The following is a 47,515-nucleotide window of genomic DNA, read 5'->3' on the forward strand; positions in this document are numbered from 1 at the left end:
TTAATCAAGTTGTCCGGGGTTCGAATCCCCGCACGCTCATGGAATGAGAGTGGCGGAAACTTTGCAGATGCGGGTTTCCGCTGTTTTTTGATTTTCTCTTGCTAGTGTGCCAATCTATCCGTTCCGGGCAAGATGTTAAACTACGAAGAGTAGTCGCTTATCCTTGCCAAGATGCGAGCGACTACTCTTTTCGTTTATTGTAATGTAAAAGACCCCGCATTGCTGCGAGGTCTGCTTTTAAGATTATGTTATCAATTTTACTGACAGGTGTTTGGTATTATAAAAGATAAGTTATTCAGCCGGGTGGCACTCCGGCATCTCTTTAAGACCACTTGGGCGTGATAGCTGCCTGTTCTATCCTTGAATATCTTATCTTTATAAACAGAATACTCAATTTTGTGTTTTTATATTATAACAGAAACGGGTATTTGTCAAATCGTTTAGACTTTCCAAGCTCTTCCTTGTGATATGTAATTGTTTAATTGCGAATCCCTTAACGGGTACATGGTTCGATAAGCCAGGCGGCCATCTGCAGACAGTCGCACTGCGACAGAAACATTATCCGTAAATTTGCAGATAAATGAAATACTGTCTTTGTTTGGGTGAATGCTGATGTAATCGGGATGTCTGATAATCCAGGGAATTCGTTCAAAGCAAAATTCATATTCCTCCTCAGAGGAAAAATCTTTTCGATGTCGTTCTTGTGTGTTTAACGCGGTCGCGCCAAAACAAAATTTCCTTATCAGGCGAAAGAATGTCGGTAAATTCCGGATATTTTCCGAGAATAGAGTTTATGATATCTTTTCGTATTCGTCCAATAGAAACATAGCTTATTTCATCAGAAAATAAGTCCGTACTTAATAAATCAACATGTTTTATCACAAATCACCTTCTTCCATTTTTGCACAGCGCTACCCCAGTGTTATCGCACTAGAATGGTTGACTTTTAAAGTGTACTTGCTATAATATACTTAACAGGACAGCCGGAAGGTGAGTGCAGGTCACCCGACCCGGCGAATAAGTTTCAAACTATCAGAGATGGACGTTCACTTTTCTCAGGAGCAGGACGTCTATTTCTTATGTGTAAAATTCAGAATAGATACTATCAGTAAGGCGATGCTTACGATCAAGCTCAGTTCCTCATATGTACTCATAATAATCACCACCTTCCGCAAGGACTCGGAATCGGGTGAGAACACGTCCCCCGGCTGCCCGGGTAAGTATATTAGGCTAAATGGTGTAGCTGATTAGTTCAGGATAATTATAAGTAGAATATTAGAAAAGCTGATTGCTGAAATGAGAGATGGTAAGGACTCATTTAGAAAAGCAATTAATATATGAAAGTTATAGCAAATCATTTTTAAAAAAGCAAGAGGGATTATAACATTCCTCTGACGATTTTCGGGCCGGATTGGAAATAAATTTGGAAATTTTTGTTGACAAGCCCCGGAAATTCGTTTATTGTAGTTAAAGATAAAAGGGAGTAACTTGCATCAGTATTTATCCTGATGTTTACGACGTCGTCAGTACGATAAGCAATTGTCCGGGTCGTAATGAAATAGTGAGACTTTTATTGCACACACTAAGTATGCAATAGAGGTCTCTTTTTTTGAGTCTATTGCAGGAAAGAGAGGAATTCATATGTTGACAAGTGAACAGGCCAGACAAAATCAAGAGAAATATGGATTTAATGAGCTGATGGAGGGCAAGAAGAAGAGTACCCTGCAGATCTTCCTGGAGCAGTACAAGGATTTCCTGGTGATCATTCTGATCTTCGCCGCCATTATCTCCGGTTTCCTGGGAGATGCGGAGAGTGCGCTGGTTATCTTTGTGGTGATCACCATGAACGCCATCCTGGGAACGGTGCAGACCGTGAAGGCGGAGCAGTCTCTGAACAGCCTGAAGCAGCTGTCCGCACCGGAGGCCAAGGTTGTCCGGGACGGCGAGACTATCCAGATCCCGTCCAGAGAGGTTACGATTGGAGATGAAGTGATCGTGGAGGCAGGCGACTGCATCCCGGCAGACGGAAAGCTCCTTACCTGCGCCAGCCTGAAGGTGGATGAGAGCGCCCTGACCGGCGAAAGTCTTTCTGTGGAGAAGTCTCTGGATGAAGTACCGGAAGGAGCGGCTCTGGGCGACCAGACCAACCGGGTATTCTCCGGAAGCTTTGCCACATACGGAAGGGCTACATTTGAAGTGACACAGATCGGAATGGGCACAGAGGTGGGCAAGATCGCCAGTCTTCTGAAGAGTACCTCTGAGAAGCGTACCCCGCTTCAGATCAACCTAGATGATTTTGGCCGGAAGCTGTCCATCATCATCCTGGTATTCTGCGGTATCCTGTTTGGGATCAATGTGATCCAGGGCGGTTCTGTGGTAGACGCGTTCCTTTTCGCGGTAGCTCTTGCGGTAGCCGCGATCCCGGAGGCGCTGAGTTCTATCGTTACCATCGTGCTTTCCTTCGGTACTCAGAAGATGGCCAGAGAACACGCCATCATCCGCAAGCTTCAGGCAGTGGAAGGCCTGGGAAGCGTGTCTATTATTTGTTCGGATAAGACGGGAACGCTGACCCAGAATAAGATGACCGTGGAAGATTACTACGTAGATGAGAAGCGGATTCCGGTGGATCAGATCAATTTCCAGGAAGAGAACCAGGAACTTCTGTTCCGCTGCAGCGTCCTGTGTAACGATTCTACCGTCACAGAAGAGCAGGAGATTGGAGATCCCACAGAGACTGCGCTGGTAAATGTAGGAAGCCGTCACGACCGGAATGTCTCCCAGATCCGGGACGACTATCCCCGGCTGTCGGAGGTTCCTTTTGACAGCGACCGGAAGCTGATGTCCACAGCTCACGGATTTGACGGAAAATACACGGTTGTCGTAAAGGGCGCTGTGGATGTGCTGCTGGGACGTATGAAGAGTATCCGCATCGGGGATACTGTAAGAGAGATCACAGAAGAAGATCGAATGAAGATTGAAAAACAGAATATGGAGTTCTCCCGAGATGGTCTTCGGGTGCTTGCTTTCTGTTATAAAGAAATGGATGAAACGCGGGAACTTACAGTGGAAGATGAGAATGATCTTACCTTCCTTGGCCTGATCGCCATGATGGATCCGCCGAGAGAGGAATCTAAAGCGGCGGTAGCGGAATGTATCAGTGCAGGAATCAAGCCCATTATGATCACCGGTGACCACAAGGTGACTGCGGCGGCCATTGCCAAGCGGATCGGAATCCTGAAAGAGGAGTCCGAGGCCTGCGAGGGTGCGGTGATCGAAAATATGTCGGATGAAGAGCTGCAGGATTTCGTGGAAGGCATTTCTGTATACGCGCGGGTATCGCCGGAGCACAAGATCCGGATCGTGCGGGCATGGCAGGATAAGGGAAATATCGTTGCCATGACCGGTGACGGCGTCAACGACGCCCCGGCTCTCAAGCAGGCCAATATCGGCGTCGCCATGGGAATCACAGGAAGTGAGGTTTCCAAGGATGCGGCGGCGATGGTGCTGACTGACGATAACTTTGCCACCATTGTAAAGGCGGTGGAAAACGGACGGAACATTTACCAGAATATCAAGAATTCCATTCAGTTCCTGCTGTCTGGTAACTTCGGCGCGATCCTGGCAGTGCTTTATGCCTCTATCGCGGCCCTTCCGGTGCCTTTCGCTCCGGTACACCTTTTGTTCATCAACCTTCTGACGGACAGCCTTCCGGCCATCGCGCTGGGACTGGAGCCCCATACCACGGAGGTGATGAAGGAGAAGCCACGTCCGATGAACGAGTCTATCCTGACGAAGAATTACCTTCTGAGTATCGGGACCGAGGGTCTGGTGATCGGGATCATGACGATGACAGCTTTCCTGATCGGATACCGGACCGGCGGAGCCGCTCTTGCCAGCACCATGGCCTTTGGAACTCTGTGTACCAGCCGTCTGGTTCACGGATTTAACTGTAAGTCCAACCATCCGGTAATCTTTACACGGCGGTTCTTCAACAATATTTTCCTGATCGGAGCATTCCTCCTTGGTCTGTTCCTGATCACTTCCGTATTGATGATCCCGGCGCTTCACAACCTGTTCAAGGTGGTTCCGCTGAGCATGGAGCAGCTGTTTACCGTATACGGGCTGGCGCTTTTGAACCTTCCGGTCATCCAGATCCTGAAATGGATCCGCACCCGTCTCCAGAAATAGCGGGAAGAACTCCGGGAGGAGTTTATGGAATTCAACCGGGAGACCATGAAGAAAATAAGGAGTCTGATCCTTTTCGCGGCATTCATCCTTGTCTGCCTGTGGAAATATCAGATGATCTTCCATGTCTTATTCCCCTTCGCCCTGGGCGGAGCTATTGCCCTGATCCTGAACGTCCCTATGGACTTCGTGGAAAGGCACTTGTTCCGCCAGGGGAAGAAGGAGAGAGGGAGATTTGTAAGAAAAGCAGCAAGACCGGTGAGTCTGCTGCTTGTTCTTTTGTTGGTGGCGGCACTGGCTGCCGCGGTTTCTTTCCTGCTGGTTCCTCAGTTGGGGAGAACTTTTGAGGAACTTAAGGAGAATATCCAGGCATATACGCCCAGACTGCAGGAGTGGCAGAGAGGGGCAGTCTGGTTTAAGGAATTACAGCTGGATTGGAGGGGGATCGCAGTCACGGCAGCAAGGAGTATCGTCAGCAAGGTGGCGGCCTTCCTGATCGCATTTGCCTTTGCTCTCTATATCCTTCTGCAGAAGGAAAAGCTGGGGCGGCAGGTGCGGACGGTGCTTTTTGCCTTTGTCCGGAGAGGCCGGGCGGAGGCGGCGCTGGAGGTGTGCGCCTTTACCTATCGGACGTTTGCCGGATTTCTGGCCGGGCAGTGCGTGGAGGCGCTGATCCTGGGAGGTTTGTTTGTGGTGTCTATGCTGATCCTGAAGATCCCTTATGCCCTGCTGATGGGGGTGGTGATCAGCGTCACTGCGCTGGTACCGGTCTTTGGGGCTTTTGTGGGATGCGGGGCCGGGGTGATCTTGATCTTCCTGGAAGATCCGGTGAAGGCCCTGGTGTTTTTGATCCTGTTCCTGGTACTCCAGGAGATCGAGGGAGACCTTATCTATCCCCATGTGGTGGGAAATTCTGTAGGCCTGCCGCCGATCTGGGTACTGGCGGCGGTGAGCGTGGGAGGGAGTCTTATGGGAGTAACGGGAATGCTGGTCTCGATCCCGCTGGCGGCAGTGATCTATGCCCTGTTCCGGGAGATCGTGTACCTGAAACTGAGACAGAAAAAAATAGATCCGGGGAACCTGTGAAGGTTCCCCGGATCTGTTGAAAAGGAGATCTTAGTAGTTCTCTACCTTTCTCTCAAAGTGTGCTCTTGGATGTGCGCAGGCGGGACATACTTCCGGAGCTTCCTCTCCGATGTAGATGTATCCGCAGTTGTTGCACTTCCAGCCAAGAGGAGCGTCGCCCTTGAAGGTAGTTCCTGCCTTGTAGCTCTCCAGAAGCTTGTTGTAGCGTTTCTCGTGAGCGGCCTCTACCTCTGCTACGCGCTCGAATTTAACAGCCAGCTCTTCGAAGCCTTCTTCTCTGGCTTCTTCTGCCATGCGCTTGTACATGTCGGTCCACTCGTAGTTCTCGCCAGCTGCGGCGTCTGCCAGGTTCTCAGCTACATCGCCGATGCCGTGGAATTCTTTGAACCACAGTTTGGCGTGCTCTTTCTCCTGGTTCGCGGTTTCTTCAAAAATGTTGGCCATCTGAACATAGCCTGCTTTTCTTGCGGCGGAGGCGTAGTAGGTGTATTTGTTGCGCGCCTGGGACTCGCCTGCGAAAGCGTCCATAAGGTTTTTCTCGGTTTTGGTTCCTGCGTATTTAGACATAGTGGTTCCTCCTTTTTGGAAAATGGAATGGTAACGGGTTGAACAAGCCAAGCCAGCTCGAAAGCAGAGCTTTCTCGCTGTCGGCTGTCGCCGTAATGGTAATGGGTTGAACAAGCCAAGCCAGCTCGAAAGCAGAGCTTTCTCGCTGTCGGCTGTCGCCGAATACTAAGCTATATAACGTACGCCTCTGACAAGCAAGCTTGCCGAGGCGCCGTCATATATCTTAGTGCTTGGCTTGTGGCTTAACCAAAGTATCTCTTGAGTAATCCTTCGAAGGCTTTGCCGTGGCGAGCCTCGTCTCTTGCCATCTCGTGTACGGTGTCGTGGATGGCGTCCAGGTTAGCGGCTTTTGCGCGTTTTGCAAGGTCGAACTTGCCGGCGGTTGCGCCGTTCTCTGCGTCAACTCTCATCTCCAGGTTCTTCTTGGTACTGTCGGTTACCACTTCGCCCAGGAGCTCTGCGAACTTCGCAGCGTGCTCAGCCTCTTCGTAAGCGGCTTTCTCCCAGTACAGTCCGATCTCCGGATAGCCTTCTCTGTGAGCAACTCTTGCCATCGCCAGGTACATACCAACCTCGGAGCACTCGCCCTCGAAGTTTGCTCTCAGGTCTGCAAGGATATCCTCGCTGACGCCCTGTGCAACGCCTACCACGTGCTCAGCAGCCCACTCTCTGTCGCCGGTCTGCTCTTTGAACTTCTCGGCCGGAGCGTGACATACCGGACATTCTGCCGGAGCGGCATCTCCCTCGTGAACGTAACCACATACAGTACATACAAATTTTTTCATAGCTGATCTCTCCTTTTCTTTTTGTGTTTGATTGTTATTATCAATTTTAATATTAGTAATTATTACTGATATTAAAATAGCATACTTAAGTGAAAATGTCAATCGCTGATCTGGATTTTTTTCTCTTTTTTGTTCTCCATGCAGTCCCTGCAGGTTCCGTAGAAGAGTGTGGTGTGGGAATCGATCTTCCCGTCAAAATGTTCGTTGGCGATCTTATTGATCTCGTCCATATGTGTATCCGTAAGCTTCAGATCGAAAACCTTGCCGCAGGAAGTGCATACAACGTGATAATGAGGATCGATACGTCCGTCAAAGCGGTCGCCGCCGTTTGGCGTGGTAATCTTCACTGCCTCCCCCATATCTGCCAGCAGGTTCAGGTTGCGATATACGGTTCCAAGACTGATGCGTGGAAATTCTTTTCGTACATGGAGATATACGGTATCGGCAGTAGGGTGATCCACAGTGCTCATCAGATACTCTTTAATAGAAGCGCGCTGACGACTGTATTTCAGAGAGCCCATAGGTAACCTCCTTTCGATAATAATAATTGTTACTATAATTAGTATAATCAGACAGGAGTCGCCTGTCAACAGAAAATCTCAAAATGTAACAATTTGTAATAATTTAAGTAGAAAAAGGGGAGAATATGACGAGAAAAAACCAGGCAAAACACCTTGACTTTGGAAAAAGCAATGATATAATAAATCCGTAACATATGTAACAATTCTGTAATATTTACAAAAGATAAGAAAACATAAAGGAGGGAGTTTATGGGTTCTATTCTTAAAAAGGGATTGTTCCTGGTTACTTTTTCAGGGGCTGCCCTGGCTCTCCCGGCCACGGCACAGGCTTCTGACACAGCCGCTGATCCGGTGATGCCAAGCGTGGGGATCGAGGAAGTATTAAGCGACTGTTATTCATCCGGCCAGGAGATAGACGCTTCCGACTATCTGGTGCCGACAGAGAAGGGCGAGTATTTGGATATGGCGTTCGCCGACGTGGATTCATTTCTGTATATCAGAAGTGAGCCCACGAAGCAGAGCGCCTGGGTTGGCAAGTTGTACCCGGATTACGCGGCGAAGATCACCGGCCCTGTGGATGAGTGGACGAAGATCCAGTCCGGCTCTGTGGAAGGATATGTGTATTCCGACTACATTATAATAGGAAACAACGCCGAACAAAAAGCCCAGGAGATTATAGAGGAGGCCAGGGAAGAGGATCCGGAAGAAAAGCCGGAGGAAGCCTTCACTTACGCCGAATCTAAGGAGGAGGAAGAGGCCCGCCTTGCTAAAGAAGCGGAGGAAGCCCGCAGGAAGGCGGAAGAAGAAGCAAAAGAAAAGGCAGGGAGCGGACAGGCTGTGGTGGATTACGCCTGCCAGTTCATTGGAAATCCTTATGTGTGGGGAGGGACAAGCCTGACTAACGGGGCGGACTGCTCCGGTTTTGTCCAGTCCGTGTACGCCCACTTTGGAGTCAGTCTTCCCCGGACATCCGCCGAGATGCGGGGATCCGGACGGGCGGTGAGCTATAGCGAGGCGATCCCGGGAGATATTATCTGTTACGACGGGCATGTGGGGATCTACATGGGGAACGGACAGATCGTGAACGCTATCAACAGCGCCCGGGGGATCGGGATCATCTCCGCAACCTATACCGATATCATTACCGTCAGACGATTACTGTGAAAATATCCCGGGTGAAATCCCGGGATATTTTTGGTAAAAAAACGGTAAAATTGAAACTTATACATTTTGTACAAATTTGTAAAAAAGAAAATGAAAATGTAAATTTTTGCCAATAAAACTTATCCAAGTTATCCACACCAAAACTCCCGAAAAAGGTGGAAAAAGTCTTGATTTCACATTTTTATCCACATTATCCACACAAAAACAGAGGAATTTGGTGGATTATTCAAGGGAAATAAAAGAACAGACGTTTTGTGGAGTTATAATAAATTTGATGGATTGTCGAAAAAAACCGAAAAAGTTATTGACATTTGAGAAGTCAAATATTAAAAAGAAATTGTTTTAAAATGTTTACACAATGGTAAAAAGCGATTATAATGGAACCACTGAAAAGAAAGGAGGAATTAAGATGGCACAGGTTACGAAAGAGATGACCATTGGAGAACTCTTAAACATGAATCCCAATGTAGCGCCGATCCTGATGGAGATCGGAATGCACTGCCTGGGCTGCCCGGCTTCTCAGGGCGAGTCACTGGCGGAGGCTGCGATGGTGCATGGAATAGATGCAGATTTGCTGGTAGAAAAGATCAACGCGTTTCTGAATGCGTAATGCCAATAAAAAAGTTCTGTCCATCCGGACAGAACTTTTTTGTTGCAGATCTTGTCAGATGGCCGCCAGCTTTTCAACCGCATTGGAGGAAACAAGGACTTCGCAGTGCTCTTCCAGAAATGCCAGTGTAGCGCCGCTTGCCTTCTCCAGTGTACCGTACTCGGTCAGCATATTGCAGATCCGGTTGAAATCTCTGGTCTCATAATCCGCCTGGGTCAGCGCCAGGATGTAGACGTCTTCCTCATGATCCTTATACAGGGTATTGGAACCTTTGTACATCTGGCTCAAGAGATGTACGGCCCGCAGGACGCTGTCCATCGTGGGGAACGAGAACAGGCGGAGCGTCGCCTTATGCTCCTGCCGGGCTTCCTTTTCCATGGAGTCATTGGCTGTATCAGCAGAGTTTATCTTTTCCTTTACTTTGCCCAGCAGATTCAGAAGGGTTTCCGCACCCTCCAGCTTCTGAAGGGCTTCTTTCTTTCGCTGGTCACTGTCGCCGCCTGGGGAGGGGGCGAACTTCGAGAACCGGGTGTCAAGTTCTTCCGGATCCTCGACTTTGGTAATTATCAGAACAATCGAATCGGAAGAAGCAGGGATCGCCTCGATCATCAGGGGGATATCCTCCGCCTCGAATCCAAATTCAAAAGCTGCCTGTTGCATCATATCATGGAAAAGTGATTTTGCCTTCTCGGTACCGTAAGCCAGTTCGCTCAACTGGAGCTGACGCTCAGCCAGATCGGCACGGGTAAGCGTACAGCGGATCTGATTCTCGTTGAGTTTCTCAATCTTCATATTCATCACTTCCTTCTAGTTCAGTATAGCATAGAAAATAAGGGATGTTAAATAAAATATATATAAAATAAAAAAGTGCTTGCGCCGCAATGGGCTATCGGATATAATGACGTTACTAGAAGATAGCTTTCCCTGATGACTACGTTCTTAGAACAAAGGAGGGCGGCTTTTTTAGAAATTTTTCTCAATGTAAGTTCTATTTTTTCACAAACTGTCTTAATAGAAAATCAGAAGTACCGTTTCCGGTACAAAGATCAAGCAAAACAAACAACCAAAACAATGCAGACTATCTTCTTAGTATTGTCCGTGTGAGAGGAGACTTTGTATCACGCACCTTTTTTCTGGTCTTTCCCTGCGCGGATCATAACGTAGTTATCAGTGTCCAGGCACTGCGAGGAGAAGGGGGATGCGCTATGAATGGACACCAAGAAAAAGAAGCACAAACGCTCTTCAATGAATTGACCAGTTACGAGAGAAAGGGGGTGGGGATCATCCTGGAAGGCCGACCGGCCAGTCCCATGCAGGTGGTGAGAGCGTATATGGTCAGGGAGGATGCCGACTATATGCGTGATTACGTGATGGATGAAAAAGGCGACGTCAGAGAACTGTACTTCCACGATGTAAAGGAAAAAAAGAGATTGTAGATACCCCTCAAAGAATGTCAAAAAATTAATGACGTGGCATATAATTGTTGGTATAATAAGGTCTAGTAGGAGGTGCAGCATGGAAGAAAGAGACAAGAGAAGCCGCACAACTTCCGACCGGACCATCAGAAACCGGACAGCCGGGAGAGATCTGGGACAGGGTTCCGGGCGGAGGCCGAGATCTGCGGGAGAACGTCCGACGAGGGAACGTCCGACGGGAGAGCGCAGGGAGCGTCCCACAAGGGAGCGCCCCGCGGGAGAACGCCAGGAAAGAGAGCGCCGGACGGGAGAGCGCAGGGAGCGCAGACCCGCAGCGGACCGGACAGCCAGAAGACCGGCGGCCAGAAGGCCACAGTCGAGGCGGAGACGGAAAAGAAATCTTACGATCAAGATCATACTTTTGGTCGTTCTCATAGCAGCAGCAGTGGTGGGCGCGTTTTTATGGAAGCGGTACAGCCCGTCGAAAGAGCAGGCGAACCTGCAGGAATATTATGGAATCCAACAAGAAGGTCAGCTGGCTGTTATTGTCAACGATCAGATCACGGAACCTCAGGGGATGATCTCCGAGGGGAAGGCGTACCTGCAGTATGAGATCGTAAGGGATTACATCAACAGCCGTTTCTACTGGGATCCCAACGAGAATATCCTGCTGTATACGCTGCCCACGGACATGGTTTCCGTGGAAGTGGGAAGCACGGATTACAGCGTGTCCAGAGATAAAAACAGTGAAGACTACGTCATTTTAAAAACCGAGGGAAGTACAGCCTATATCGCCCTTGATTTTATCCAGAAGTACACCAATATGGAATATGAAGTGTACGATGATCCGCAGCGGATCGTAGTCCAGAGTGACTGGGGCGAAAAGACCGTGGCGGAAGTGAAGCGGGATACGGCGGTGCGCTACCGTGGCGGGGTGAAGAGCCCGGTGCTGACGGAAGTGGCGAAGAACGACCAGGTGACCATCCTGGAGAATGAAGAGAACTGGAGAAAGGTTCTCACCAGCGATGGATTCATCGGTTACGTGAAGAAGGGCGCCTTAAGGAAGGAAGAGACGAAGGATATCACCCGGGAATTTGAGGAGCCGGAATACACCAGTATTTCCAAGGATTATACCATCAACATGGCCTGGCACAACGTGACCAATCGCAACGCGAACAGTACGGTGCTGCAGAGGATTGCAGAGACAAAGGGTCTTACGACGATTGCGCCGACCTGGTATCATGTGAAGGACACCGAGGGAAATCTGGATTCTATTTCCTCTACCGATTATGTAAATTACGCTCATCAGGCCAATATCGAAGTCTGGGCGGCGGTGAGAGATTTTGACGGCGGGATCGATTCCAATGAGGAGTCTCTGGAGTTTTTAAGTTCTACCTCCAGCCGGGAGAATCTGATCAATCAGCTGATCGCGGATGCCCTGCAGACAGGGATCGACGGGATCAATGTGGATTTCGAGAAGATTTCCGAGGAATGCGGGGAGCACTTTATCCAGTTTATCCGCGAGCTGTCTGTGCGCTGCAGGCAGAACGGACTGGTCCTTTCCGTGGACAATTACGTGCCCATGGGCTATAACATGCAGTACGACCGGAAGGAACAGGGGATCGTAGCGGACTATGTGGTCATCATGGGTTATGATGAGCACTATGCGGGCTCTCCGGAGGCGGGCTCGGTATCCTCATACAACTATGTCAAAGACGGGATCGAGGCTACGCTGGAAGAAGTACCCAAAGAGAAAGTGATCAGCGGTATTCCGTTCTTCACACGGCTGTGGGAAGAGACGCCGAAAACAGAAGAAGAGCTTGCCGAACAGGCCGGAACGGAAGCAGCGGAGTACCCAACCAACGTAAGCAGCAAGGCCCTGGGAATGTCTGCAGCGAAAGCTGCGGTAGAGGAGGCCGGCGCGGAGCTTGTCTGGGACGAAGAGACTCAGCAGAATTATGCCGAGTGGACGTCAGGAGACACCACATATAAGATCTGGTTGGAAGACGAGAAGTCCCTGGAGGCGAAGCTGAAGCTTATGAAGGACAATGGGCTGGCCGGGACCGCAGAGTGGGCTCTGGGCCAGGAAGAGTCCGGAGTCTGGGACCTGATCCGTCAGTATATTAATTAAATAAAAGCCCTTCGACAGTCATATATTTGGTAACAAAAACAGACTGCGGGAGGGCTTTTTGCTTGGGGAAAAAGGTTGAACTGTTCCTGTTGCTCCTTCTGATCGCGGGTCTTCTCATGGCCGGGAAGAACCTGCAGAAATATGTGGTCTCAGATCAGGTGGAAACGGAAGAAAAGAAGGTGGTCCTGGATGCGGGGCACGGAGGGAGGGATCCCGGAAAGATCGGTGCAGGGGAGATCCAGGAGAAGGATGTCAATCTCAAGATCGCGAAAAAGCTTAAGGGAAAGCTGGAAGAACGGGGGATCCAGGCAGTCCTGACACGGGAGAAGGACGAGACGCTGGCCCCGGAAGGGAGCGCCAACCGGCAGGTGGAGGACATTAAGAAACGGGTGGAGCGGATCGACGGAGAGAATGCACTTCTTGCAGTGAGCATCCATCAGAACAGCTATCAGGACCCGGAAGTGCGGGGAGCCCAGGTATTCTACTATCAGCATTCCACCAAGGGGAAAGAGGCGGCGGCCATCCTGCAGGAGGCGCTGATCCGCATGGATCCGGAACATCCGCGGGAGGCCAAGGCCAACGGCACTTACTATCTGCTGCGGAGGACCCGGACGCCTACGGTCATTGTGGAGTGTGGGTTCTTAAGCAATCCTGAGGAAGCAAAACTTCTGGCCAGTGAGGAGTATCAGGAGAAGATCGCAGAGGCAGTGGCAGAGGGAATCGAAACTTGTCTCCAAGATTAGACTGTAGTATAATGGTTCCCATGAAGACTATTATCAAAAAGATCAACAACATACAATCAGATAGAGACATTATTGAAGAGGCAGGAAAGATCCTGAAGAAGGGCGGGCTTGTAGCTTTTCCTACGGAGACGGTCTACGGACTGGGGGCGGACGCCCTGAATGAGCAGGCGGCGGAGAAGATTTACGCGGCGAAGGGAAGGCCCTCGGACAATCCGCTGATCGTCCATATTGCCGGGATGGAAGACCTTCCCAGGATCGCGGAGATCATCCCGGAAGAAGCGAAGATCGTGGCGGAGAAGTTCTGGCCCGGCCCGCTTACCATGATCTTTGACAAGACCGGGATCGTGCCCTATGAGACCACCGGCGGGCTGAATACGGTGGCGGTACGGATGCCCAGCAGTGACATTGCCCGGGAGCTGATCCGGGCGGGGGGCGGCTTTATCGCCGCGCCCAGCGCCAATACGTCGGGCAGGCCAAGCCCTACCATGGCGCAGCATGTGGAAGAGGATCTTAATGGAAAGATCGATATGATCCTGGACGGCGGGACCGTGGAGATCGGCGTGGAATCTACCATCCTGGACATGACGGTGACCCCGCCCATGCTGCTGCGGCCGGGTGCAGTGACAAAAGAGATGCTGGAGGAGCTGATCGGTCCTATTGCCGTGGATGCGGCCAGCATTTCCGCAGACAGCAGTAAGCCCCCCAAGGCGCCGGGAATGAAATACCGGCATTATGCGCCCAAGGCGGACCTAAGCATCGTAGAAGGCCCGGTGGAACTGGTGATCGAGGCTATCAACGGGATGGCCGCGGAGCGGATCGCCCAGGGCTACAAGGTAGGGATCATCGGAACAGAGGAATCCAGGGACCGCTACCGCCAGGGGATCGTGAAATCCATCGGCACCCGGGAGGACGAGGCTACCATCGCCAGCCACCTCTATGCCATCCTGCGGGAATTTGACCACGAAGAGGTGGACTATATCTACAGCGAATCATTTGCCAGAGGCGGCATCGGCAACGCCATTATGAACCGGCTTCTGAAAGCGGCCGGTCATCATGTGATAAACATTTAAGGAGGAAGAAGGATGTCAAAGGTACAGATTATGGATCACCCCCTGATCCAGCACAAGATCACGTATATCCGCAGAGAGGAAGTGGGGTCGAAGGAATTCCGTGAGATCGTGGGAGAGATCGCGGCGCTGATGTGCTACGAGGCCACCCGGGACCTGAAAGTGGAGGACGTGAAGATCAAGACACCCATCTGTGAGATGGTGGGAAAGGAATTAAGCGGCAAGAAGCTGGCGGTGGTTCCCATTCTCCGGGCGGGTATCGGCATGGTAGACGGGATCCTGAATATGATCCCTGCGGCGAAGGTGGGCCATATCGGTCTGTACCGTGACCCGGATACCTTTGAGCCGGTGGAATATTTCTGCAAGCTGCCGGCGGACTGCGACGAGCGGGAGGTATTTGTGGTGGATCCCATGCTGGCAACGGGAGGATCCAGCGTGGCGGCCATCCAGATGCTGAAGGACAAGGGCGTGAAGCACATCCGTTTCTTATGCATCATTGCCGCTCCGGAAGGGGTGGAGCGGATGACCCGGGAGCATCCGGATGTGGATCTCTACATCGGGGCGCTGGACGACCATCTGAACGAGCATAAATATATCGTGCCGGGCCTGGGCGACGCCGGGGACCGGATCTTCGGAACCAAGTAAGGAAGATAAAGGAGGGACATGTATGGGAAGCAAGAGAAAAGATTATATCAGTTGGGATGAGTATTTTATGGGCGTGGCCATCCTGTCGGGCATGCGGTCCAAAGACCCCAACACCCAGGTGGGCTGCTGTATCGTAAGCCAGGACAATAAGATCCTGTCCATGGGATATAACGGACTTCCCATCGGATGTTCCGATGATGAATTTCCCTGGGTGCGGGAAGGGGAAGATCCGCTGGAGACCAAGTATGTGTATACGGTCCACAGCGAGTTGAACGCCATCCTCAACTACCGGGGAGGCAGTCTGGAGGGAGCCAAGCTCTATGTATCCCTGTTCCCCTGCAACGAGTGTGCCAAGGCCATCATCCAGAGCGGGATCAAGGAAGTGATCTACGACTGCAACAAGTATGAGGATACCCCGTCGGTGCAGGCATCCATGCGGATGTTTGATTCCGCGGGTGTGCGGTATCATCAGTATCACCGGACAGACCGGGAGATCACCATTCAGTTATAAAATGTGTTAAATCAAGAGCGCCGGTTTCAAAAACCGGCGCTCTTTTAACGCATCTTTGCCTGCCGCAGCAGAAATTCGTATTTCTTCCAGGCGGCATTTCCCCGGAAGATATAACAGTCGATCAGATCCGGATCGGATGCGTTCTGGAAATGATTGTAAGCGTCTTCCATCTCCTGGCGGGTCCTTGCGATCTCCCGGATGAGGGCGGCGCCCTCCGGGTCCGGATGTTTGGCGTACCGGTCTACATCCGCGTTGTTTTCCCCATGGAACAGTCTCATCACGGTGCCTCCTTTTTTTACCTAGTATAGGCAATTTCTGAGAATAAAATACGCAGAGTCTGGATATATATGGGTAACAAGAGAGAGGGAAGGAGCGGGGATATGTCAGGATACCGGTCACATTTCCTGGTGAATTTTCTGATCCGGGCGGTATTGGGGATGGCGGTGATCTTCTTTGCCAACCAGTTTCTGGAAGCGGGAGGACACGCCCTTCATGTGGGGCTGAATCCCCTTACCTTCTGTACGTCCGGGGTCTTTGGCATGCCGGGAGTGGCGCTGCTCTACGGGATCGCCTTCTATCAGGGATTATGAGCGCTGGTAAGCCATGCTTAAGAAATAGCCTTCCGGGGCGTCTAGGGAGAGAAGTTCCCAGCTGGAATATTCCGGCGCGCCTTCTCTGACGCAGAAGACGCCGGGAAGGCGGTCCGGGCAGATGGCGAAGGAGTCGGAGGCGGTATAGAATCCGGTTCCCAGGCCTTTTAAGAATGCTTCCCGCAGGGTCCAGAGCTTAAGGAAACCGGTTCTTTGTTCCTGGGGAGACAGGGCGCTTAACCGGCGCGCTTCCTGGGGATGGAAGAACCGTTCGGCCAGTTCCTGTGGTTTGATGGAAGGCCGGTCCCGCTCAATATCCACGCCCACCGGGGAGACGGAAGAGAAGGCAAGGGCCACATATCCCCCGGAGTGGGACAGACTGAAGTGGAGCTGTCCGGCTCCCGGGTCCAGGGGGTAGGAGAGATAAGGCTTCCCGTACTGGTTGGCGGAAAATACAAGGTCCCGGGGCGAGCAGCCAAGATATGCGCTTAAGATCCTGCGAAGAGCGGCGTGGGCCACCTGGTAGCGCTGCCGTTCCTCCGGGCGGGAAATCCTTGCGCACCGCTCCTGTTCCCTGTCTGAGAGATGGCGGAAATCAAGTCCCGCAAGGCCGCTGTCGGAAACCGGGAGAAGCCAGAGGGCAAGGGTATCCGGTCCGGGAGCGGCAGGGGGACAGTTAAGATCTGAGGCGGAAAAAACAGTCACGTTCATGGCGAATCTCCTTTCGTGACTATTATATCCGGCGGGAAAAAGTTTGTATAGAAATTTCTACAGAAATTCTTCCGGAAATTTTGTAAAGGTTTTACAAAGATCATCCTTTTTGCAAAAAGGGATGGACAAAAAAGAAACTCCGGGAGTATAATCACCCTACAAGTTCCGTCCGGGACTTGTATCTGATCATTTTCTAAAAGACAGTTTCAAGATCATCTGAATTCTATGCTGGTTCAGCAAAGGAATCCAAACAATGGCACACATTGGTTTTCAACAGAAGAGGAGGGATACTATGGGAACAGTAAACGACTGATCATCTGTGATCCGGAGAAGGGATATGCCAGGGCGCTGGGGATGTTTTTGTCTCAGAAGCGGGAGTTGTCCCTGCAGGTACAGGTGTATACCGACCTGGAGGGGGTGGAGGAGGAACAGGCGGACTGCCTGATCATCTCCGACCAGTTCCCGGAGGAGGAGCGAAAGAAACTGACGGGGAAGACCGTTTTCCTGCTCACCGGAGACCCGGGACAGCCGCCCGGGGAGGGAGAGGAGATCCTCTATAAATATCAGCCCGGCGAGAAGATCCTGGAAGCGGTACTGAAGGCCTGGGGAGAGAAAGGGAGCGGGGAAGATATCTTCCGCCGTCCTTCCGGCAGGGAGCCGGGAAAGCTTATCGGCGTGTTTTCCCCGGTCCACCGGATCGGGAAGACCGGATATGCGCTCCGGCTGGGAGAGGAACTGGCGGCCCGGGAGAACGTGCTTTACCTGAACCTGGAAGTCTACGGCGGGATCGGGGGACATTTTGAAGAGGGAGGACAGACGCTGGCGGACGTGGTCTACTATGCCAGGCAGGAGAAGGGAAACCTGGGGATGATCCTTGCTTCCATGGTCCGGCATCGGAATGGCCTGGACTATGTGCTCCCCATGCCTATGCCGGAAGATATGAAGAGCATCCGGGGAGAGGAGTGGAGGGAGCTGGCCCTGCGGATCCTGCGGGAGAGCCTCTATGAGACGGTGATCCTGGATATTGACGAGGCGGTGCCGGGACTTTATTCCCTGCTGGAAGCCTGCGCTCAGATCCATATGCCGGAGGCGGAAGACCCGCTGGCCCAGGCGAAGATCCGGCAGTTCCGGGAGGAAGCGGCCCTCCTTGGAAGGGACGACATCCTGGGGAAGATCCTGTGGAGAAAGGAGCCGGCATGACGGGGGAAGAACACCTGCACGCAAGGATCCTGGAGCAGCTGGACCTGACCCGGGAGGTGCAGGACGAAGAGCTTACCCAGATCATTTACCGGGTCCTGGAGGAAGCGGGCAGGCAGGAATATCTGCCCCTGGACAGGAAGACGGCCCTGGGGAGGGAGCTTTTCAACGCCTTCCGCAAGCTGGATCTTCTGGAAGAGTTCCTGGAGGACGAAGAGATCACGGAGATCATGATCAACGGCACCCAGAGCATCTTCCTGGAGAAGAAGGGACGGCTCTTCCAGTCGGACAAACGGTTCCTGTCCCGGGAGAAGCTGGAGGATGTGATCCAGCAGATCGTGGCAGGATCCAACCGGCTGGTCAATGAGGCTAATCCCATTGTGGACGCCAGGCTTCCCGACGGCTCCCGGGTCAATGTGGTCCTGGCGCCGGTGGCCCTGAACGGGCCTATCGTCACCATCCGGAAGTTCCCCAGAGAAGCCATCACCATGAAGGATCTGCTGGCCTGGCAGTCGGTAAGTCCGGAGGTGGTGGGATTCCTGGCCCGCCTGGTGCGGGCGGGATACAACATCTTCATCAGCGGGGGCACCGGGTCGGGGAAGACCACATTTTTAAACGCCCTTTCTCAGTATATTCCCAAGGATGAGCGGATCATCACCATTGAGGACAATGCGGAGCTAAGGATCCTGGACGTTCCCAACCTGGTGAGCCTGGAGGCCAGGAACGCCAACGTGGAAGGGAGCGGGGAGGTGACCATCCGGGACCTGATCCGCTCGGCCCTGCGGATGCGGCCGGACCGGATCATCGTAGGGGAGGTGCGGGGCGCGGAGGCCATTGATATGCTGCAGGCGCTGAACACCGGACATGACGGAAGCTTAAGCACGGGGCATGCCAACAGCCCGGCGGATATGTTGAGCCGGCTGGAGACTATGGTGCTGATGGGGATGGAGCTGCCTCTGCCGGCCATCCGGCGGCAGATCGCCTCAGGGATCGATGTCATCGTCCATCTGGGGCGCCTGCGGGACAGGACCAGAAAGGTATTGGAAGTGGCGGAGGTCAGGGACTACCGGGAGGGAGAGATCCGGCTTGCGCCGCTGTACAGCTACGAGGAGACAGGGGAGAGAGATGGGAAGATTCAGGGAATTTGGAGAAAAGATCAGGAGCTTGTCCACCGGGAGAAGCTACTGGCAGCAGGCGATCCGGAAGCGTGAGCGGGCCGCGGCATTTGTGAAAGCGGCAGGCTTCGTGGTCCTGACAGCCTGGCTTTACTACCGGTCCTTCTGGGCAGTGCCGGCGTTGTGCCCGCTGCTGGTGTGGAAGTACCGGAGCCGGGAGGCGGAGTATCTGAGGAAGAAAAGAAGCGCCTTTCTCCTGCAGTTCAAGGAGATGATCCAGGATATGGCCTCTGCTTTAAACAGCGGCTACTCCGTGGAGAACGCCCTGCGGGAGACCCAGAAAGAGCTTAAGCTTCTGTATCCGCCGGAGGAGCTGATCTCGGTGGAACTGGAGCGGATGGTGCGCCAGATGCGGCTGCAGATGCCCATGGAGCAGGTGTTTGAGGAGTTCGCCGGCCGGGTGGGACTGAAGGATGTGGAGAATTTCGCCGCGGTATTCTCTGCGGCAAAGCGAAGCGGCGGGGATATGATCGGGATCATCCAGAATACGGTGGGACAGATCGGAGACAAGATCGAGGTCCACCGGGAGATCGACACCATCCTTGCGGCGAAGAAGTATGAATTCAAAGTAATGTCCTGGATCCCATACGGGATCATCTTCTATCTGATCTTAAGTTTTCCGGAATTTACCGCGTGTTTATATGGAAATATAGCAGGAACAGGAGTGATGACGATATGTTTGCTGGTTTATACGGGCGCCTGCGTGCTTGGCGAAAAGCTGGTAGATATCGAGGTCTGACGCTGCTGGTGTCCGGCCTGATGCTGGGGATGGGGATTCTTATCTTCCTTCTGGATTTCCAGAGATCTACGGTCCGCCTGGAGGGCGGCCTGATCCGGAACCCCTACGGGAAGGGAAAGCGGGTGGAAGAACTAAGAGCTGCCCTGGAAGGAGGCGAGTCGGCGGACCTTACGGTGGAGGTCTCAGAGCAGGCCTACGACGGAGCCGGGCTCCAGGAGCTTTTTCACAGATCCACGGCCCTTCTGGAGAGGGAGATCCTGGGAGAGAACCAGTCCCTGGACCGGATCGAGCAGGATATGAACCTGGTGACGGAAGTCCCCGGGGAGCCGGTGGACGTGTCCTGGGAGATGGACCGTTATGATGTGATGAACGTCTACGGGGAACTGCAGGAAGGAGCCCTCTCCCCGGAGGGGACCCTGGTGAACCTGAAGGCGGTCCTTACCTATCAGGAGGACGAGACCCGGCAGGCCCTCTATGAGTGTACGGCGATGGTATACCCGAGGACCCTGGGGGCGGACGAGGCCCGCAAGCAAAATCTGGAGCAGGAGATCCGGGACCGGGACAAGGAGACCCAGACCCGGGAGGAGCTGCGGCTTCCGGAGACAGTGGACGGGGAAAAAGTGCGCTACTATCCCAGGCTTGACATCCGGGGGCTTGTGATCATGGGGATGGCCCTTATGACAGGGCTTTTGCTCCTGGCCAAAGAGAAGCAGGACTTTCTGAAGGAACAGCAGAAGAGGAAGGAGCAGATGATCCGGGATTACCCGGAGATCATCAGTAAGCTGACCTTGTTCCTGGGCGCGGGGATGACGGTGAAGCGGGCCTGGAAGAAGATCATAACGGATTATGAAACCAAGGGAAAAGCCCGGGGGGAGCGGTACATTTATGAGGAAATGATAAGGACCGCCCGGGAGATGGACAGCGGGGTGATGGAGTCCGAGAGCTACGAGCGGTTCGGCAGGCGCTGCCAGGTTCAGGAGTACATGCGGCTTGGAGCACTTTTGTCCCAGAACTTAAGAAAAGGGACCAAGGGACTGACACAGATGCTGCGGATGGAGGCGATCCAGGCATTCGAGGAGCGAAAAGCCCGGGCAAAAAGACTGGGCGAGGAGGCCGGGACCAAGCTCCTGGCGCCTATGTTCCTTATGCTGGCGGTGGTGCTGGTGATCGTGATCGTGCCGGCATTTCTGTCCATCCAGTTATAGAAAGAGAAAGGAGAGAGCTTATGTGGAGACTGAGATATTTTATGCAGACGTTAAAGGAAGAAAAAGGGATCGGCGTAGTGGAAGTGATCCTGATCCTGGTGGTACTGATCGGTCTGGTGATCATTTTCAAGTCCCAGCTCACCAGCCTGGTGCAGACTATATTTCAGAAGATCACCAGTGAGAGTGCGGGGATATAGATCCGGGCTTAAGGGGGAGGTGACGGCCTACTTAAGCCTGGTATTTATCCTCCTTGTGTCCTTTACCGGATCCATGATAGAGAGCGCTTCCATCCAGAATGCCAAGAATTACGGCCGGGCGGATATGAACCGGGCCATGGAATCGGTGTTCGCGGAGTACCAGAAGGAGCTTCTGGAGGACTATGATATCTTCGCCCTGGAGGGAAGCTATGAGACCGGCCATTACTCGGAAGATCTTCTGAAAGGACGGCTTGCGTACTACGGGGCGGGAAGCATGGAACATAAGGTGCGGGCCATCGAATTCCTGACGGACCAGGGAGGCCGGGCCTTCTACCGGCAGGCGGCAGCCTATATGGAGCACAAATACGGGCTGTCCGCCTTCCGGGGACAGGAAGGGGAGGCCACGCTCTGGAGGCAGCAGGAGCAGGAGGCAAAGAAGGTCCAGGAACAGGAGCGGCAACAGCAGCAGGAACTGTCAGATCTTTTGGAGCAGGAGGAAGGAGCCCTGCCGGAGAAGGACAATCCCATTGCCCATGTGGACAAGTTAAAGTCTTCCCCCCTTCTGGATCTTGTGACGCCAAAAGAAATGACGGTTTCCCAGAAGGTCATCCGCCTGGAGGAGACGGCAAGCCACCGGAGCCTTCAGGAGGGATATGGAGAATTTACCCAGGGAGAAGAAGAAACGGGGGCGCTGTCGGACGTACTGTTCGGAGAGTATCTGATGGACCATTTCTCCGGGGCGACGGAAAGGAAGGATACCGGGGCCCTGGATTATGAGCTGGAGTATCTTCTGGCAGGGGAAGGAAGCGACCGGGAGAACCTGGAGGCGGTGGCAGGGAAGCTCTTGCTGCTGCGGTTTGTGCCCAATTACGCCCATCTCCAGAGCAGCGCCGGGAAGAAGGCGGAGGCCCGGGCCCTGGCGGGTACCTTATGCACCCTGCTGGCGGTCCCTGCCATCACGGAGGCGGCAGCTCAGGCGATCCTTTTGGCCTGGGCATTCGGGGAATCGGTGATGGATCTACGGGCGCTGCTTAAGGGAAGCAAGGTGCCCCTGGTGAAGACGGAGGAGAGCTGGCAGCTCTCCCTTGCCAACCTGATGAAGCTTGGAGGGACGGAGGATCCGGGGGATGGGAAGGACGGAAAGACGGGACTTGACTACCGGGCTTACCTTCGGATCCTGCTGCTCCTGGAATCAAAAGAGGACTTAAGCATCCGGGCCCTGGACCTGATCGAAGAGAATCTCAAGGCAGAGCACGGGCTTACATTCTTCCGGGCGGATCAGTGTATCTGCCGCCTGGAGGTGGAGAGCACTTGTTCCCTGCGAAGAGGGGTGACCTACCGCTTCCCTGCGTATTTTGCCTATCAATGAGAAAAAGGAGGTGAAGGCAGATGCCCTTCCGGCAAGTCTTAAAAATACCACATAGAAAAGAAAAAATATTAAAGGAAAGGAGCAGGATTCGTACGGCTCAAGATCACAAACTCCCCTCACGATACGTTTGTCATACGTCCGCCGGGAGGGCATCTGCCTTCACCTCCTTAAGAGGTAGCATCACCCTGGAAGCGGCGGCGGCCGTGCCCATCTTCTTCTTCGCGGTGGTAAGCCTTCTCTTCCTTATGGAGATCATGTCCATCCAGACGGCGGTCCGGTCCGGCCTGCAGTACGCGGGGAAGCTGGCGGCGGAAGAGGCTTATCCCACAGCGGTCCTGAGGCCGGGGAAGGTGGAGCAGGATGTGACAGCTGCCATTGGGGTGGACCGGCTTGGAAGGAGCCTGGTGGAAGGAGGCATCGACTGCAGCCGGTCCCGGATGTCCCTGCGCACCGGGGTGGCGGAACTGTCCGCTGTCTACCATGTGCGGGTGCCCCTGCCTGTCTTCCGGATCCCGCTGCTGGAATACGAAGAGACCATGCGGGTAAAGGGATGGACCGGGTATGAGAGGACCGGGTTCGGGACGGAGAACGGGGAGACGGTATATGTGACGGAGACCGGCCTTGTGTATCACAAGGATTACCACTGTACCCATCTGGAACTGTCCATCCGCATGGTGCCCCTCTCCGACGTGGCCGGGCTTCGCAATGAAAGCGGTGGGAAGTATCACGCCTGTGAGCACTGCGGGGCAGAAAGCGCCGGCGGAGTCTATATCACGGACACCGGGGACCGGTATCATAGTTCCCTGTCCTGCAGCGGCCTGAAGCGGACGGTATACGCGGTGCCGGTGTCCGAGGTGGTTGGAAAGGGGGCGTGTTCCCGATGTGGGAAGTAGGACGGATGATGTGCCTGGGGGCGCTGGCGGGACTTTCGGTGACCGATATCTTCTGGCGGAAGATCCCGGCGGAATTCTTTGTTATGGGAACCGCAGGGGTGTTAATCTACCAGGTGGTATGCCGGGAGACGGATCCTGTGCTGCTGGCGGGAGGCGCCGCCGTGGGAGCGGGATTCCTCCTGCTCAGTAAAGTCACGGGAGAAGGGATCGGATACGGAGACAGCTGGGGGATCCTGGTGCTGGGACTGTATCTGGGCCTGTGGAAGCTTCTGGAGGTGCTGGCGGGAACTTTTCTGCTTCTTCTGGCTGCCTCTCTGGTGGTCCTGGCAGCAGGTCGGATGAGGGCAGGAGCAAAGCGGGGGATCCCCTTTTTCCCCTTCCTGACCGGGGGCTACCTGATGGGACTGATGATGGGAGGGACGCTTTGGTGAGAAGAAAAAGAATCTGGCTTACCGGAAGCCTGACGGTGGAGATGTCTCTTCTGATGCCGTTGATCCTTCTCCTTCTTATGAGCAGCATCCTGGCGGTCTTCTACTTCCACGACAAGAATATCCTGGCGGGGGCGGCCTATGAGACCGCCGCTGTGGCGGGGACCAGGGCCCGGGAGGAAGAAGGGGCGGATGCCGGGGAGATGGAGGCTCTGTTCCGGGAGCGGGCAGATGGAAAATGTATCCTCTTTCCCACGCCTTCCGCCTCGGTGGAGATCACAGATGCGGAGGTCACCGTGTCGGCCCGGGTGAGCCGGGGGCGGTTCGGACTGACGGTGGAGAAGAAGATGGCGGTGACTCACCCGGAGAAGGAGATCCGGGACAGAAAAAGACTGATAGATACAGGAGAAGCGATCATAAATGGAACGAAAGATAACGATTGAAGAAGCGGGAGTATATCAGGAGGATTATCAGATGAAAATGCTTGGGGCAGGGGAGCCGGAAGGTCTCCTGCCGGTGAAGGGGAGAGGGCTGGACGGCAGCTGCTTCTATGACTATGACGTCAGCGGGAAGGTTTCCTTCCAGGCGCTTTACGAGAGGAACAAGATCACCGGGGAAGATCTGAAGGTATTCTTACGGAGATTTCAGATGGTGCTGGGGGAAGTTACCCGATATCTTCTGGATATCAACAAGATCCTGCTGAAGCCAGAGTATCTTTTTTACGAGGACGGAAAGGTGTATTTCTGTTACTATCCGCCCTTTCAGGGAGATATCTGGCAGGAATTCCATGATCTTACGGAATATTTTGTAAAGCAGGCGGACTATGGGGACAAGGAGTGCGTCCGGATGGTGTTCCTGCTCCACAAGGGGACTATGGAGGAGAATTACAGTCTGGAGAAACTGATCGGTGAGTGCCTGAAGAAGGAAGAGCCGCAGGAAGAACCTGCGGGGGAAGAATATGACACCCGGGAGCACGACTGGATCACCAGCCAGGAGATGGGAAGCCTTATCATGGAGGAAACGGAAAATATGTGGACCCCGGTGAAACGGTTCCTGCGCAGGCACAAGAAACCTAAGTGGGGAGACTGGGACGGGCTGTATATCGAGGAAGAGGAATTGTAAGGATTGCTATTGACACTGTCCGGGAATAATGAGAAAATTAACGCATGATGAACAGATATTCCCAAAAGGCGATTTGTACAATGATACTGGCAGCAGTGAATGTGGCTGTTTTCTTTTTTCTCAGTTTCCAGGGGATGACAGAAGACGCCGGGTTCATGCTGGAGCACGGGGCCATGTATGTGCCTCTGATGCTGGAGCAGGGGAAGTACAGCCCGCTGTTTACCAGTATGTTTCTCCATTTTGGATTCTCACATCTGGTCAATAACATGGTGATGCTGCTGGTGATCGGCTGGAACCTGGAGCTGGAGATCGGCAGGATCAAATTTGTGATCATTTATTTTGCCAGCGGGCTCTGTGGAAATGTAGCTTCCGCGCTGTGGGACTTTCGCACCGGGGACTATGCCGTTTCCGCAGGAGCTTCCGGCGCTATCTTTGGGATTACGGGAGCCCTATTATATGTGGCGATCCGCAACCGGGGACAGATCGGAAATGTGACGGGCCGGGGACTTATGCTTATGGTGGCCCTCAGTCTTTACTATGGATTCTCCAGCGGTGGGGTGGACAATTTCGCCCATATCGGCGGGCTGGCCTCCGGGTTTGTGCTGGCAGTGTTGTTATATTGGAAGAGAAACCGTGAATACCGTACGGACTCCTGGGGCGGAGGTTACTACTAGAGTCCCGCCGTGGGCGGCTACGATCCGCCGGGCAATGGCAAGGCCTAAGCCGGTGCCGTTCTCCTTATGGGTGACGAAGGGCTGGAAGATATGGGAAAGTTCCTCCTCCGGGATACCGCAGCCGTTATCGGATACCGTGATCTGAAGCATACCGCCGGAGAGGTGGGCGCGCAAACCGATGGAGGGAGAGTGGTCCCTGGGGCAGGAGGCGGAAGTCACCGCGTCCCGGGCATTTCCAAGGAGATTCAGGAGCACCTGGCGCAGCTTTACTCCATCTACAGTAACCGGGGGAAGCTCCGGAGAGATCTCCGAGCGGAACTCAATGTCCGTGTCCACCAGGGAAGAGGCGAAAGACAGGGCCAGGGTCTTAAGGAACGTATTGGTATCCATAGGAGCAAGCTTCAGGTGGTCTCCATTGTTATAGGAAGAGAGTTCTTCCAGAAGCTGCTTCATATATTCCATATCTCGGCGAAGCGTCTGCCAGTGTGTGCAGGCAGTGACGTCGGGCCGCTCGCCTTCGATCATCTGCAGTGTGCTGTAGATGAGGGTGAAGGGATTGCGGATCTCATGGCTGATGGCGCTTACTTCCATCCGGTGAGATTCCAGAAGCCTGGTGAGGAGTTCCTTTTTCCAGGGAGCTTCCTCCATGATCTGTTGTAATTTGTCGTAGTCTGTCGCTGAAAACATTGCATTTACCGCCCTTTCTGAGATATCAGTGTAGCATTGGGCGAAGGAATAATCAATGAGATTTTAAGAAGAAAGAAGGAGAAGAAAATGAAAGACGAAAACTGTATTTTCTGTAAGCTGGCAAACGGGGACATCCCCACCGCCACCCTGTATGAGGACGATGACTTCCGGGTGATCCTGGATGCAGGTCCGGCTTCCAAAGGGCATGCGCTGATCCTGCCCAAGGAGCATTACAAAAACCTGTATGAGCTGGACGACGAGATCGCGGCGAAGGCGCTGGTGCTGGCCAAGAAGATGATCACAAAGCTCACGGATGTGCTGGGCTGCGATGGTTACAACATCGTCCAGAACAACGGAGAGGTGGCCGGTCAGACGGTATTTCATTTCCACATCCACCTGATCCCCAGGTACGAGGGGGATGAAGTGGGTCTTGGCTGGAAGATGGGCGAGCTTACCGACGAGGTCAGGGACGAGATTCTGTCAAAACTGGGATAAGAGAAAGTGAAGGAAGAAACTAGTGGGAGTAAAAGCGATTGGCAGGACCGCATTTGATGCGGTTTATGAGGAGAACGCGCAGATCGTGTACAAGACAGCATTGTACTACTCCGGGAACTGCGATACTGCAGAAGAGATCACCCAGGCCGTCTTCATGAAGCTGTATGTGAGCATGGAGAACATCAACATGGAAGCGGTGGACAACTGGCTTATCGTCACCGCGAAGCACATGGCGATAAACATTGGAAGAAAAGGCCGCAGAGAAGTCTTAAGAGAGAATGTCACGGAAACAGGTGAGACCGATCCCGCTTCGGTGAGTCCCGAGGAAGAGTTCATAAGCCGGCTTCGGAAACGGGAATACCGGGAGCTGGCGGAGACCATCTTCACCGAATTGTTCCGGGTGAACGAGCGGTGGTACGACGCGATCCTGCTCACCTATTTCCTGGAAAAGCCTCAGAAAGAGGTTGCGGATGTTATGGGGATCTCTCTGGAGAACCTGCACAGTACGTTGTATCGTGCCAGGCAATGGATAAGAAAACATTACGAAGAACAGTTTCAACACTTGAATAAAGCATAAAAACAGGTGCCGGAGCGGCACCTGTTTTTGATTGAAAATGTTGCGATTCGGAACAAGCCCTATCTTGCCACCGATTCAATGAGATCAATGATGGTATCGATGGAATTCTGCTGGGAGGACTGCTTCATGGTCTCGGTGTAGACCTCCCGGTTCTCATACAGCCGGTTGATGGCCGAAAGCAGTGTCTCATCGGTCATCTCGGATTCCTCAAGGACAACGCTGAAGCCCTGGCGCTCGAAGGAGCGGGCGTTCAGAAGCTGGTCCCCCCGGCTTGCGTTGGCCGGAAGAGGGATCAGAAGGTTGGGCTTGTGGAGAGCCAGAAGCTCACAGATGGCATTGGCTCCCGCCCGGGATACCACGATATCCGTCAGGGCGAAGAGATCCTTCAGCTCTTCCTTAATATATTCATACTGGGCATAGCCTTCCAGATGGACCAAAGTGGGATCGATCTTGCCCTTGCCGCACAGGTGGATGACCTGGTAGGACTTGAGAAGCTCCGGAAGGATGGACCGGATGGCTTCGTTGACGGCTACGGCGCCAAGGCTTCCGCCGATGATCAGGATCACCGGTTTGTCCGAGGTGAAGCCCAGGAATTCGCGGGCCTTGTATTTATCTCCGGTGAGCAGCTCCTGTCGGATAGGGGATCCGGTGAGGACCGCCTTGCCTGCGGGAAGCAGATCCAGGGTCTCAGGGAAATTGCAGCATACCTTGGTGGCAGCAGGCAGGGAAAGCTTGTTGGCCAGTCCGGGAGTCATGTCAGACTCATGGATGATGGTGGGCACATGTCGCTTCTTGCCGGCCAGCACTACAGGCACGGAGACAAACCCGCCCTTGGAGAAGATCACATCCGGGTCCAGGATCTTGATCAGCCGCCGGGCCTCCCCCATGCCCTTCAGCACACGGAAAGGATCCGTCAGATTCCGGGCGCTTAAGTAGCGGCGCAGCTTCCCGGTGGAGATCCCGTGATAAGGGATCCCGAAGGGTTCGATCAGTTCCTTCTCGATCCCCTGATAGGAGCCGATATAGTGAATGTCATACTGCAGTTCCTTCAGGCGTGGAAGAAGAGCGATATTCGGCGTAACATGTCCTGCCGTTCCGCCTCCGGTTAAGATAATTCTCTTCATAACGACCTCCCAAATGTAGTTGCCATTGATTATTAATTATTATACTATTATATATATTATACGTTTCTAAGGGATTTGGTCAAGAGAAAGAGAGAAATGTAGAATGAAAGAAAACGGCAGTGATCTGGAAGAGATCATCAGAGAAGAACTGCACAAGGAAGCGGAGGAGACCCGCAGGACCGTAGAGGCCTCCGAGACGGAAGAATTGTCCCGGGACCGGAAGGAAGCCATCCGCCAGAACCTGAAGGAACAGATTGACGAGTACAAGAAGGAGAAGGTCTATGAGCAGCTGTCCCCGGAGGACCGGGAAGCCCTGGAGCTGGGTCGCCAGATCCGGCGGGAGCGTGAGGAAGCTCAGGAGAAGAAGGGCCGGAAGCACTTTGGGAAGATCGCTCTTAATCTGGCGGCGGTGCTGGCACTGGTATCCATCCTGGGGATCACCAGCGTGGGCGGGCCGGCCAGACTGGTGGAGATGATGAAGAGGGCCGTAGGGGAAAGAGAAGTTGTGCAGGTGGACTCCAATGAGGAGAACCTGAAGATCGCCGAGGAACGGGAAGAAGAGGCATATCAGAAGATTAAGGACGCCTTCGGGGTGGATCCGGTGAAGATTATTATTCGACCAAAAGGAATGAAGTTTTTGGAGGTAGAAATAGATACAACTATTCAAATAGCAGAAATGTTTTATCAGTACGGGAAAAAAACAGTGGTGTATTTTATCAATGCTTCTTATGCGGAGACTTCCTGGGGGATCGATGTGGAAGATGAGGTTACCGATTCGTACCAGTTAGAAAAAAAAGGAACAGAAATTGAAATTAAAGAGTATCAGATATCGAATACCGGAGAGAAACGATATTCCGCCAGTTATAAATATGGAGGAGTGGAATATTTTCTAATGGGGACCATGGAAAAGGAAGATATGGAAATAATTGTAAAAAATTTACATTTTAATTAAAAACCGCGTCAGTTTTTGCCGACTTATGTGTCTATATATATGAGGGGGAGAGGTAGCTGGGAGGTAGTGGATGAAGAAGAAGATCTTATCATTGTGCTGCGCTCTCCTGCTGACGGCAGGGCTATTTGGGATCTCCTATGGGGAGGTCCGGGCGGAACAGCCGATGATAGACGGCTCCTATCTGACTCATGAGGAGGAAGCGGTTGGCTCTAACGTGGGCGTGACCAGAGGGGAATATCTGCTGACCGGATATTCCAAGGTGGTACGGCTGGGACCAGGATTGCTCTACGCAGGGGGCAGCACCATTGCGGCGGAGATCGTGGATGAAGTAGGGATCAGTGTGATGGTGGAGCGGGCGCAGCTGGGCGACACGGAGTGGGAATTTTATGATGGATGGCAGAAATACAACCAGAACACGGACAAGGTTTCTGATAACCGGCGGCTGGTAGTAGAGGGTGATTATTACTACCGGGTGCGGTGTACACACTCAGCCAACAGCGACATGAGCAGCAGCTTTACAAACGGAGTCTTCATCGAAGAACCGCAGATCCTTCCGGGTATTCCGGAGATCGGCGAAGATTAATTCATTTACTTTACCCATCGTTACTTCGGTAACCTCGGGGTACGTTCTTGTCGGGAAACCTGCAGCGGGCACTGCAGGCGGCGCGAAGTTGAAACTATTAACAAAGATTTCGACTTACATTGAGAAAATTGAGAAACCAAGAAGGTCCGCCTTGCGGGCTAAAGTCGTCGCAGCGGCGTCCGCTGCAGGTTTCCTGACACCCAAAAAACAAATGAGAACGAATAAGCAGGGAAAGAGGATACCGGCCCGGAGGGCTCAGGTATCCTTTTTCTTTCGGCCGCTATACTCTTCCGGTGGCCTGCTTCAGCGCCCAGGCAAGCTGGTCGGGACAGGATGTAGGCTTGTTGCCGCATCGGATCCCCTCCAGGCGGGCGATGGCCTCGTCCACGTCCATCCCACGGATCAGCCGGGACACGCCCTGGGTGTTGCCGCTGCAGCCGCCGATGAACTCTACGTTTTTCACAATATTGTCTTCTACGTCTACCCGGATCAGCTGGGAGCAGACGCCGTGTGGTCTGAAATCCATGTTGTACCTCCTGAAAATAAATATGTATGGGATTCTTTCTGTAAGGATTATACCAGACTTGATAAGAGGTGGCAAATCCGAAGTTCCTGTGGTAGAATCAGAGAAGACATAAAGGAAAGGACGGACAAGGACATGATCGGAATCATCGGAGCCATGGAAGAAGAAGTACAGGCCTTAAAGGAGGCCATGACTATTGAAGAAACAAGGGAGAAGGCGTCCATGACCTTCTGCAGGGGAACGCTGCAGGGCAGGGAAGTGGTTGTGGTAAGAAGCGGCGTGGGAAAGGTGAACGCAGGGATCTGCGCCCAGATCCTGATCGACGACTTTGGGGCGGATACGTTGATCAACACCGGCATCGCCGGATCTCTGGACGCCAGGATCGACATCGGGGATATCGTGATCTCCACGGAAGCACTGCATCACGATATGGACGCCAGTATCTTCGGGGATCCGGTGGGACAGGTGCCCCGGATGGATGTGCTGGCATTCCCGGCGGACCCGGACCTCGCCAAGAAGGCCCGGCAGGCCAACGAGGCGGCCAATCCGGACATCCACACCTTCCTTGGCCGGGTGGTGAGCGGGGACCAGTTTATCTCCTCCCATGAGGCAAAGGAGCGGATCAGCAGCCTGTTCCACCCGCTGTGTACGGAGATGGAAGGGGCGGGGATCGCCCAGGCGGCGTATCTGAACAAAGTTTCGTACGTCATCATTCGTGCCATTTCTGACAAAGCCGACAACAGCGCCCAGATGGACTACCCGGAGTTCGAACGCCAGGCCATCGCCCACAGCGTGCGGCTTGTGAAGGAACTGCTGGGAAGAATGTAGACGCCGGGCCGTTCTTTTGGCGGCGGCAGAGACAAAAAAGCGACAGCGCGGGTCGATTTGCGGCGAACGGTTTTTAAGCCCTCCTTGCGGATTTTCAGTATAATCGAAGCAAAAGGAGGGCTTTTGTTATGTTGGAAATGATTTTGGACAAACAGATTTTCTTTGTGCTGATGGGGATCTTCACGGTCCTTGGACTGGCGGGCAAATGGGTGGCCAACGCTTCCCTGAAACGGCTTGTCCGGGCGGCGGGAAACATGGGCAAATCCGCTCATCCCCTGATGCGGCTTGTCCGGGCCAAGTTCGAGCACGCCTGTATGATCAGCGAGCGGGTGGAGAACGTGGGGGCTTTTGTGGACAAGTATCTCTATGAGTATAAGGTGGCGGGAATCCGGCTTCACACCTGGCGGCGGCTGGAGAAGCTGGCGGCAGGGATGTGCTTTCTGCTAGGCCTTCTTGGGGCGGCGGCCTGGTACGGCGCGGCGGGAATGCAGGAGATGGTCCTTCGCACAGGGGCTGCGGGAGCAGGGCTAGGGATCCTGATCCTTCTGGTACATATGGCCACCGATGAGGATTACCAGCTGGAGGCTGCCAGGAATTATATGGTGGATTATCTGGAAAATGTGTGCCTCCACCGGTATGAGAAGGCTTATCAGAAGGAGCTTAAGGTGATGACGCCGGAAACGCCGGCAGCGGCTGCGCCGGTTATCGCCGTGGAAGAAGCAAACGAGCCGGAAGCCAAAGAGGCAGAAGTAAAAACGGCGGAGCCCCGGAAGACGCCTGCCAGGGAGACCTCTGTGACCGAGTCTGTGGGTGATCCCCTGCCGGTCCGGACGGCGGAAGAGAAGCCCCGGGAGGAGAAGGCCCCGGAGACGCCCAAAGATGTGCTCATCCGTCAGATCCTGGAGGAGTTTATGGCTTGATTAAAGGAAAGCGATTTGCTAAAATGTAAGAGATATATGGTATTTTTTACATTCAGCCATGGAAGGAAGGAGTCGTTATGGGAGACAGAGTTACATTCGAGTATTCGAAGGCAGAGAAATTTATCGGCGAGCATGAAGTAAAGGCCATGGAGCGGATCGCCCTGCAGGCAAAGGAAGTCCTGGTGGATAGAAGCGGCGCGGGAAATGATTTCCTGGGCTGGATCGATCTTCCGGTAGACTATGACAAGGAAGAGTTCGCACGGATCAAGGCGGCGGCAGAGAAGATCCAGTCAGATTCCGAGGTGCTGATCGTGATCGGCATCGGCGGATCCTATCTGGGAGCAAGGGCGGCCATTGAATTTTTACGCCACAGCTTTTACAATTCTGTTTCAAAGGAGATCCGCAAGACGCCGGAGATCTATTATGCAGGAAACAGCATCAGCAGCGCCTATCTTACAGACCTGCTGCAGGTGGTGGGAGACAGGGATTTCTCCGTAAATATCATCTCCAAATCCGGAACGACTACGGAACCTGCCATTGCTTTTCGTATTTTCAAAGAACTTCTGGAGAAGAAGTACGGTAAAGAAGGAGCGGCAAAGCGGATCTACGCCACCACGGACAAGGCCAGGGGAGCGCTTAAGAACCTGGCGGACGAGGAAGGCTATGAGACTTTTGTCGTGCCGGACGATGTAGGAGGAAGATATTCCGTCCTGACAGCGGTGGGCCTGCTTCCTATCGCAGTAAGCGGGGCGGACATTGACAAGCTGATGGAAGGGGCGGCCAGCGCAAGAGAGCAGGCGCTGAACAGTGAGTTTGACCAGAACCCGGCCCTTCAGTACGCGGCGATCCGGAACATTTTACACAGAAAGGGCAAATCCGTAGAAGTCCTGGCCAACTACGAGCCGGCCCTCCACTATGTATCTGAGTGGTGGAAGCAGCTCTACGGCGAGAGCGAGGGCAAGGACCAGAAGGGGATCTTCCCGGCGTCCGTGGACCTTACCACAGACCTTCACTCCATGGGACAGTTTATCCAGGACGGAAGCCGGATCATGTATGAGACGGTGATGTGCGTGGAGAACTCCCGGTCAGAAGTAGTGCTGCAGGAAGAGCCGGTGGATCTGGACGGCCTTAACTATCTGGCGGGCAAGACGGTAGATTTCGTCAACAAGAGCGCCATGAACGGGACCATCCTGGCCCACACCGACGGCAACGTGCCCAACCTGCTGGTAAATATCCCGGCCCAGGACGAGTACTCACTGGGACAGCTGTTCTACTTCTTCGAGTTTGCCTGCGGCGTCAGCGGCTACATTTCCGGAGTGAATCCGTTCAACCAGCCGGGCGTGGAGAGCTATAAGAGAAATATGTTCGCGCTGCTTGGCAAGCCGGGCTTTGAGAAGGAAAGAGAAGAATTATTAAAAAGACTGTAATGGGTACACTGTACGAGAGATTAAAAAACTATGGGGAATCGGATCATTACGGCTTCCACATGCCCGGTCACAAGAGACAGACGGGGATCCCGGGGATGGAGAAGCTGTATCAGATCGATATCACGGAGATCGAGGGCTTTGACGACCTGCATCACCCCAGGGGCATCCTGAAGGAGGCCCAGGAGCGGGCGGCCAGAGTCTTTCAGGCGGAGGAGACCCATTTCCTGATCAACGGGAGCACCGTGGGGATCTTAAGCGCCCTCGCCGGAGTGACCAGAAGAGGCGATACCGTACTTGTGGCAAGAAATTGCCACAAGTCCGTGTATCACGCGATCTATATGAAGGAACTGAAACCGGTCTATCTGTATCCGGGATTTGATCAGGAGACCGGGCTGAATACGCAGATCTCGCCGGAAGATGTGCGAAGGGCCCTGGAGGCGGATCCAGCGATCCGCGCGGTGGTGATCGTCTCTCCCACCTATGAGGGGATCGTCTCCGATGTGGAGAAGATCGGGGAGGAGGCCCATGCCAGGGGGATCCCGCTGATCGTGGACGAGGCCCACGGAGCACATTTTGGCTTTCATCCTTATTTTCCCGGGAATTCTAATACCAAAGGCGCCGATCTTGTGGTGCAAAGTCTTCACAAAACCCTGCCTTCTTTAACTCAGACCGCCCTTTTGCACATGAACGGTTCTTATGTGAACCGGAGAGAAGTGCGCCGGTATCTGGATATGCTTCAGACCAGCAGCCCTTCTTATGTGCTGATGGCCAGCATAGACGACTGTGTGTGCCGGCTGGAGGAGAAGGGGGACGGGCTGTGGGAACCCTATGTGGAGAGGTTAAAGTGGCTTCGGGGGGAACTGGAGAAGTTAAAGGCGCTGGAACTGATCCGGCTGCCGGGGCAGGAACCTTCCAAGCTTGTGATCTCTACAAGAAAGACCTCTATGACGGGAAGACAGCTGCAGGAACTCCTTCTGGAGCGGTATCATCTGGAGCTTGAGATGGCGGCGGGAAGCTATGCGCTGGCCATGACTTCCCCGGGAGATACCCGGGAGGGAATGGAGCGGCTTGCCCGTGCATTAATGGACGTTGATGAAATGGCCGGATTGATGTATAATGCAGACAAGTCTTGTGGAGAGTTCCAGTATCCGTGTCTGGAGCAGGTGTGTACCAGCGCCGGAATGGCGGACAGGCGAAGGGATGGCGCTCTGGGAGAACGGGTGCCCTGGGAAGAGAGCGAGGGAATGGTTTCTTTCGAGTACGCCTATCTGTATCCGCCGGGGATCCCGCTGATCGTTCCGGGAGAGCGGATCAACGGGGAGGCGGTGGAGATCCTGTGCCGTTACCGGGAGATGGGATTCGCGATAGAAGGACTGGATAAGGAAGGCTGGATCGAGGTTTGGAAGGATGGGTAAGATCTACTATCTGATGGGGAAAAGTTCCTCCGGGAAAGACACCCTGTATAAAGAACTTAAGAAATGTTTCCCCGGGCTTCGCCAGGTGATCCTCTACACCACCCGGCCCATCCGGGAGGGGGAGCAGGACGGGGTGGAGTACCATTTCGTCCCGGCGGAGAAGCTGGAGTCCTGCCGGAAGGAAGGGAAGCTGATCGAGATGCGGACCTATCATACCGCCTGCGGGGACTGGAGTTACGCCACGGTGGACGACGGGCAGATCCGCGTAGGGGAAGCGGATTATCTGATGATCGGGACCCTGGAGTCCTACCGGAAGATGAAGGAATATTTTGGGGCAGAGGCACTGATCCCCATTTATATAGAAGTAGAAGACGGAGAACGGCTCTGCCGGGCTCTTAAGCGGGAACGGCAGCAGGCGGTTCCCAGGTATGATGAACTGTGCAGGCGGTTCCTGGCTGACAAGGAGGATTTCTCCGAGGAGAAGCTTCAGGAGGCCGGGATCACCCGAAGGTACAGGAATCAGGACCAGGTACAATGTTTGGAAGAAATTGCAGAGGAAATACGGTATGGGAAGTTTTAAAGATGTGGTAGGCCACAAGGATATTATCCAGTATATTCAGAACGCGGTGACGGAGGACAAGGTTTCTCACGCGTATATTTTAAATGGGGAAAGAGGCGCGGGGAAGAAGCTTCTGGCGGCGCTTTTCGCGGAGACGCTCCTGTGTGAGAAGAAGGGGCCGGAGCCTTGTGGAAAATGTCATTCCTGCATCCAGGCTGAGAGCGGGAACCATCCGGACATCATCCGGGTGACCCATGAGAAGCCGGGGAGCATAAGCGTGGACGATATCCGGGAACAGGTGAATCAGACAGTTGCGGTGAAGCCTTACCAGGGAGCCTACAAGGTCTATATCATTCCGGAGGCGGATCTTATGACGGTACAGGCCCAGAACGCGCTTCTGAAGACTATCGAGGAGCCGCCGGAGTATGTGGTGATCCTGCTTCTCACAGAGAACGCGGACCAGCTCCTTCCCACCATCAATTCCCGCTGCGTGATGCTGAAGCTTCGCAACATTAAGGACAAGCTGATCAAGAGATATCTGATGGAGAAGCTGGAAGTTCCGGATTACAAGGCAGATATCTGTACCGCGTTTGCCCAGGGCAATATGGGACGGGCCATCATGCTGGCTAACTCAGAGCATTTCAACGAGATCCGGGAGGAAGCCATCCAGCTTCTGAAGTATGTCCATGAGATGGAGATCGAAGAGATCATCGAGGCGGTGAACCATATCACCACCTACAAGCTGGAGATCAACGACTATCTGGATATCCTGATGGTATGGTACAGGGATATGCTGATGTATAAAGCCACCAAGGATATGGACAAGGTGGTGTTCAAAGACCAGATCAACGTGATCCGGGAGCAGGTGAAGAAAAGCTCCTACGAGGGGATCGAGCTGATCCTGGAGAGCCTGGAGAAGGCCAAGGTAAGACTGAAAGCGAACGTTAATTTTGAGCTGACAATGGAACTTCTGTTCCTGACGATAAAGGAGAACTGACAGAAATGGTGAAGATAATCGGTGTTAGATTCCGGACCGCCGGCAAGGTTTACTACTTCTCTCCCGGCAAGACCGAGCCCAAAGCAGGGGACAAGGTGATCGTGGAGACTGCCCGGGGCGTGGAGTTCGGAACGGTGGTGCTGGGGCCCAAAGAGGTGGAGGAGGACAAGATCACGCCGCCTCTCAAATCGGTGATCCGGCTTGCCACGGCAGAGGATATCAAGAAAGAAGAGAAGAACCGGGAGAAGGAGAAGGAAGCCTTCAAGATCTGCCTGGAGAAGATCCGCAAGCACGGGCTGGAGATGAAGCTGATCGACGCGGAGTATACCTTTGACAACAACAAGGTGCTGTTTTACTTTACCGCCGACGGGCGGATCGACTTCCGGGAGCTGGTGAAGGATCTGGCAAGCGTGTTCCGCACCCGGATCGAGCTGCGGCAGATCGGCGTCCGGGACGAGACCAAGATCCGGGGAGGCATCGGCATCTGCGGCCGGCCGCTGTGCTGCCACACCTATCTGACAGAGTTCGCGCCGGTGTCCATCAAGATGGCCAAGGAGCAGAACCTGTCTCTGAACCCCACCAAGATCTCCGGGGTCTGCGGTCGGCTGATGTGCTGCCTGACCAACGAAGAAGAGACCTATGAGGAATTGAACAGCCATCTTCCTTCCAACGGGGATCATGTGACCACCCCGGAAGGGCTTAAGGGAACGGTGCAGGCGGTGAACGTGCTGCGGCAGCAGGTGAAGGTGGTAGTGGACCTGGAGAATGATGAAAAAGAGGTCCGGGAGTATAAAGCCGCTGAGCTGAAATTCAAGCCCCGGCGCAAGAAGAAGGACTCCAAATTGTCCAAAGAAGAGATGGTACAGCTGAAAGGGCTGGAAGAGAAAAATGGAAAATCAAAACTGGACGATGCCTGATCTGAAAGAGGGAGAACGACTGGACGACCTGCAGATCAAGGGATACCGGATCATCCAGGATCCGGGCCGGTTCTGCTTCGGGATGGACGCAGTATTACTGTCCTCCTTCGCCCGGGTGCGGCCGGGGGAGAAGGCGCTGGACCTGGGGACAGGGACCGGGATCCTGCCCATCCTTCTGGAGGCCAAGAACGCAGGCAAAAGCTATACCGGGCTGGAGATCCAGGAGGAGAGTGCGGATATGGCCAGGCGGAGTGTCCGCCTGAACCATCTGGAGGACAGGATCCGCATCGTGACAGGAGATATCAAAGAGGCAGCAGCGATATTCGGCGCGGCCTCTTTTGCAGTCATAACGGTGAACCCGCCTTATATGATCGGCAGCCACGGTCTGAAAAATGAGAACGAAGCTCTGTGTATCGCCCGGCACGAGGTGCTGTGCACTCTGGACGATATCCTCAGGGAGAGCGGGAAGATCCTGGGGGACAAAGGACGGTTCTATATGGTGCACCGGCCGTTCCGGCTGCCGGAGATCTTAAGGAAAATGTCCGAGTACCGGCTGGAGCCAAAGCGGATGCAGCTTGTATATCCCCAGGCAGACAAGGAGCCCAATATGGTGCTGCTGGAGGGGCTTAAGGGCGGAAAGCCGCGGCTTAAGGTAGAGCCGCCCCTGATCGTATATGAGAAAGACGGAAGCTATACCCGCCAGATCCGGGAAGCCTACTCCCTGGATGAGGGAGCCGGAGCGGCGGACATGGCAAAAAAGGAGAGATAAGATGGCAGGGACATTGTATCTGTGCGCCACACCCATCGGGAACCTGGAAGACATCAGCTTCCGGGCGCTGCGGATCCTGAGGGAAGTGGATCTGATCGCGGCGGAAGATACCCGCAACAGCATCAAGCTTTTGAATCATTTTGAGATCCGGACTCCTATGACCAGCTATCACGAGTACAACAAGATCGAGAAGGGAAGGAAGCTGGTGGAACGGCTGCAGAAGGGGGAGAACATCGCCCTCATCACAGACGCGGGCACGCCCGGGATCTCGGATCCCGGGGAGGAACTGACCGCCATGTGCCACGAGGCGGGGATCCCGGTGACGGCAGTGCCCGGGCCGGCGGCCTGCGTAACGGCGCTGACCCTGTCAGGGCTTCCCACCCGGAGGTTCGCCTTCGAGGCATTTCTTCCTACAGATAAGAAACAGCGGCAGGCTGTGCTGGAGGAGCTGAAGGAAGAGACCCGTACCATGGTGCTCTACGAGGCGCCCCACCGTCTTACGAAGACTCTGGGAGTGCTGGAGGAGACTCTGGGAGACCGGCAGATGAGCTTATGCCGGGAACTGACCAAGAAGCATGAGGAGGTCTTTAGGACCACCATTTCCCAGGCGCTGGAGCATTTCCGCCGGCAGCCCCCCAAGGGGGAATGCGTGCTGGTGATCCGGGGAAGGGATCCCCGGGAGGCAAGAGAAGAAGAGGTAAGAGCCTGGGAGGAGATAAGCCTGGAAGAGCATATGGAGCGCTATCTGGGGCAGGGAATGGACAGGAAGGAAGCCATGAAGCAGGTGGCCAGGGACCGGGGCGTGAGCAAACGGGACATTTACCGGCAGCTTCTGTAGGGTTTCGTCAACTTGTATAGAAAATAAAAAAAAGATTGTTCAACTTGGGCATGGCTCAAGTTGGACTTTTTTTATATACTCTTTACCAGAGCAGTTGATATCGGAGATATCAGCAATTGATTTAGGAGGAGATTTAAGATGGCAAGTTTATCACTGAAGCACATTAATAAAACCTATCCAAACGGATTTGAGGCTGTAAAGGATTTCAACCTTGAGATCGAAGACAAAGAGTTCATCATCTTCGTTGGTCCTTCCGGATGCGGAAAGTCCACCACCCTTCGTATGGTAGCCGGACTGGAGGACATCACCTCCGGCGAGCTGAAGATCGGCGACAAGGTTGTAAACGATGTAGAGCCAAAAGACAGAGATATCGCGATGGTATTCCAGAACTACGCTCTGTATCCGCATATGACCGTATATGACAACATGGCATTTGGTCTGAAGCTGAGAAAAGTTCCCAAAGATGAGATCGACAAGATGGTTCGCGAGGCAGCCAGGATCCTTGACCTGGAAGCGCTTCTGGATCGTAAGCCGAAGGCTCTTTCCGGTGGTCAGAGACAGCGTGTTGCCATGGGACGTGCGATCGTACGTAATCCTAAGGTGTTCCTGATGGACGAGCCTCTTTCCAACCTGGACGCGAAGCTTCGTGGACAGATGCGTATTGAGATCTCCAAGCTTCATCAGAGACTGGGCACAACCATTATCTACGTAACCCATGACCAGACAGAGGCTATGACCCTTGGTACCAGGATCGTAGTTATGAACGCCGGCGTTGTTCAGCAGGTAGATACTCCGCAGACTCTGTACGATTATCCCTGCAACCTGTTCGTAGCAGGATTCATCGGATCTCCGCAGATGAACTTTGTAGACGCTACCTGTCAGGTAGAGAACGGCAAGGTATATCTGGTAGCAGGACCTTCCAGGATCGAACTTCCGGCAGCAAAGGGACAGAAGCTGATCGACGGCGGATACGACGGAAAGACCGTTGTACTTGGTATCCGTCCGGAAGATGTTCATGATGAGCCTGCATTCCTTCAGGCTTCTCCGAACACCGTGATCGAAGCCAAGATCCGTGTATACGAGATGCTGGGCGCTGAAGTATTCCTGTACTTCGATTATGAAGGATCCAGCATGACCGCAAGAGTTGATCCCAGAACAACCGCAAGAACAGGCGATGTTGTTAAGTTCGCTCTGGACGCTGAGAAGATCCACGTATTCGACAAAGAGACTGAGCAGACCATCACAAACTAGTGAGGGGTTTTTGAAACAGCAAGATGAGAGGGCATTCCTTAGGGAGTGCCCTTTTTATATGATGACAGGATTCTGGGCGTGGACAGTCCGGGGATCCTATGATAAAATGGATAGATGTAAACCAGTAAACTCCAGATGGGAGGGGTTTTCGTGTTATCGAATCAGATATTGCACAGGACGGCGCAGGATATCCGGGAGATCACCGGACTGGAATGTTCCGTATGGGATGTGCGTGGGGCCTGCCTGGTCAGGACCAGTGAGAAAGCCATAGAGATGGAACAGGATGTAAGAGCGTTTGGCGCCTCGGGACAGGAGAGCCGGATCGACGGCGGAGAAGGATTCTTCCTGATCTGTGATGAGGAGGAGCCGGTCTACGTGCTGGCGCTGCGGGGCAGTGAAGAAGAGATGAGCCTTGCGGGCCGGATGGGCGCAAGCCAGCTTGGGAACCTGATCCTGGCTTATAAAGAGCGGATGGATAAGAACCGGTTTGTCCAGAATCTTCTGCTGGACAATCTTCTGATGGTGGATGTGTATAATCAGGCAAGAAAGATGCGGATCCCCACGGAGCTGAAGCGGGCGGTGTTCCTTATCCAGGCCAAGAACGAAGGGGACAATCTGATCATGGATACCCTGAAGGGCCTGTATGCCACCGGCACCAGAGATTTTGTGACGGCGGTGGATGAGGAGAATATCATCCTGGTGAAAGCTCTGGAGGAACCGGAGGGATACCCATACCTTGCCCAGACAGCCCGGATCCTGGTGGACACGCTGAATATGGAAGCTATGGTCAGCGTGCGGGTTTCCTACGGAACCATCGTGCAGGAATTAAGGGATGTATCCCGGTCTTACAAAGAGGCCGACATGGCCATGGAAGTAGGCAAGGTCTTCTATGTGGACAAAAATATCTTCGCCTATAATGATCTGGGGATCGGAAGGCTGATCCATCAGCTGCCGGCGTCCTTATGTGAAATGTTCCTGCGGGAGGTGTTCGAGGACCAGGAGGCGGAGACATTCGGGGAGGAAGAACTGACCACCGTCTTCACCTTCTTCGACAATAACCTGAACATCTCAGAGACTGCGCGCCAGCTGCATGTGCACCGGAACACGCTGGTGTACCGGCTTGAGAAGATCGAGAAAAAAACAGGCCTGGACGTCCGGATCTTCGAGGACGCCCTGACCTTTAAGATCGCCATCATGGTGGCAGATCATATGAAAGACTTAGAGAACAGGAGGAGCTAAAGCATGATAAAATTATACGACAACGGAGTCTATCTCTTAAATGGTACAGAGATCGTGGAGAGCCCCGAGGAGGCGAAAGCCAGAACCGGAAAGGAAGTCTCCCGGGAAGAGGCGGCTCAGCAGACCATGGCCTACAATATCCTGAAGGAGCACAATACCTCCGGGAATATGGAGCGGCTGCAGATCAAGTTTGACAAGCTGACCTCCCACGACATTACATTTGTGGGGATCATCCAGACGGCGAGAGCTTCCGGTCTGGAGAAGTTCCCGATCCCCTATGTGCTTACCAACTGCCATAATTCCCTGTGCGCGGTGGGCGGTACCATCAATGAGGATGACCACATGTTTGGACTGACCTGCGCCAAGAAGTACGGCGGCGTCTATGTGCCCCCTCATCAGGCGGTTATCCATCAGTATGCCCGGGAAATGCTGGCAGGCGGCGGCAAGATGATCCTGGGATCTGACAGCCACACCCGCTACGGAGCCCTGGGAACCATGGCCATGGGCGAGGGCGGACCGGAGCTGGTCAAGCAGCTTCTGAATAAAACCTATGATATCAAGATGCCCCAGGTGATCGGTATCTACCTGGACGGCGAGCCCGTGAAGGGAGTAGGGCCTCAGGATGTGGCCCTGGCCATCATCGGAGCCACCTTCGGCAACGGATATGTGAACAATAAAGTTATGGAGTTCGTAGGCCCGGGCGTGGAGAAGCTGAGCGCGGACTTCCGGATCGGCATCGATGTAATGACCACAGAGACCACCTGCCTGTCCTCCATCTGGAAGACGGACGAGAAGATCCGGGAGTTCTATGAGATCCACGGACGGGAAGGGGATTATAAGGAGTTAAACCCGGGAGCGGTCACCTATTACGACGGCATGGTCTATGTCAACTTAAGTGAGATCCGGCCGATGATCGCCATGCCCTTCCATCCATCCAACGTCTACACCATCGACGAGGTGAACGCCAACCTGGCGGACGTCCTCCACGATGTGGAGAAGAAGGCCCAGGTAAGCCTGGACGGCGCAGTGGAGTATTCTCTCCAGGATAAGATCGTAAATGGCAAACTGTATGTAGATCAGGGGATCATCGCCGGATGTGCCGGCGGCGGATTCGAGAATATCTGCGCGGCGGCGGATATCATCCGGGGACATTATATCGGCGCGGATGAATTTACCTTCAGCGTTTATCCGGCCAGCACGCCCATCTACATGGAACTGGTGAAGAACGGCGCGGTAGCGGACCTGATGGAAGCAGGAACCATTGTGAAGACCGCCTTCTGCGGCCCCTGTTTCGGCGCAGGAGACACGCCGGCCAACAATGCGTTCTCCATCCGTCACTCCACCAGGAACTTCCCCAACCGGGAGGGATCCAAGCTGCAGAGCGGCCAGATCGCGTCGGTGGCGCTGATGGACGCCCGTTCCATCGCGGCAACGGCGGCCAACAAGGGATTCCTGACGCCGGCCACCGATATGGACGTAGAGTACAAAGGACGTACCTATCATTTTGATCAGAATATTTACGCCAACCGGGTATTTGACAGCAAGGGAGTGGCAGATCCCGGCGTGGAGATCAAATTCGGCCCCAATATCAAAGACTGGCCGCAGATGCCGGCCCTTCCGGAGAACCTGATCCTGAAGGTGGTATCTGAGATCCACGATCCGGTGACCACCACAGACGAGCTGATCCCCTCCGGTGAGACTTCTTCTTACCGGTCCAATCCGCTGGGCCTGGCAGAGTTCGCTCTGTCCAGGAAGGATCCGGCCTATGTGGGACGGGCCAAGGAAGTGCAGAAGGCCCAGAAAGCCCTGGAGGCAGGGGAGGATCCAACAGAAGCCCTGACAGAGCTAAAGATGGTGCTTTCGAAGATCACAGCGGAATATCCGGAGGTCAACACCGGAAACATTGGCGTGGGCAGCACCATTTTCGCAGTGAAGCCGGGAGACGGATCTGCAAGAGAGCAGGCGGCCTCCTGCCAGAAAGTGCTGGGCGGCTGGGCCAATATCGCCAACGAGTACGCCACCAAGCGTTATCGTTCCAACCTGATCAACTGGGGAATGCTTCCCTTCATCACGGAAGAGAACGACCAGGCTTTGAGCTTTAAGAACGGAGACTATCTGTTTGTGCCGGAGATCCGGAAGGCAGTGGAGGAGAAGGCTTCTGAAGTGAAGGCTTATCTTGTGGGCGAAGATCTCAAAGAGATCAGCCTGAAGCTGGGAGACATGACCGATGCAGAGCGGGAGATCATCTGCAAGGGGTGTCTGATCAATTATTACAGAGGATAGAAGAGTGATCCGGGCCGGGAAAAGAAATTTTTCCGGCCTTTTATGCATCAAAAGAGATCTTTTTCGACTCTAATAGATACGATACAAGAAGATCCTATCTGATGAGGGAGGACAGGATTATGAAGTGTGACGGGGATACATTTGCAAAGATGTACCAGAGCGTGTACCAGGATCTGTACCGGTTCGCCCTCTGTATCCTGCGGGACAGGCAGGAAGCGGAGGATGCAGTCGGCGAAGCGGTGCTGGCGGGCTATGAGAATATCGGGAAGCTGCGCAAGGAAGAAGCTTTTAAAAGCTGGATGTTCACCATCCTGGCGAACCAATGTAAAAAACGGTTCCGGGAGAGGGAGAACCTTGTAAGTCTGGATCAGGAGAAGACCTTCTTCTCTGCGGAGACCCAGGAGACAGATCCGGGACTTGCCCTGGATGTACGGAAGGCATTTGCCGTCCTGCCGGAGGAGGAGCAGATGATCGTGGGACTGTCTGTGTTCGGCGGATATACCAGCCGGGAGATCAGCCGGATCCTCAGGATGAACGAGCATACGGTCCGTTCCAGGAAAAGGCGGGCTCTGGAGAAGATGGAGTGTGTATTAGAGTAGGAAAGGGGTGTCTTTATGAACAGGAACGAGCAGGAAATTCTGGAAAAGATCCGGAAGAAGACGGCAGAGATCCAGCCGCCGGACAGCCTTGGTCCGGAGGCGGTAAGAGAACGGCTTGCCGGCGTCAGGAAGAAGAGACCAGCGTGGAAGTATCTGGCAGTTCCGGCGGCAGCCTGTCTGGTGATCGCCGCAGGGATATCCATTTACAGCGGCCTTGGCGGCAGGGAGGGAGGAACATCCGCCGTACCGGCAGAGACGGTGGTGGAGGAGATCAGCGGGAGCGGATCCATCGCCTGCGCGGACAGTTATGAAGAGATCTATGATCAGATCCAGGAAGGGATCAAAGAGCAACGGGCCAGAAGCTGGGTGGTGAACGAGTCCGCGGATATGATCGCCGCCACCGAATCCCAGAGCAGCACTTTCGGCGGGGCGGCAAAGACTGCGGAAGCGGGGACAGACTATTCTGAGACCAACCTGCGGCAGCAGGGAGTGGACGAAGGCGACCTGGTGAAAACCGACGGGAACTATCTCTATGTCGTGGAGACGAATCAGACAGAGGTGGGGATCGTGAAAGCGGGAGAGGTGTTAGAGGAGACTGGGGAAATCCGGATCAAAGAAGGATGGGGGATCGAGGAGATCTATGTGGTCCCGGAGAAGAAGCAGGTGATCCTGGTATGTTCGAAGAATCTGGGAGACGTGGAGTTCTATCCGGAAGAGGAACAGGCAGAGTCCATGATCCTGACCTATGATGTAAGCGATCCAAAAGAACCCGGGCTGGAGGGGGAAGTTACCCAGAGCGGCTGGTATCATTCCTCCCGACTGGCAGAGGGGGTTCTCTACCTTTTTACCCAGTATGATGTGGGAACAGATATCCAGGAGGCCAGGCCGGAGACCTATATCCCTCAGGTACAGGGGAAACTTCTGGAAGAATCGGAGATCTTCCTTCCGCCCTACGGGCAGGGGACGCTCTATGAGATCGTCACCGCCGTGGACCTGGAGAAGCCGCAGGTGACCAGGAGCAGCCGGGCCATTTTCTCCAAAGGGGGAGACCTGTATGTAAGCGGTGAAAATATTTACTATTATGAGACTGTCTGGACAGAAAAGGGGCAGCGGGAGATGACCACCATCCGGAAGATCTCTTACCGGGACGGGGAACTGGAGCCGGAAGCCCAGGGAACCGTGGACGGCTATATCAACGATTCTTTCTCCATCGACGAATACGAGGGGAGGCTGCGGATCGTGACTACGGTGGGGGATACCAATTCCGTTACGGTCCTGGATGAAGAGCTGCAGGTGGCGGGAGAGATCACCGGCCTGGCGAAGGACGAGAGGATCTATTCGGCCAGATTTCTGGGCAAGGTGGGGTATTTTGTCACCTTCCGGGAGACGGACCCTCTGTTCTCCGTGGACTTCTCCGATCCGGATAAGCCCCGGATCATCGGGAAGCTTAAGATCCCCGGATTCTCAGATTACCTCCATTCTTACCGGGAAGGCCAGCTTCTGGGGATCGGTATGGATGTGGATGAGAAGACCCAGATCACCGGAGGAGTGAAACTGACCATGTTCGACGTCACCGATCCGGCGGACGTGAAGGAAGCAGACACCTATGTCCTGGAAAATGTCTACAATACCGATGTGTCTTATGATTACAAGGCAGCGCTGGTGGACGGGGAGAAAGACCTGATCGGCTTCCCGGCAGATTCGGAGGGAGGGAGGACATACTATCTCTTCAGCTACGATACCGAAACCGGATTCCAGCGCCTGATGGAGGAAGAGGTGAACGGCGGCGGCGGGACCACCAGGGGGATCTATATTGGGGACCGGTTGTATGTGGTGGATGGAAACGTGATCGAATCCTATAGCCTGGAGGACTATGAGAAACTGGATGGATTAATTTTGTAAATTTAAACTAAAAATTGAATAATTCAGAAAATAATTAAAATAATAAATCAAAGTAAATTAATATAAATAAAAATGAAAAATAGTGTTGACAAATAAAAAACCCGGTGCTATTATAATATCAATCCAAAGGAAATCCAGAAAAGAAAACCTGACGAGAAAGGGTTTTAAGAAGGACAGAGAAGAAAAGATCTGTCAGAGACGGATTCCAAAGATATTTCATATGTCGGTGAGATATCAGAGAATTGGAAAATCTTAGAAAAGGAGGCTTATACCATTGGACAATGCAGTAGAAACAACAATTCAATATGTTAGTGGTATGGCAGAGAAAAGGTCCCATAGAATAAGCCTTTATAATAAAAGGCGATAAAACCGGTAAGATTTGAATGAAAGAGAAAGTCGGAGAAGAGAAAAAGCCGGACAGTAAATAAACCGATTACTATCTGCAGACATATTGAAAAAATACCACATAAGATCGATTCAAAGAGTTTTAGGAGATGTGTAAAGAAACATCAGCTAAACGATCGATATTTATAGAAACCATATAAAGCAAGGTTATAGAAGGAATAACTTAATACGATTACAGACAAATGATAAGGGCTCTGGCTGTAATGGAAACGGTTATAGATATAAATAGCCAAGGAAATGTTTTATATGGAAGATGAGGGATATAAATAATGATATCGAAGATCGTAAGATCCGAGACTTTGAGTTGTAGTTTTCCTGAATAAGGATAAGGGACCGATAATCAGAGATTCCTCCGATTTATATAAAAAAATATGATAAAATTAAATAGAGAGTAGCCATTATATCGAAAATCGATTATAATGGCTACTTTTTTGTAATTTTTTGTAATAAAAACCAACTAAAAATCTGATTGTCCGCTAAAACACTGTATCTATC

The 47,515-nt window shown here is 53.4% G+C and carries 50 protein-coding genes; 40 read left to right on the forward strand and 10 right to left on the reverse strand.

From position 1 onward, the window contains the following. Window positions 1-440: 440 nt before the first annotated feature. Window positions 441-773: a PBECR2 nuclease fold domain-containing protein gene (locus ACML7B_RS06745; protein ID WP_418540157.1), complete on the reverse strand. Its 333-nt coding sequence runs from the start codon at window positions 771-773 to the stop codon at window positions 441-443. An 868-nt stretch (window positions 774-1,641) separates the two neighbouring features. Here ACML7B_RS06745 and ACML7B_RS06750 point away from each other — a divergent pair. Both ACML7B_RS06750 and ACML7B_RS06755 read left to right on the forward strand, forming a co-directional pair. Then, complete coding sequence (locus ACML7B_RS06750) at window positions 1,642-4,188, forward strand: cation-translocating P-type ATPase (RefSeq protein WP_418540077.1); 2,547 nt, start codon at window positions 1,642-1,644, stop codon at window positions 4,186-4,188. A 24-nt stretch (window positions 4,189-4,212) separates the two neighbouring features. Further along, entirely contained in the window at window positions 4,213-5,271 is a 1,059-nt protein-coding gene (locus tag ACML7B_RS06755; protein WP_418540080.1) for an AI-2E family transporter, read from the forward strand. Between the two features lie 30 nt (window positions 5,272-5,301). Here ACML7B_RS06755 and rbr read toward each other — a convergent pair whose 3' ends face one another. The 3 genes from rbr to ACML7B_RS06770 all read right to left on the reverse strand — a co-directional run bounded on the left by rbr (window position 5,302) and on the right by ACML7B_RS06770 (window position 7,144). Then, the gene (gene rbr, locus ACML7B_RS06760; protein ID WP_106789338.1) at window positions 5,302-5,838 is read right to left on the reverse strand and encodes a rubrerythrin; all 537 of its coding nucleotides are present in this window, start codon (window positions 5,836-5,838) and stop codon (window positions 5,302-5,304) included. A 242-nt stretch (window positions 5,839-6,080) separates the two neighbouring features. Beyond that, window positions 6,081-6,623 carry an NADH peroxidase gene (locus tag ACML7B_RS06765; RefSeq protein ID WP_106789337.1) on the reverse strand — a complete coding sequence of 181 codons (543 nt, stop codon included), beginning with the start codon at window positions 6,621-6,623 and terminating at the stop codon, window positions 6,081-6,083. A gap of 98 nt (window positions 6,624-6,721) precedes the next feature. Next, complete coding sequence (locus tag ACML7B_RS06770) at window positions 6,722-7,144, reverse strand: Fur family transcriptional regulator (protein ID WP_418540081.1); 423 nt, start codon at window positions 7,142-7,144, stop codon at window positions 6,722-6,724. 249 nt (window positions 7,145-7,393) lie between these two features. On the opposite strand from ACML7B_RS06770, the gene ACML7B_RS06775 reads away from it, so the two are divergent. Both ACML7B_RS06775 and ACML7B_RS06780 read left to right on the forward strand, forming a co-directional pair. Beyond that, window positions 7,394-8,308, forward strand: a complete 915-nt coding sequence (locus tag ACML7B_RS06775; RefSeq protein ID WP_346707388.1) for a C40 family peptidase — start codon at window positions 7,394-7,396, stop codon at window positions 8,306-8,308. Between the two features lie 409 nt (window positions 8,309-8,717). Further along, window positions 8,718-8,918 (forward strand): DUF1858 domain-containing protein, encoded by a 201-nt coding sequence (locus ACML7B_RS06780; protein WP_106789334.1) that lies wholly within the window; start codon window positions 8,718-8,720, stop codon window positions 8,916-8,918. 54 nt (window positions 8,919-8,972) lie between these two features. Here the strand turns inward: ACML7B_RS06780 and ACML7B_RS06785 are convergent, their stop codons facing one another. Continuing rightward, the gene (locus tag ACML7B_RS06785) at window positions 8,973-9,710 is read right to left on the reverse strand and encodes an adaptor protein MecA (RefSeq protein WP_418540083.1); all 738 of its coding nucleotides are present in this window, start codon (window positions 9,708-9,710) and stop codon (window positions 8,973-8,975) included. Between the two features lie 413 nt (window positions 9,711-10,123). On the opposite strand from ACML7B_RS06785, the gene ACML7B_RS06790 reads away from it, so the two are divergent. From ACML7B_RS06790 to ACML7B_RS06815, 6 genes are all read left to right on the forward strand, one after another. Beyond that, window positions 10,124-10,354 (forward strand): hypothetical protein, encoded by a 231-nt coding sequence (locus tag ACML7B_RS06790; RefSeq protein WP_418540085.1) that lies wholly within the window; start codon window positions 10,124-10,126, stop codon window positions 10,352-10,354. 79 nt (window positions 10,355-10,433) lie between these two features. After that, window positions 10,434-12,464 (forward strand): glycosyl hydrolase family 18 protein, encoded by a 2,031-nt coding sequence (locus ACML7B_RS06795; protein ID WP_418540087.1) that lies wholly within the window; start codon window positions 10,434-10,436, stop codon window positions 12,462-12,464. A 62-nt stretch (window positions 12,465-12,526) separates the two neighbouring features. Beyond that, window positions 12,527-13,207 (forward strand): N-acetylmuramoyl-L-alanine amidase family protein, encoded by a 681-nt coding sequence (locus ACML7B_RS06800; RefSeq protein WP_418540089.1) that lies wholly within the window; start codon window positions 12,527-12,529, stop codon window positions 13,205-13,207. A gap of 20 nt (window positions 13,208-13,227) precedes the next feature. Next, window positions 13,228-14,277, forward strand: coding sequence for an L-threonylcarbamoyladenylate synthase (locus ACML7B_RS06805; RefSeq protein ID WP_346707383.1), 1,050 nt, complete (start codon window positions 13,228-13,230; stop codon window positions 14,275-14,277). Between the two features lie 12 nt (window positions 14,278-14,289). Further along, entirely contained in the window at window positions 14,290-14,919 is a 630-nt protein-coding gene (gene upp / locus ACML7B_RS06810) for a uracil phosphoribosyltransferase (RefSeq protein WP_418540092.1), read from the forward strand. A 22-nt stretch (window positions 14,920-14,941) separates the two neighbouring features. Beyond that, a complete protein-coding gene (locus ACML7B_RS06815) occupies window positions 14,942-15,430 on the forward strand; it encodes a deoxycytidylate deaminase (RefSeq protein ID WP_106789328.1) in 489 nt (162 codons plus the stop codon). Window positions 15,431-15,474: 44 nt separating this feature from the next. Here ACML7B_RS06815 and ACML7B_RS06820 read toward each other — a convergent pair whose 3' ends face one another. After that, on the reverse strand, window positions 15,475-15,708 hold the full coding sequence (locus ACML7B_RS06820) for a YaaL family protein (RefSeq protein ID WP_346707382.1): 234 nt from the start codon (window positions 15,706-15,708) through the stop codon (window positions 15,475-15,477). Window positions 15,709-15,777: 69 nt separating this feature from the next. Between ACML7B_RS06820 and ACML7B_RS06825 the strand changes: the two genes are divergently transcribed. Next, complete coding sequence (locus ACML7B_RS06825; RefSeq protein ID WP_346707381.1) at window positions 15,778-16,020, forward strand: pro-sigmaK processing inhibitor BofA family protein; 243 nt, start codon at window positions 15,778-15,780, stop codon at window positions 16,018-16,020. Here the strand turns inward: ACML7B_RS06825 and ACML7B_RS06830 are convergent. After that, complete coding sequence (locus ACML7B_RS06830; protein WP_418540095.1) at window positions 16,015-16,731, reverse strand: 4'-phosphopantetheinyl transferase family protein; 717 nt, start codon at window positions 16,729-16,731, stop codon at window positions 16,015-16,017. The genes ACML7B_RS06825 and ACML7B_RS06830 overlap by 6 nt on opposite strands. A 225-nt stretch (window positions 16,732-16,956) precedes the next feature. Between ACML7B_RS06830 and ACML7B_RS06835 the strand changes: the two genes are divergently transcribed. The 11 genes from ACML7B_RS06835 to ACML7B_RS06885 all read left to right on the forward strand — a co-directional run bounded on the left by ACML7B_RS06835 (window position 16,957) and on the right by ACML7B_RS06885 (window position 25,730). After that, window positions 16,957-17,931, forward strand: a complete 975-nt coding sequence (locus tag ACML7B_RS06835; RefSeq protein ID WP_418540097.1) for a hypothetical protein — start codon at window positions 16,957-16,959, stop codon at window positions 17,929-17,931. Beyond that, complete coding sequence (locus tag ACML7B_RS06840) at window positions 17,928-19,139, forward strand: CpaF family protein (RefSeq protein ID WP_418540159.1); 1,212 nt, start codon at window positions 17,928-17,930, stop codon at window positions 19,137-19,139. Before ACML7B_RS06835 ends, ACML7B_RS06840 begins: the two co-directional genes overlap by 4 nt. Next, on the forward strand, window positions 19,054-19,842 hold the full coding sequence (locus ACML7B_RS06845; RefSeq protein ID WP_418540099.1) for a type II secretion system F family protein: 789 nt from the start codon (window positions 19,054-19,056) through the stop codon (window positions 19,840-19,842). The genes ACML7B_RS06840 and ACML7B_RS06845 overlap by 86 nt, the downstream gene beginning before the upstream one ends. After that, window positions 19,779-21,047 carry a type II secretion system F family protein gene (locus tag ACML7B_RS06850; protein WP_418540101.1) on the forward strand — a complete coding sequence of 423 codons (1,269 nt, stop codon included), beginning with the start codon at window positions 19,779-19,781 and terminating at the stop codon, window positions 21,045-21,047. The genes ACML7B_RS06845 and ACML7B_RS06850 overlap by 64 nt, the downstream gene beginning before the upstream one ends. 20 nt (window positions 21,048-21,067) lie before the next feature. Continuing rightward, window positions 21,068-21,244, forward strand: coding sequence for a Flp1 family type IVb pilin (locus ACML7B_RS06855; RefSeq protein WP_106789321.1), 177 nt, complete (start codon window positions 21,068-21,070; stop codon window positions 21,242-21,244). Further along, entirely contained in the window at window positions 21,225-22,613 is a 1,389-nt protein-coding gene (locus ACML7B_RS06860; RefSeq protein WP_418540103.1) for a DUF5702 domain-containing protein, read from the forward strand. The genes ACML7B_RS06855 and ACML7B_RS06860 overlap by 20 nt, the downstream gene beginning before the upstream one ends. A gap of 203 nt (window positions 22,614-22,816) precedes the next feature. After that, entirely contained in the window at window positions 22,817-23,506 is a 690-nt protein-coding gene (locus ACML7B_RS06865) for a pilus assembly protein (protein WP_418540105.1), read from the forward strand. After that, window positions 23,494-23,937 (forward strand): prepilin peptidase, encoded by a 444-nt coding sequence (locus ACML7B_RS06870; RefSeq protein ID WP_418540108.1) that lies wholly within the window; start codon window positions 23,494-23,496, stop codon window positions 23,935-23,937. The genes ACML7B_RS06865 and ACML7B_RS06870 overlap by 13 nt, the downstream gene beginning before the upstream one ends. Beyond that, window positions 23,934-24,377, forward strand: a complete 444-nt coding sequence (locus ACML7B_RS06875; protein WP_418540110.1) for a TadE/TadG family type IV pilus assembly protein — start codon at window positions 23,934-23,936, stop codon at window positions 24,375-24,377. The genes ACML7B_RS06870 and ACML7B_RS06875 overlap by 4 nt, the downstream gene beginning before the upstream one ends. Next, on the forward strand, window positions 24,355-25,056 hold the full coding sequence (locus ACML7B_RS06880) for a DUF6382 domain-containing protein (RefSeq protein WP_418540111.1): 702 nt from the start codon (window positions 24,355-24,357) through the stop codon (window positions 25,054-25,056). The genes ACML7B_RS06875 and ACML7B_RS06880 overlap by 23 nt, the downstream gene beginning before the upstream one ends. Before the next feature lie 80 nt (window positions 25,057-25,136). After that, on the forward strand, window positions 25,137-25,730 hold the full coding sequence (locus ACML7B_RS06885; RefSeq protein WP_418540112.1) for a rhomboid family intramembrane serine protease: 594 nt from the start codon (window positions 25,137-25,139) through the stop codon (window positions 25,728-25,730). Here the strand turns inward: ACML7B_RS06885 and ACML7B_RS06890 are convergent. Beyond that, window positions 25,671-26,417, reverse strand: coding sequence for a sensor histidine kinase (locus ACML7B_RS06890; protein ID WP_418540115.1), 747 nt, complete (start codon window positions 26,415-26,417; stop codon window positions 25,671-25,673). The genes ACML7B_RS06885 and ACML7B_RS06890 overlap by 60 nt on opposite strands. Before the next feature lie 87 nt (window positions 26,418-26,504). Between ACML7B_RS06890 and ACML7B_RS06895 the strand changes: the two genes are divergently transcribed. Together ACML7B_RS06895 and ACML7B_RS06900 are read left to right on the forward strand one after the other, a co-directional pair. Then, on the forward strand, window positions 26,505-26,912 hold the full coding sequence (locus tag ACML7B_RS06895) for an HIT family protein (RefSeq protein WP_346707369.1): 408 nt from the start codon (window positions 26,505-26,507) through the stop codon (window positions 26,910-26,912). Window positions 26,913-26,934: 22 nt separating this feature from the next. Beyond that, window positions 26,935-27,489, forward strand: a complete 555-nt coding sequence (locus ACML7B_RS06900) for an RNA polymerase sigma factor (protein ID WP_346707368.1) — start codon at window positions 26,935-26,937, stop codon at window positions 27,487-27,489. A gap of 59 nt (window positions 27,490-27,548) precedes the next feature. On the opposite strand, the gene ACML7B_RS06905 is transcribed toward ACML7B_RS06900, so the two are convergent. Then, window positions 27,549-28,613: an undecaprenyldiphospho-muramoylpentapeptide beta-N-acetylglucosaminyltransferase gene (locus ACML7B_RS06905; protein ID WP_346707367.1), complete on the reverse strand. Its 1,065-nt coding sequence runs from the start codon at window positions 28,611-28,613 to the stop codon at window positions 27,549-27,551. 103 nt (window positions 28,614-28,716) lie between these two features. Between ACML7B_RS06905 and ACML7B_RS06910 the strand changes: the two genes are divergently transcribed. Both ACML7B_RS06910 and ACML7B_RS06915 read left to right on the forward strand, forming a co-directional pair. Continuing rightward, window positions 28,717-29,565, forward strand: coding sequence for a DUF4367 domain-containing protein (locus tag ACML7B_RS06910; protein ID WP_418540118.1), 849 nt, complete (start codon window positions 28,717-28,719; stop codon window positions 29,563-29,565). A gap of 70 nt (window positions 29,566-29,635) precedes the next feature. Next, a complete protein-coding gene (locus ACML7B_RS06915) occupies window positions 29,636-30,148 on the forward strand; it encodes a hypothetical protein (protein ID WP_418540121.1) in 513 nt (170 codons plus the stop codon). A gap of 280 nt (window positions 30,149-30,428) precedes the next feature. Here the strand turns inward: ACML7B_RS06915 and ACML7B_RS06920 are convergent, their stop codons facing one another. Then, window positions 30,429-30,674 (reverse strand): TIGR03905 family TSCPD domain-containing protein, encoded by a 246-nt coding sequence (locus tag ACML7B_RS06920; RefSeq protein ID WP_418540124.1) that lies wholly within the window; start codon window positions 30,672-30,674, stop codon window positions 30,429-30,431. A 132-nt stretch (window positions 30,675-30,806) separates the two neighbouring features. Between ACML7B_RS06920 and ACML7B_RS06925 the strand changes: the two genes are divergently transcribed. From ACML7B_RS06925 to ACML7B_RS06990, 14 genes are all read left to right on the forward strand, one after another. Beyond that, the gene (locus ACML7B_RS06925) at window positions 30,807-31,499 is read left to right on the forward strand and encodes a 5'-methylthioadenosine/adenosylhomocysteine nucleosidase (RefSeq protein WP_418540127.1); all 693 of its coding nucleotides are present in this window, start codon (window positions 30,807-30,809) and stop codon (window positions 31,497-31,499) included. A gap of 128 nt (window positions 31,500-31,627) precedes the next feature. Continuing rightward, window positions 31,628-32,419, forward strand: a complete 792-nt coding sequence (locus ACML7B_RS06930) for a hypothetical protein (RefSeq protein ID WP_418540128.1) — start codon at window positions 31,628-31,630, stop codon at window positions 32,417-32,419. A 77-nt stretch (window positions 32,420-32,496) separates the two neighbouring features. Then, window positions 32,497-33,846, forward strand: a complete 1,350-nt coding sequence (locus tag ACML7B_RS06935; RefSeq protein ID WP_418540131.1) for a glucose-6-phosphate isomerase — start codon at window positions 32,497-32,499, stop codon at window positions 33,844-33,846. After that, the gene (locus tag ACML7B_RS06940; protein WP_418540134.1) at window positions 33,846-35,261 is read left to right on the forward strand and encodes an aminotransferase class I/II-fold pyridoxal phosphate-dependent enzyme; all 1,416 of its coding nucleotides are present in this window, start codon (window positions 33,846-33,848) and stop codon (window positions 35,259-35,261) included. The genes ACML7B_RS06935 and ACML7B_RS06940 overlap by 1 nt, the downstream gene beginning before the upstream one ends. Continuing rightward, window positions 35,254-35,841, forward strand: a complete 588-nt coding sequence (locus tag ACML7B_RS06945) for a guanylate kinase (protein ID WP_418540137.1) — start codon at window positions 35,254-35,256, stop codon at window positions 35,839-35,841. The genes ACML7B_RS06940 and ACML7B_RS06945 overlap by 8 nt, the downstream gene beginning before the upstream one ends. After that, window positions 35,828-36,817 (forward strand): DNA polymerase III subunit delta', encoded by a 990-nt coding sequence (gene holB, locus ACML7B_RS06950; protein ID WP_346707358.1) that lies wholly within the window; start codon window positions 35,828-35,830, stop codon window positions 36,815-36,817. The genes ACML7B_RS06945 and holB overlap by 14 nt, the downstream gene beginning before the upstream one ends. A gap of 5 nt (window positions 36,818-36,822) precedes the next feature. Further along, window positions 36,823-37,734, forward strand: coding sequence for a PSP1 domain-containing protein (locus ACML7B_RS06955; protein ID WP_418540140.1), 912 nt, complete (start codon window positions 36,823-36,825; stop codon window positions 37,732-37,734). Next, window positions 37,706-38,503, forward strand: a complete 798-nt coding sequence (locus ACML7B_RS06960; RefSeq protein ID WP_418540143.1) for a tRNA1(Val) (adenine(37)-N6)-methyltransferase — start codon at window positions 37,706-37,708, stop codon at window positions 38,501-38,503. Before ACML7B_RS06955 ends, ACML7B_RS06960 begins: the two co-directional genes overlap by 29 nt. A 1-nt stretch (window position 38,504) precedes the next feature. Beyond that, on the forward strand, window positions 38,505-39,341 hold the full coding sequence (rsmI, locus tag ACML7B_RS06965) for a 16S rRNA (cytidine(1402)-2'-O)-methyltransferase (protein ID WP_418540145.1): 837 nt from the start codon (window positions 38,505-38,507) through the stop codon (window positions 39,339-39,341). Between the two features lie 138 nt (window positions 39,342-39,479). After that, window positions 39,480-40,592 (forward strand): sn-glycerol-3-phosphate ABC transporter ATP-binding protein UgpC, encoded by a 1,113-nt coding sequence (locus ACML7B_RS06970; protein ID WP_346707354.1) that lies wholly within the window; start codon window positions 39,480-39,482, stop codon window positions 40,590-40,592. A 150-nt stretch (window positions 40,593-40,742) separates the two neighbouring features. Next, window positions 40,743-41,831, forward strand: a complete 1,089-nt coding sequence (locus ACML7B_RS06975) for a PucR family transcriptional regulator (protein ID WP_418540149.1) — start codon at window positions 40,743-40,745, stop codon at window positions 41,829-41,831. 3 nt (window positions 41,832-41,834) lie between these two features. After that, complete coding sequence (locus ACML7B_RS06980; RefSeq protein WP_418540151.1) at window positions 41,835-44,114, forward strand: hydratase; 2,280 nt, start codon at window positions 41,835-41,837, stop codon at window positions 44,112-44,114. 119 nt (window positions 44,115-44,233) lie between these two features. Beyond that, window positions 44,234-44,713: an RNA polymerase sigma factor gene (locus tag ACML7B_RS06985; RefSeq protein WP_418540154.1), complete on the forward strand. Its 480-nt coding sequence runs from the start codon at window positions 44,234-44,236 to the stop codon at window positions 44,711-44,713. Window positions 44,714-44,728: 15 nt separating this feature from the next. Next, window positions 44,729-46,615: a beta-propeller domain-containing protein gene (locus ACML7B_RS06990; RefSeq protein WP_418540155.1), complete on the forward strand. Its 1,887-nt coding sequence runs from the start codon at window positions 44,729-44,731 to the stop codon at window positions 46,613-46,615. Window positions 46,616-47,515 lie beyond the last annotated feature (900 nt).

The sequence above is a fragment of the Massilistercora timonensis genome (assembly GCF_048354975.1).
Lineage (GTDB): Bacteria > Bacillota > Clostridia > Lachnospirales > Lachnospiraceae > Massilistercora > Massilistercora timonensis.

Bases quoted from the DNA above. Each gene is read 5' to 3' on its own strand.
- ACML7B_RS06880 (WP_418540111.1), top strand. From the start codon at position 24,355: ATGGAACGAAAGATAACGATTGAAGAAGCGGGAGTATATCAGGAGGAT.
- ACML7B_RS06915 (WP_418540121.1), top strand. From the start codon at position 29,636: ATGAAGAAGAAGATCTTATCATTGTGCTGCGCTCTCCTGCTGACGGCA.
- ACML7B_RS06840 (WP_418540159.1), top strand. From the start codon at position 17,928: ATGACGGGGGAAGAACACCTGCACGCAAGGATCCTGGAGCAGCTGGAC.
- ACML7B_RS06845 (WP_418540099.1), top strand. From the start codon at position 19,054: ATGGGAAGATTCAGGGAATTTGGAGAAAAGATCAGGAGCTTGTCCACC.
- ACML7B_RS06925 (WP_418540127.1), top strand. From the start codon at position 30,807: ATGATCGGAATCATCGGAGCCATGGAAGAAGAAGTACAGGCCTTAAAG.
- ACML7B_RS06970 (WP_346707354.1), top strand. From the start codon at position 39,480: ATGGCAAGTTTATCACTGAAGCACATTAATAAAACCTATCCAAACGGA.
- ACML7B_RS06935 (WP_418540131.1), top strand. From the start codon at position 32,497: ATGGGAGACAGAGTTACATTCGAGTATTCGAAGGCAGAGAAATTTATC.
- ACML7B_RS06940 (WP_418540134.1), top strand. From the start codon at position 33,846: ATGGGTACACTGTACGAGAGATTAAAAAACTATGGGGAATCGGATCAT.
- holB (WP_346707358.1), top strand. From the start codon at position 35,828: ATGGGAAGTTTTAAAGATGTGGTAGGCCACAAGGATATTATCCAGTAT.
- ACML7B_RS06945 (WP_418540137.1), top strand. From the start codon at position 35,254: ATGGGTAAGATCTACTATCTGATGGGGAAAAGTTCCTCCGGGAAAGAC.
- ACML7B_RS06960 (WP_418540143.1), top strand. From the start codon at position 37,706: ATGGAAAATCAAAACTGGACGATGCCTGATCTGAAAGAGGGAGAACGA.
- ACML7B_RS06895 (WP_346707369.1), top strand. From the start codon at position 26,505: ATGAAAGACGAAAACTGTATTTTCTGTAAGCTGGCAAACGGGGACATC.
- ACML7B_RS06780 (WP_106789334.1), top strand. From the start codon at position 8,718: ATGGCACAGGTTACGAAAGAGATGACCATTGGAGAACTCTTAAACATG.
- ACML7B_RS06795 (WP_418540087.1), top strand. From the start codon at position 10,434: ATGGAAGAAAGAGACAAGAGAAGCCGCACAACTTCCGACCGGACCATC.
- ACML7B_RS06830 (WP_418540095.1), bottom strand. From the start codon at position 16,731: ATGAACGTGACTGTTTTTTCCGCCTCAGATCTTAACTGTCCCCCTGCC.
- ACML7B_RS06985 (WP_418540154.1), top strand. From the start codon at position 44,234: ATGAAGTGTGACGGGGATACATTTGCAAAGATGTACCAGAGCGTGTAC.
- rsmI (WP_418540145.1), top strand. From the start codon at position 38,505: ATGGCAGGGACATTGTATCTGTGCGCCACACCCATCGGGAACCTGGAA.
- ACML7B_RS06990 (WP_418540155.1), top strand. From the start codon at position 44,729: ATGAACAGGAACGAGCAGGAAATTCTGGAAAAGATCCGGAAGAAGACG.
- ACML7B_RS06785 (WP_418540083.1), bottom strand. From the start codon at position 9,710: ATGAAGATTGAGAAACTCAACGAGAATCAGATCCGCTGTACGCTTACC.
- ACML7B_RS06930 (WP_418540128.1), top strand. From the start codon at position 31,628: ATGTTGGAAATGATTTTGGACAAACAGATTTTCTTTGTGCTGATGGGG.
- ACML7B_RS06750 (WP_418540077.1), top strand. From the start codon at position 1,642: ATGTTGACAAGTGAACAGGCCAGACAAAATCAAGAGAAATATGGATTT.
- ACML7B_RS06790 (WP_418540085.1), top strand. From the start codon at position 10,124: ATGAATGGACACCAAGAAAAAGAAGCACAAACGCTCTTCAATGAATTG.
- ACML7B_RS06825 (WP_346707381.1), top strand. From the start codon at position 15,778: ATGGGTAACAAGAGAGAGGGAAGGAGCGGGGATATGTCAGGATACCGG.
- ACML7B_RS06815 (WP_106789328.1), top strand. From the start codon at position 14,942: ATGGGAAGCAAGAGAAAAGATTATATCAGTTGGGATGAGTATTTTATG.
- ACML7B_RS06980 (WP_418540151.1), top strand. From the start codon at position 41,835: ATGATAAAATTATACGACAACGGAGTCTATCTCTTAAATGGTACAGAG.
- ACML7B_RS06820 (WP_346707382.1), bottom strand. From the start codon at position 15,708: ATGAGACTGTTCCATGGGGAAAACAACGCGGATGTAGACCGGTACGCC.
- ACML7B_RS06850 (WP_418540101.1), top strand. From the start codon at position 19,779: ATGTTTGCTGGTTTATACGGGCGCCTGCGTGCTTGGCGAAAAGCTGGT.
- rbr (WP_106789338.1), bottom strand. From the start codon at position 5,838: ATGTCTAAATACGCAGGAACCAAAACCGAGAAAAACCTTATGGACGCT.
- ACML7B_RS06910 (WP_418540118.1), top strand. From the start codon at position 28,717: ATGAAAGAAAACGGCAGTGATCTGGAAGAGATCATCAGAGAAGAACTG.
- upp (WP_418540092.1), top strand. From the start codon at position 14,290: ATGTCAAAGGTACAGATTATGGATCACCCCCTGATCCAGCACAAGATC.
- ACML7B_RS06770 (WP_418540081.1), bottom strand. From the start codon at position 7,144: ATGGGCTCTCTGAAATACAGTCGTCAGCGCGCTTCTATTAAAGAGTAT.
- ACML7B_RS06835 (WP_418540097.1), top strand. From the start codon at position 16,957: ATGCTGGTTCAGCAAAGGAATCCAAACAATGGCACACATTGGTTTTCA.
- ACML7B_RS06765 (WP_106789337.1), bottom strand. From the start codon at position 6,623: ATGAAAAAATTTGTATGTACTGTATGTGGTTACGTTCACGAGGGAGAT.
- ACML7B_RS06885 (WP_418540112.1), top strand. From the start codon at position 25,137: ATGATACTGGCAGCAGTGAATGTGGCTGTTTTCTTTTTTCTCAGTTTC.
- ACML7B_RS06955 (WP_418540140.1), top strand. From the start codon at position 36,823: ATGGTGAAGATAATCGGTGTTAGATTCCGGACCGCCGGCAAGGTTTAC.
- ACML7B_RS06920 (WP_418540124.1), bottom strand. From the start codon at position 30,674: ATGGATTTCAGACCACACGGCGTCTGCTCCCAGCTGATCCGGGTAGAC.
- ACML7B_RS06755 (WP_418540080.1), top strand. From the start codon at position 4,213: ATGGAATTCAACCGGGAGACCATGAAGAAAATAAGGAGTCTGATCCTT.
- ACML7B_RS06805 (WP_346707383.1), top strand. From the start codon at position 13,228: ATGAAGACTATTATCAAAAAGATCAACAACATACAATCAGATAGAGAC.
- ACML7B_RS06870 (WP_418540108.1), top strand. From the start codon at position 23,494: ATGTGGGAAGTAGGACGGATGATGTGCCTGGGGGCGCTGGCGGGACTT.
- ACML7B_RS06905 (WP_346707367.1), bottom strand. From the start codon at position 28,613: ATGAAGAGAATTATCTTAACCGGAGGCGGAACGGCAGGACATGTTACG.
- ACML7B_RS06775 (WP_346707388.1), top strand. From the start codon at position 7,394: ATGGGTTCTATTCTTAAAAAGGGATTGTTCCTGGTTACTTTTTCAGGG.
- ACML7B_RS06890 (WP_418540115.1), bottom strand. From the start codon at position 26,417: ATGTTTTCAGCGACAGACTACGACAAATTACAACAGATCATGGAGGAA.
- ACML7B_RS06855 (WP_106789321.1), top strand. From the start codon at position 21,068: ATGTGGAGACTGAGATATTTTATGCAGACGTTAAAGGAAGAAAAAGGG.